Source organism: Achromobacter sp. ACM03 (genome assembly GCF_014851665.1).
Taxonomy (GTDB): Bacteria; Pseudomonadota; Gammaproteobacteria; order Burkholderiales; family Burkholderiaceae_B; genus Achromobacter; species Achromobacter aegrifaciens.
This window is the reverse complement of the sequence record NZ_JACVAD010000006.1, coordinates 282069-335284: the sequence shown is the minus strand read 5'-3', so window position 1 is coordinate 335284 and position 53216 is coordinate 282069. Positions and strand designations below refer to the sequence as shown.

Annotated in this window: 72 protein-coding genes and 1 pseudogene (2 of these 73 cut by a window edge); 35 read left to right on the top strand and 38 right to left on the bottom strand. The window is 64.5% G+C overall.

Annotation, left to right across the window (positions count from 1 at the left end):
- From IB257_RS25265 to IB257_RS25160, 22 genes are all read right to left on the bottom strand, one after another.
- On the bottom strand, positions 1-418 hold the 5' portion of the coding sequence (locus IB257_RS25265; protein WP_192492995.1) for a hypothetical protein. 56 nt of this gene lie to the left of the window's left edge; only the first 418 of its 474 coding nucleotides appear in the window; its start codon is at positions 416-418; the stop codon falls past the left edge of the window.
- A complete protein-coding gene (locus IB257_RS25260; protein WP_192492994.1) occupies positions 415-747 on the bottom strand; it encodes a hypothetical protein in 333 nt (110 codons plus the stop codon). Before IB257_RS25260 ends, IB257_RS25265 begins: the two co-directional genes overlap by 4 nt.
- Positions 748-768: 21 nt before the next feature.
- Complete coding sequence (locus IB257_RS25255; protein ID WP_192492993.1) at positions 769-1416, bottom strand: hypothetical protein; 648 nt, start codon at positions 1414-1416, stop codon at positions 769-771.
- 286 nt (positions 1417-1702) lie between these two features.
- Positions 1703-2824, bottom strand: a complete 1122-nt coding sequence (locus IB257_RS25250; protein WP_192492992.1) for a hypothetical protein — start codon at positions 2822-2824, stop codon at positions 1703-1705.
- A gap of 50 nt (positions 2825-2874) precedes the next feature.
- Positions 2875-4530: a hypothetical protein gene (locus IB257_RS25245; RefSeq protein ID WP_192492991.1), complete on the bottom strand. Its 1656-nt coding sequence runs from the start codon at positions 4528-4530 to the stop codon at positions 2875-2877.
- Between the two features lie 2 nt (positions 4531-4532).
- Positions 4533-4844, bottom strand: coding sequence for a phage holin family protein (locus tag IB257_RS25240; protein WP_192492990.1), 312 nt, complete (start codon positions 4842-4844; stop codon positions 4533-4535).
- Between the two features lies 1 nt (position 4845).
- A complete protein-coding gene (locus IB257_RS25235; RefSeq protein ID WP_192492989.1) occupies positions 4846-5193 on the bottom strand; it encodes a putative holin in 348 nt (115 codons plus the stop codon).
- A 60-nt stretch (positions 5194-5253) separates the two neighbouring features.
- Positions 5254-5574 carry a hypothetical protein gene (locus tag IB257_RS25230; protein ID WP_192492988.1) on the bottom strand — a complete coding sequence of 107 codons (321 nt, stop codon included), beginning with the start codon at positions 5572-5574 and terminating at the stop codon, positions 5254-5256.
- Complete coding sequence (locus IB257_RS25225; RefSeq protein WP_192492987.1) at positions 5571-5861, bottom strand: hypothetical protein; 291 nt, start codon at positions 5859-5861, stop codon at positions 5571-5573. The genes IB257_RS25230 and IB257_RS25225 overlap by 4 nt, the downstream gene beginning before the upstream one ends.
- On the bottom strand, positions 5858-6637 hold the full coding sequence (locus IB257_RS25220; RefSeq protein ID WP_192492986.1) for a hypothetical protein: 780 nt from the start codon (positions 6635-6637) through the stop codon (positions 5858-5860). Before IB257_RS25220 ends, IB257_RS25225 begins: the two co-directional genes overlap by 4 nt.
- Before the next feature lies 1 nt (position 6638).
- Positions 6639-7103 carry a hypothetical protein gene (locus tag IB257_RS25215; RefSeq protein ID WP_192492985.1) on the bottom strand — a complete coding sequence of 155 codons (465 nt, stop codon included), beginning with the start codon at positions 7101-7103 and terminating at the stop codon, positions 6639-6641.
- Positions 7104-7115: 12 nt separating this feature from the next.
- On the bottom strand, positions 7116-7772 hold the full coding sequence (locus tag IB257_RS25210) for a hypothetical protein (protein WP_225589160.1): 657 nt from the start codon (positions 7770-7772) through the stop codon (positions 7116-7118).
- Positions 7759-8148 (bottom strand): hypothetical protein, encoded by a 390-nt coding sequence (locus IB257_RS25205; protein ID WP_192492983.1) that lies wholly within the window; start codon positions 8146-8148, stop codon positions 7759-7761. The genes IB257_RS25210 and IB257_RS25205 overlap by 14 nt, the downstream gene beginning before the upstream one ends.
- A gap of 2 nt (positions 8149-8150) precedes the next feature.
- The gene (locus IB257_RS25200) at positions 8151-8792 is read right to left on the bottom strand and encodes a DUF6682 family protein (protein ID WP_192492982.1); all 642 of its coding nucleotides are present in this window, start codon (positions 8790-8792) and stop codon (positions 8151-8153) included.
- Positions 8789-9439, bottom strand: coding sequence for a hypothetical protein (locus tag IB257_RS25195; RefSeq protein ID WP_192492981.1), 651 nt, complete (start codon positions 9437-9439; stop codon positions 8789-8791). Before IB257_RS25195 ends, IB257_RS25200 begins: the two co-directional genes overlap by 4 nt.
- A complete protein-coding gene (locus tag IB257_RS25190; RefSeq protein ID WP_192492980.1) occupies positions 9440-9868 on the bottom strand; it encodes a hypothetical protein in 429 nt (142 codons plus the stop codon). It abuts the gene before it with no gap.
- Positions 9869-9954: 86 nt separating this feature from the next.
- The gene (locus tag IB257_RS25185) at positions 9955-10374 is read right to left on the bottom strand and encodes a hypothetical protein (protein WP_192492979.1); all 420 of its coding nucleotides are present in this window, start codon (positions 10372-10374) and stop codon (positions 9955-9957) included.
- Positions 10375-10426: 52 nt separating this feature from the next.
- On the bottom strand, positions 10427-11725 hold the full coding sequence (locus IB257_RS25180; RefSeq protein WP_192492978.1) for a DUF4043 family protein: 1299 nt from the start codon (positions 11723-11725) through the stop codon (positions 10427-10429).
- A 21-nt stretch (positions 11726-11746) separates the two neighbouring features.
- Positions 11747-12802, bottom strand: coding sequence for a hypothetical protein (locus tag IB257_RS25175; protein ID WP_192492977.1), 1056 nt, complete (start codon positions 12800-12802; stop codon positions 11747-11749).
- 118 nt (positions 12803-12920) lie between these two features.
- Positions 12921-15197 carry a hypothetical protein gene (locus IB257_RS25170; protein ID WP_192492976.1) on the bottom strand — a complete coding sequence of 759 codons (2277 nt, stop codon included), beginning with the start codon at positions 15195-15197 and terminating at the stop codon, positions 12921-12923.
- On the bottom strand, positions 15194-16600 hold the full coding sequence (locus IB257_RS25165) for a terminase large subunit domain-containing protein (protein WP_225589158.1): 1407 nt from the start codon (positions 16598-16600) through the stop codon (positions 15194-15196). The genes IB257_RS25170 and IB257_RS25165 overlap by 4 nt, the downstream gene beginning before the upstream one ends.
- Entirely contained in the window at positions 16600-17316 is a 717-nt protein-coding gene (locus IB257_RS25160; RefSeq protein WP_225589155.1) for a terminase small subunit, read from the bottom strand. The genes IB257_RS25165 and IB257_RS25160 overlap by 1 nt, the downstream gene beginning before the upstream one ends.
- A 76-nt stretch (positions 17317-17392) precedes the next feature.
- Between IB257_RS25160 and IB257_RS25155 the strand changes: the two genes are divergently transcribed.
- Positions 17393-18088: a hypothetical protein gene (locus tag IB257_RS25155; RefSeq protein ID WP_192492974.1), complete on the top strand. Its 696-nt coding sequence runs from the start codon at positions 17393-17395 to the stop codon at positions 18086-18088.
- A gap of 91 nt (positions 18089-18179) precedes the next feature.
- Here the strand turns inward: IB257_RS25155 and IB257_RS25150 are convergent, their stop codons facing one another.
- The 6 genes from IB257_RS25150 to IB257_RS25125 are packed head-to-tail and all read right to left on the bottom strand — an operon-like array spanning position 18180 to position 21860.
- A complete protein-coding gene (locus tag IB257_RS25150; RefSeq protein ID WP_192492973.1) occupies positions 18180-18878 on the bottom strand; it encodes a hypothetical protein in 699 nt (232 codons plus the stop codon).
- On the bottom strand, positions 18865-19479 hold the full coding sequence (locus IB257_RS25145; protein WP_192492972.1) for a hypothetical protein: 615 nt from the start codon (positions 19477-19479) through the stop codon (positions 18865-18867). Before IB257_RS25145 ends, IB257_RS25150 begins: the two co-directional genes overlap by 14 nt.
- Positions 19476-19967 (bottom strand): RusA family crossover junction endodeoxyribonuclease, encoded by a 492-nt coding sequence (locus IB257_RS25140; RefSeq protein WP_192492971.1) that lies wholly within the window; start codon positions 19965-19967, stop codon positions 19476-19478. The genes IB257_RS25145 and IB257_RS25140 overlap by 4 nt, the downstream gene beginning before the upstream one ends.
- Positions 19967-20191 carry a hypothetical protein gene (locus IB257_RS25135; protein WP_192492970.1) on the bottom strand — a complete coding sequence of 75 codons (225 nt, stop codon included), beginning with the start codon at positions 20189-20191 and terminating at the stop codon, positions 19967-19969. Before IB257_RS25135 ends, IB257_RS25140 begins: the two co-directional genes overlap by 1 nt.
- Entirely contained in the window at positions 20188-21267 is a 1080-nt protein-coding gene (locus IB257_RS31620; protein WP_225589153.1) for a hypothetical protein, read from the bottom strand. The genes IB257_RS25135 and IB257_RS31620 overlap by 4 nt, the downstream gene beginning before the upstream one ends.
- Before the next feature lie 11 nt (positions 21268-21278).
- The gene (locus IB257_RS25125) at positions 21279-21860 is read right to left on the bottom strand and encodes a hypothetical protein (RefSeq protein WP_192492969.1); all 582 of its coding nucleotides are present in this window, start codon (positions 21858-21860) and stop codon (positions 21279-21281) included.
- 99 nt (positions 21861-21959) lie between these two features.
- Between IB257_RS25125 and IB257_RS25120 the strand changes: the two genes are divergently transcribed.
- Positions 21960-22277 carry a hypothetical protein gene (locus tag IB257_RS25120; protein WP_192492968.1) on the top strand — a complete coding sequence of 106 codons (318 nt, stop codon included), beginning with the start codon at positions 21960-21962 and terminating at the stop codon, positions 22275-22277.
- A gap of 111 nt (positions 22278-22388) precedes the next feature.
- Here the strand turns inward: IB257_RS25120 and IB257_RS25115 are convergent, their stop codons facing one another.
- The gene (locus IB257_RS25115; protein WP_192492967.1) at positions 22389-22967 is read right to left on the bottom strand and encodes a hypothetical protein; all 579 of its coding nucleotides are present in this window, start codon (positions 22965-22967) and stop codon (positions 22389-22391) included.
- A 4-nt stretch (positions 22968-22971) separates the two neighbouring features.
- Positions 22972-23202: a hypothetical protein gene (locus IB257_RS25110; protein WP_192492966.1), complete on the bottom strand. Its 231-nt coding sequence runs from the start codon at positions 23200-23202 to the stop codon at positions 22972-22974.
- A gap of 158 nt (positions 23203-23360) precedes the next feature.
- Here IB257_RS25110 and IB257_RS31615 point away from each other — a divergent pair, with 158 nt between their 5' ends.
- From IB257_RS31615 to IB257_RS31610, 24 genes and pseudogenes are all read left to right on the top strand, one after another.
- Complete coding sequence (locus tag IB257_RS31615) at positions 23361-23567, top strand: hypothetical protein (protein ID WP_225589152.1); 207 nt, start codon at positions 23361-23363, stop codon at positions 23565-23567.
- A gap of 423 nt (positions 23568-23990) precedes the next feature.
- The gene (locus IB257_RS25100) at positions 23991-24281 is read left to right on the top strand and encodes a hypothetical protein (RefSeq protein WP_192492964.1); all 291 of its coding nucleotides are present in this window, start codon (positions 23991-23993) and stop codon (positions 24279-24281) included.
- 524 nt (positions 24282-24805) lie between these two features.
- A complete protein-coding gene (locus IB257_RS25095) occupies positions 24806-25273 on the top strand; it encodes a hypothetical protein (RefSeq protein ID WP_192492963.1) in 468 nt (155 codons plus the stop codon).
- A 154-nt stretch (positions 25274-25427) separates the two neighbouring features.
- Positions 25428-25622 (top strand): annotated as a pseudogene (locus IB257_RS31890) (J domain-containing protein); the annotation flags it as partial.
- 393 nt (positions 25623-26015) lie between these two features.
- Entirely contained in the window at positions 26016-26690 is a 675-nt protein-coding gene (locus IB257_RS31885; RefSeq protein ID WP_370540125.1) for an SH3 domain-containing protein, read from the top strand.
- Positions 26691-26848: 158 nt separating this feature from the next.
- Complete coding sequence (locus IB257_RS25085; RefSeq protein ID WP_192492961.1) at positions 26849-27214, top strand: hypothetical protein; 366 nt, start codon at positions 26849-26851, stop codon at positions 27212-27214.
- A 186-nt stretch (positions 27215-27400) separates the two neighbouring features.
- A complete protein-coding gene (locus IB257_RS25080) occupies positions 27401-27796 on the top strand; it encodes a hypothetical protein (RefSeq protein WP_192492960.1) in 396 nt (131 codons plus the stop codon).
- Positions 27793-28002, top strand: coding sequence for a hypothetical protein (locus IB257_RS25075; RefSeq protein WP_192492959.1), 210 nt, complete (start codon positions 27793-27795; stop codon positions 28000-28002). The genes IB257_RS25080 and IB257_RS25075 overlap by 4 nt, the downstream gene beginning before the upstream one ends.
- Positions 27999-28355 (top strand): hypothetical protein, encoded by a 357-nt coding sequence (locus IB257_RS25070; RefSeq protein ID WP_225589150.1) that lies wholly within the window; start codon positions 27999-28001, stop codon positions 28353-28355. Before IB257_RS25075 ends, IB257_RS25070 begins: the two co-directional genes overlap by 4 nt.
- Positions 28352-28636: a DUF3846 domain-containing protein gene (locus IB257_RS25065; RefSeq protein WP_192492958.1), complete on the top strand. Its 285-nt coding sequence runs from the start codon at positions 28352-28354 to the stop codon at positions 28634-28636. The genes IB257_RS25070 and IB257_RS25065 overlap by 4 nt, the downstream gene beginning before the upstream one ends.
- Positions 28633-28818, top strand: a complete 186-nt coding sequence (locus IB257_RS25060; RefSeq protein ID WP_192492957.1) for a hypothetical protein — start codon at positions 28633-28635, stop codon at positions 28816-28818. Before IB257_RS25065 ends, IB257_RS25060 begins: the two co-directional genes overlap by 4 nt.
- A gap of 11 nt (positions 28819-28829) precedes the next feature.
- The gene (locus IB257_RS25055; RefSeq protein ID WP_192492956.1) at positions 28830-29633 is read left to right on the top strand and encodes a PD-(D/E)XK nuclease family protein; all 804 of its coding nucleotides are present in this window, start codon (positions 28830-28832) and stop codon (positions 29631-29633) included.
- A 15-nt stretch (positions 29634-29648) separates the two neighbouring features.
- On the top strand, positions 29649-29867 hold the full coding sequence (locus IB257_RS25050) for a hypothetical protein (RefSeq protein ID WP_192492955.1): 219 nt from the start codon (positions 29649-29651) through the stop codon (positions 29865-29867).
- Between the two features lie 2 nt (positions 29868-29869).
- Complete coding sequence (locus IB257_RS25045) at positions 29870-31087, top strand: hypothetical protein (protein ID WP_192492954.1); 1218 nt, start codon at positions 29870-29872, stop codon at positions 31085-31087.
- A 16-nt stretch (positions 31088-31103) separates the two neighbouring features.
- Positions 31104-32264 carry a recombination-associated protein RdgC gene (rdgC, locus tag IB257_RS25040; RefSeq protein WP_192492953.1) on the top strand — a complete coding sequence of 387 codons (1161 nt, stop codon included), beginning with the start codon at positions 31104-31106 and terminating at the stop codon, positions 32262-32264.
- 9 nt (positions 32265-32273) lie between these two features.
- Complete coding sequence (locus IB257_RS25035; RefSeq protein ID WP_192492952.1) at positions 32274-34058, top strand: AAA family ATPase; 1785 nt, start codon at positions 32274-32276, stop codon at positions 34056-34058.
- Positions 34059-34074: 16 nt separating this feature from the next.
- A complete protein-coding gene (locus IB257_RS25030; RefSeq protein ID WP_192492951.1) occupies positions 34075-34722 on the top strand; it encodes a 3'-5' exonuclease in 648 nt (215 codons plus the stop codon).
- A 10-nt stretch (positions 34723-34732) separates the two neighbouring features.
- Positions 34733-35221: a hypothetical protein gene (locus IB257_RS25025; protein WP_192492950.1), complete on the top strand. Its 489-nt coding sequence runs from the start codon at positions 34733-34735 to the stop codon at positions 35219-35221.
- Positions 35218-36036 carry a hypothetical protein gene (locus tag IB257_RS25020; RefSeq protein ID WP_192492949.1) on the top strand — a complete coding sequence of 273 codons (819 nt, stop codon included), beginning with the start codon at positions 35218-35220 and terminating at the stop codon, positions 36034-36036. The genes IB257_RS25025 and IB257_RS25020 overlap by 4 nt, the downstream gene beginning before the upstream one ends.
- The gene (locus IB257_RS25015) at positions 36033-36413 is read left to right on the top strand and encodes a hypothetical protein (protein ID WP_192492948.1); all 381 of its coding nucleotides are present in this window, start codon (positions 36033-36035) and stop codon (positions 36411-36413) included. Before IB257_RS25020 ends, IB257_RS25015 begins: the two co-directional genes overlap by 4 nt.
- 46 nt (positions 36414-36459) lie before the next feature.
- Positions 36460-36663: a hypothetical protein gene (locus tag IB257_RS25010; RefSeq protein ID WP_192492947.1), complete on the top strand. Its 204-nt coding sequence runs from the start codon at positions 36460-36462 to the stop codon at positions 36661-36663.
- Between the two features lie 429 nt (positions 36664-37092).
- Entirely contained in the window at positions 37093-37389 is a 297-nt protein-coding gene (locus tag IB257_RS25005) for a hypothetical protein (protein WP_192492946.1), read from the top strand.
- Positions 37390-37471: 82 nt separating this feature from the next.
- Positions 37472-37720: a hypothetical protein gene (locus tag IB257_RS25000; protein WP_192492945.1), complete on the top strand. Its 249-nt coding sequence runs from the start codon at positions 37472-37474 to the stop codon at positions 37718-37720.
- On the top strand, positions 37710-38099 hold the full coding sequence (locus IB257_RS31610) for a hypothetical protein (protein WP_225589148.1): 390 nt from the start codon (positions 37710-37712) through the stop codon (positions 38097-38099). Before IB257_RS25000 ends, IB257_RS31610 begins: the two co-directional genes overlap by 11 nt.
- On the opposite strand, the gene IB257_RS31880 is transcribed toward IB257_RS31610, so the two are convergent.
- Complete coding sequence (locus tag IB257_RS31880) at positions 38023-38352, bottom strand: metal-sensing transcriptional repressor (protein WP_370540123.1); 330 nt, start codon at positions 38350-38352, stop codon at positions 38023-38025. The two genes, IB257_RS31610 and IB257_RS31880, sit on opposite strands and share 77 nt — an antisense overlap.
- Here IB257_RS31880 and IB257_RS31750 point away from each other — a divergent pair.
- From IB257_RS31750 to IB257_RS24975, 4 genes are read left to right on the top strand one after another with little or no spacing between them, the layout of a single operon-like run.
- On the top strand, positions 38242-38796 hold the full coding sequence (locus tag IB257_RS31750) for a DNA methyltransferase (protein ID WP_192492943.1): 555 nt from the start codon (positions 38242-38244) through the stop codon (positions 38794-38796). The two genes, IB257_RS31880 and IB257_RS31750, sit on opposite strands and share 111 nt — an antisense overlap.
- Positions 38789-38980, top strand: a complete 192-nt coding sequence (locus IB257_RS24985; protein WP_192492942.1) for a hypothetical protein — start codon at positions 38789-38791, stop codon at positions 38978-38980. Before IB257_RS31750 ends, IB257_RS24985 begins: the two co-directional genes overlap by 8 nt.
- Positions 38980-39303 carry a hypothetical protein gene (locus tag IB257_RS24980; protein ID WP_192492941.1) on the top strand — a complete coding sequence of 108 codons (324 nt, stop codon included), beginning with the start codon at positions 38980-38982 and terminating at the stop codon, positions 39301-39303. Before IB257_RS24985 ends, IB257_RS24980 begins: the two co-directional genes overlap by 1 nt.
- A complete protein-coding gene (locus IB257_RS24975; protein ID WP_192492940.1) occupies positions 39303-39557 on the top strand; it encodes a helix-turn-helix domain-containing protein in 255 nt (84 codons plus the stop codon). The genes IB257_RS24980 and IB257_RS24975 overlap by 1 nt, the downstream gene beginning before the upstream one ends.
- 107 nt (positions 39558-39664) lie before the next feature.
- Here the strand turns inward: IB257_RS24975 and IB257_RS24970 are convergent, their stop codons facing one another.
- The 4 genes from IB257_RS24970 to IB257_RS24955 are packed head-to-tail and all read right to left on the bottom strand — an operon-like array spanning position 39665 to position 43413.
- Positions 39665-40498 carry an NAD(P)-dependent oxidoreductase gene (locus IB257_RS24970; RefSeq protein ID WP_054451190.1) on the bottom strand — a complete coding sequence of 278 codons (834 nt, stop codon included), beginning with the start codon at positions 40496-40498 and terminating at the stop codon, positions 39665-39667.
- A 58-nt stretch (positions 40499-40556) separates the two neighbouring features.
- On the bottom strand, positions 40557-41549 hold the full coding sequence (locus IB257_RS24965) for a TRAP transporter substrate-binding protein (protein ID WP_119449150.1): 993 nt from the start codon (positions 41547-41549) through the stop codon (positions 40557-40559).
- A gap of 56 nt (positions 41550-41605) precedes the next feature.
- Positions 41606-42877: a TRAP transporter large permease gene (locus tag IB257_RS24960; RefSeq protein ID WP_082400714.1), complete on the bottom strand. Its 1272-nt coding sequence runs from the start codon at positions 42875-42877 to the stop codon at positions 41606-41608.
- A complete protein-coding gene (locus IB257_RS24955; RefSeq protein WP_225589142.1) occupies positions 42874-43413 on the bottom strand; it encodes a TRAP transporter small permease in 540 nt (179 codons plus the stop codon). Before IB257_RS24955 ends, IB257_RS24960 begins: the two co-directional genes overlap by 4 nt.
- Before the next feature lie 219 nt (positions 43414-43632).
- Here IB257_RS24955 and IB257_RS24950 point away from each other — a divergent pair, with 219 nt between their 5' ends.
- The gene (locus IB257_RS24950; RefSeq protein WP_054451187.1) at positions 43633-44526 is read left to right on the top strand and encodes a LysR family transcriptional regulator; all 894 of its coding nucleotides are present in this window, start codon (positions 43633-43635) and stop codon (positions 44524-44526) included.
- Positions 44527-44727: 201 nt separating this feature from the next.
- Positions 44728-45429, top strand: coding sequence for a DUF3053 domain-containing protein (locus IB257_RS24945; protein ID WP_119449148.1), 702 nt, complete (start codon positions 44728-44730; stop codon positions 45427-45429).
- 69 nt (positions 45430-45498) lie between these two features.
- On the opposite strand, the gene IB257_RS24940 is transcribed toward IB257_RS24945, so the two are convergent.
- From IB257_RS24940 to msbA, 3 genes are all read right to left on the bottom strand, one after another.
- Positions 45499-46971 carry a sensor domain-containing diguanylate cyclase gene (locus tag IB257_RS24940; protein ID WP_175181669.1) on the bottom strand — a complete coding sequence of 491 codons (1473 nt, stop codon included), beginning with the start codon at positions 46969-46971 and terminating at the stop codon, positions 45499-45501.
- 507 nt (positions 46972-47478) lie between these two features.
- Positions 47479-49281: a monovalent cation:proton antiporter-2 (CPA2) family protein gene (locus IB257_RS24935; protein ID WP_192492939.1), complete on the bottom strand. Its 1803-nt coding sequence runs from the start codon at positions 49279-49281 to the stop codon at positions 47479-47481.
- A gap of 173 nt (positions 49282-49454) precedes the next feature.
- On the bottom strand, positions 49455-51230 hold the full coding sequence (gene msbA, locus IB257_RS24930) for a lipid A export permease/ATP-binding protein MsbA (RefSeq protein WP_192492938.1): 1776 nt from the start codon (positions 51228-51230) through the stop codon (positions 49455-49457).
- Positions 51231-51337: 107 nt separating this feature from the next.
- Between msbA and IB257_RS24925 the strand changes: the two genes are divergently transcribed.
- The 3 genes in view from IB257_RS24925 to IB257_RS24915 are tightly spaced (at most 20 nt apart) and all read left to right on the top strand, a layout consistent with a single transcriptional unit that may run on beyond the window.
- Positions 51338-52306 (top strand): glycosyltransferase family 9 protein, encoded by a 969-nt coding sequence (locus IB257_RS24925; protein WP_192492937.1) that lies wholly within the window; start codon positions 51338-51340, stop codon positions 52304-52306.
- A 20-nt stretch (positions 52307-52326) separates the two neighbouring features.
- Entirely contained in the window at positions 52327-53091 is a 765-nt protein-coding gene (locus IB257_RS24920) for a YdcF family protein (protein WP_054451181.1), read from the top strand.
- Positions 53082-53216, top strand: partial view of a YkgJ family cysteine cluster protein gene (locus IB257_RS24915; protein WP_192492936.1) — the 5' end (the start) only. Its footprint extends 156 nt past the window's final position; 135 of the gene's 291 nt are visible here — the first part of the coding sequence; its start codon is at positions 53082-53084; the stop codon falls past the right edge of the window. Before IB257_RS24920 ends, IB257_RS24915 begins: the two co-directional genes overlap by 10 nt.

The following is a 53216-nucleotide window of genomic DNA, read 5'->3' as shown; positions in this document are numbered from 1 at the left end:
GCTCGGCAAGCTGGCGCAGCTCGACGCCCACCTGACGCGCCCAGGCCTGGCCGCCCACCAGCAGCGCGCTGTGCGTCACCAGGTCGACGTAGGAGGCGCGCAGCACGTAGGCGGTGCGCTTGGCGGGTACACCGCCGCCGCGCTCCAGCTCGGTCGCTATCTGCCAGTTCGTGATGGCGTTCGCCAGAACGGCGTTCAGATCCGCGAAATGGGCGCGGTAGAACGCGTTGCGCGGCAGCAGGATCAGCGCCTGAAACATGGCGCCGTGCACGTCGGCATCGCTGATCACCCGGTCCCGGTCGACCAGGTCGTCGTAGAAGTGCGCCACTTGGAACATGCCGCGTAAGAACTCGACGGCCGCCTCGTTGCCGCGCATCCAGCGCAGCGCAGTGTCCTGGGAAAAAAAAGGCGCGCTCATGGGCGCGCCTTCTTGGGGGTGGTCGGCTTTCTGGCTCGCCGCGGTCTGGCGGGCGCCGCCGGCGCCTGGCCGTCCTGTCGGGCGTACCCCGGCGCTACAAACGAGGTTTCACCCAGCGAGCCGACCGGTGCTGCGGCGGGGGCCACCTGGATGCCGTCCGGAAGTTGCCCAGCACCAGGATCAGCCGGCGGCTCCGACGTCTCCGCGCGCGCCGCGTCCACTGCCTGACCCGCAACCTGCATGACCACCATCACCAGCCCGATGGCCAGTTCCTGCGTCAGCCTGTTCCCCACGTTGGAGAAAATGGCGCTCTCGATTTCCTTTTGCATTTGGTCCGCTCCGAAGGCGTGTTAGAGAATGCCCGCAACGTCGATGATCGACACCTGCACGTTGGGCATGAACGAATAGAACGTGTTTTGCCGGACGGGAGCCCAGCCATAGAAGCGCACGCCGAACTCTGGAAAGCTGGCAAAAAAGCCATTTGGCGTAGGCGCCAGCTGTTCGGCCATGAGATACGATTCCCACCCGCCCCCGGCCGCCGGGAAAATGTTGTATCCCTGGCGAATGAAACTCTGGTTGTAGGCGTACTTCCCCGAGACCAGGCCGCCGTAGGTCCAGCCGTCCTGGTAGGCCAGGCGATAGGCGTTGTAATAGGCCGGAATTTCTACGCTGCCGATGACGTTCATAGGCCTTTGCGCAGCCGTGAAAATCTGCACCCCCGCCCCATCGAACGTGTCCAGAAAGCTCGGTTCAACCGGCCGGTCAAAGACGTAGTACTCGCACGGGTTTCGGAATGTCAGCTGCAGCTGCCCGCCCGACAGGCTCGCGAAGGTCAGGTATGAGGGGGCACCCAGGGGGCGGAAATAGACGACGGGCGCGATAGCCGGCAAGGTCACGGAGTTGCTGGCAATCCCGGCATGCCGCAAGAACATCTTGATGTTGTTGGTGTCGACGAGAACCTCGCCAAGCCCCGACATCGTCTGAAAGCCAACTTCCATCACCGCACCCCGTATAAGACCGTCACGGCGACCCTGTCGCCCGGTACGCCATCCAGGAAACTCCAGCTAATCGTGGTGCCGCTCAGCGTCACGGCCGGCGCGCTCAGCTGACCAGGGGAACCCTGGGGTATGGTGGAAATCCAGGGGATCCCCGTTGCCAGGCGCGCGTCGCTGTAGCTCCCGCTCGACTTCCCGGTGTTCAACTCCCCAAAATGGGCCGGAATCTTCGCCGTGTACGACACCAGGACCGCGCCGCCCGGGCCATAGGTTTCCACGCCCACTGGCATTACCAGATCCCCAGGCGCACGCGCAGCACGTTGTTGGCATCGAACACCAGCAGCAGGTTGTCGCGGATTTCCAGGCGTGCGCCAGACGCCGCCGTGCGCAATAGGCCGATCGTGGCCGAGATGGCGGACAGCGCGGTCACGTTCAGCTTGTCGGCCGTGACCGATCCGCCCGCGAGCCGCGCGACGTTCAGGTAGCCGGCCGTGATCTTCTCCGCGCTGAGATTGGCGATGTGCCCATCCTGAATCGCCGCGTACTGGATATTGGCCGACTTCACGTAGGCGTCGGTGATGATCGCCAGACGCGCCGACAAGGTCGCCACCGTGAGCCGGTCGGCGTTCAGGCTGTTCACCGCGATGCGGTCGCCGCTCATCTCGCCGAAGGTGATCTTTCCCGCGGACAGGCTTGCCACCTTTGCGTCCGTGATGACGGCGTTGCCCAGCTGCAGCGTCCCGATCGAGCCGTTCGCGACGTACAGGTTCCGGATGTAGATGCCCGGCGGCACGGGCACGCCATTGATGACGGTGGGTTCGTGAATCTCGTACAGCAGCGCCTTGGGGTCGCCGGCGGCCGATAGCACGTCGATCAGATAGCTGGGGTCGAGTGAGACGGCGCCCTGCCCGCCACCAACAGCGTTGAACGGCCCGACCTTGCCACCGCTGGAGATGTACCGGATCCAGTAGAAGTAGGTCACGCCGCCGGCGCCGCCCACCGGATCCGCGTAGACCCAGCCCGTGGTCTGGCCGACGTTCACCGCCTGCGCGACATTGTTGGTGGTGCCGCGGAAAATCTCGGCATAGCCGAAATAGGCGAAGTTCGGCTTGTCCCACTCCAGGATGACCGTGCCCAGGCCGGGCGTCACCTTCAAGCCGGTTGGCGCGGGCGGGATTCCATCGACCACAGGGGGCAGAGAGGGCTGGAACTGGCCGCCCGGGTTCTTCACCAGGATGGGCTTGCCGGTGGCCCCCATCATCGTGACGATGCCATTCTCGACCAGGTCGCCCCAGGTTACGGCACGATCGACCGGCTGGCCTCCCTTGCCAAAGCGTGTCTGCAGGATCTGGCGCACCTGCTCCATCGCGCGCGTCGCGGCTGGGTTGTCCTGGAAGCGTGCGCTATCCACCGCGGGCAGCTCCGCGTAGCGAAGGCCCGTTACAGAGGAAGTCGCCATCGTCAGACCGCCGTCACGTTGCCCAAGGTGGACGCCACCGTCACCTCGGTGACCGCTGCAGTCCCGCTGACGGAGTACTCGAATTGCCGGGCCCGGTAGTTCCCTGGCAGACGGAATGGGCGACCGTTCATCACCTGCGCCGAAACGCGCACCTCTCGCGGCCCCGTCGATGACTCGATAACCGCCATCAGTTCAAACTGGATCGGGTAGGCGTCGGCGATGACTTGGACCGCGCCGATGTTTTGCGGCCGTTCGAGGATGTAGCGCTTGCTGAGGTGGCGCATGGCCAGGCGCGCGCCGGCGCCCTCCCACTTGTGCACGGTGGTGCCACCCAGCACCAGGAAAAGCTCGTCGCGGCGTCCATCCGAAAAGCTGGCCGTGGCATACACGTCTGTCCGCGTCAGGCTCATCGCGCCGCTGGTGAGGTCGAAGATCAGCCCACCGCGCACGGTCCCGGTGTCGTACCAGCAGAAATACCGGTTGTCGTGGACCGCAGCATGCATCGACTCGGGCCGGTACGCCTGCCACTGCTCGCGTGTCAGGAGCGCCTCCGTGACCAACGAAAGGCCGCCGGTCGGGTCCACCATGGCCAGGCCGTCAGGCGACGCATAGACCACGCCGCCCTTGAACGGCTTGATGGTGCGCTTCGCCACACAGGGCTGGTGGCCTTCCAGGCGCACCGGCGTCATCGTGACCGGATCCGCCTGGGTGGCGAGATAGGTGTCGCCCTTGGTGCAGATGACCGTTGCTTGTCCCATGATCGCGCCGCCCACGATTTCATCGGCCACGGGCGAAAAGTAGGGCCAGCCGTAGGGCTTGAATACCTCCGACCGGCACACACGCTTATCGGAGAATCCGACCATGAACCCGGCGGGGTGCGTCATCAGGCCGAACAAGTCCGCCGGCGGCGGCACCAGGGAGCGCTCTGGCAGCGCTTCGCCCAGCATGGTGAAGTCGACCTTGTCGCTGAAGGTCACGGCACCGGCCGGGATTTCCTTCCAGAAGCGCAGCACCGCCGTCCCTGCCGCGTCCGTAGTGGACAGGTACAGCCGTTTGAGCTGGATGTTGTATTCGCCGGTAGGCGGGCCCTGCATGTTCAACACGTTGATCGTGTCGGCCGTGGCCGCGTCGAACGCGTCGGTCACCAAGTTCGGCGGTCCTTCTTCGCCCCATGCGGACACAAACGTATAGGCCAACCGGCAGGATTGCCGCTCAAGGTTTGCCGGCGGATTCGGCTGGGGCGTGACGGTTACGGCAGCCGGCGCGGTAGCGGCGGGGATTCCAAGGCGATACCAAGCGGACGGCATCTGCGCGCCAGTGGTCGCCATGGTCGAATCCGTCACCCGTGGCGGCTGGCCGGCCTCGGTAAAGTAGGTGCGCTCCTGCGTGTCATCCGGGATCGGCCCGCGCGCCACGTCGGTGTCCTGCCGCCAGTGGAACCAAAACCGGGAATCGTCATCCAGGCTGCGGCCGAATCTGTAGATGGACAGGATCGGCGCGGCCTTCGCCAACGCCGCCACCTGGGCCGGCGCCCGGCGCGGCACCAGCGAGCCGCGCACAACGTTGACATTCAGCATGTCCTGGCTGGCGCCAGGCGGCAGCAGGTGCGGTTCCACCCTCGGCAGCATGCCGGAGAACGCCTTGATCGCCTCCCTCATGTCTACCTCGCACGCGCCGCCGGTTTGCCGATCGCCGCGACATTGCCGCGGGCCCGGAACACCAGGATCGCCAGCAAGACCGCCAGGCCCAGCTGCCAGGCCGACACCGTACCGTGGCGCACGGCGACGTCCAGGGCCTGCCCACCCGTGAAGACGAACATCAGGTAGGCGACCACCGCCATGCCCGGCCGGTAGCGCGCGCCGCGCCGGCGATAGCAGGCCAAGCGCAAGGCCGTGGCGAAATTGGCGACCACAAAAAGAAGGGCCACCAAATGGTGGCCCGTGATGGCGCTGCTCAGGTCCGCTGGTTGCATGTCAGCCTCCCCGCTTCCAGAACGTCAAATCGCCGGCTTTGATCTTCTCGATCAAGGTCAGGGCCAGGGTCACGGCCACCGCGGCCGCGCCAAACCCAGTCACAACGGTTTCTCGGATGCCTGTCAGGCTCCCCAGCTCAGGCGCGGCGAAGTAGCCGATCAGCCAGGACACCAGGCCATACACCAGGCGCTTTGCGACGCCCAGCTCGTTGTTGTGCAGGATGAATACTGCGGCGCCAGCAAACGCCCCTATGAGCGCTCCGCCATCCACCCCTGGAAGCATCGCCCCAAAGAGCAGCCCCGACGCGGTGGACACTGCCGCGCCGATTCCGCTGGTAGGTTCAGCCATAATTTCTCCGGTATGGTGGGCTCGGGCCCTTAGTTCATTGTTCGTTGAGCGCAGCCACCGCTACGCCCTGAGGGATGCACCGAAGAGGAACAGGGACACCCGATCCTCCTGCGTCAGGCCCAACTCGTCGGCGACAGCCACCAGCATCGGGCTGTCGAACTCGAAATCTTGAAGCTCATCCCAGGCCCGCATGTAGTACGGGGGAGTCTCCGGAAGGCTCAGACGGGCCACCGCGGCGTCGAAGAGGGACACGCCGTCCGCGGGGTTTCCGTAGGGCGTCAGGCGCATTGCTTCTCGACCTTGGTAACGCGAAACAACCCGAGGAATCACCCGACCTGGACCGGTCTGAATCCCTGAAACCTGCTTCCAGTCGATGTTCATTGCGGCAGCTCCAGCAGCCCATCCGGGGGGTTGACGATATCTCCGGGAAAGCGCGCGGCCTCGCTGGCGTCTGCAGCGTGGGGCATAAGCAGAGACACCGTCAGGGCACCTCCTTCGCGCGTCACGTCGCCGACGATGAACTCGCAATTGATGGCCGCATGCGGCAACTTACTGCCGTCCGGCAGCGGCGAAAAGTCGAACACCTCACCGTTGATGGTGAGCGCGTCCCCTGACTTGGCCACAGTCAGTTCCCTATCCCAGCAAATTGGTGACAGCTTGATGATCATTTCCAGCGCCCCACAATTACGAAACGGATGATCCCAGAGCTTGCAGCTCCCGGTGAAGGATTTGGGGAGACCAAATACATACCCGACAGACCTGTAGTGGTCGGTATTCCAGCGTTGCCCAGGTATGCCGCCCGACTGCCAATATCATTGTCTGAAAAAGTGGCCGAAACAATGATTGGAGTAGTAATGAAAGCGGCAGGAATAATGATGCTTCCGCCTATCGCGTAATAAGAAAATGCCCCGTTAGAGGTGAACACCGCTCCCGTCATATCCAACTGGCGGTGGATGAAACAAAACATCGTCCCATCACCGTACTTGATCCAAGTGCCATTGGAATTGGAGCCAAGCTCGATGATCGCGCCGTTCGCGGCTAGTCCGCCCAGGGCGACAAAAACCTGAGTGGCGGTATCCGTGCGCTCGTTGATCGATGAGCGCACCCGCGCGTACGCAGTGCTATCCCATCGGTGCAGGCCCTGCCCATCCACCTGGATATCTCCAATGTTCGTGGTGGGAATCTCGCCGGGGCTGAACAGCTGCATCGCTTGGCGCAGAAGCCGACCTTCAGAAATCCAACCAGTGTTCGCAGCGTTGCGCCGCTTCAACCAACCGGTTCCTGTATCAGCCCAGCGCATGTAGGGGAAGACGCTGGCGCCAGGCACGCCCGCGGGATCCGTCGCCCCGGCGAAGTCGGTCGCAACACTGAGGAAGTTGTCATCGACCTCGTCCGAGGTGAGGAGCCGCGAGAAAAGCCGGCGAAGGCTCAGAATCTGAGGCATATCAGCTCCGCACGTGTCGCAGGGTCCAGTTGATCGTGAACACGTCTTCCGGATCCTTCGTTTTCGCCCCGAACACCGTCCGGTTCGTCATGAGTCCGCTGGCGGCCGCGTTGAAAAGCCCCGCCTCGCGCCACGGCCCAGTCGCGACACCAGCGGGGAACACCGCCGAATACGTCCGCTCCGCACCAGTCCCGGAAATCGTGACGGCACGGCGTGCGCCCGCAATCTCTGCACCCAGCGCCACATCGGTGCCGGCGGCGCCTGTGGCGGACGTACCAGCCGACATGTGCGAGATGGGATTCACCGCCTCGCCAGCGCACCGCGCGGCAATGTAGCCAAGCCCGCCGTCGACCCATATGTTGTCGACGATGAAGCGCTCCACCAGACCGGTCTTGCCGCGTTGGGCAATGATTTCGAGGCGACCGAGCGCACCAGCCCTGCTCGCCAGCTGAGCCTGTTCTTTCATAGGTCTAGATTCCTAAAAGGTGATGAGTTCGCCGACATACGTGTTTTCGACGTAGCCCGCGGCATAGTTCTGCTTGTGGAGCGACCCGTTATCGGCTGCGGCCGCGACATCCAGGAAATTGCTGGAGAGCAGCAGCGCGAACGCATCCAGCGCTGTGGCTGGGTCGCGCAGCGCCGTCTCTATCCCTGTGGTGACAAAGTCCGTGCTCGCACCCGTATCGACTTGCGGATAGCCGAAGACGACACCATCCAGAGCTGTAGCCAAAGATGACACGGGAATGGTGGCTGCTAGCGCCAATGGATCCAGCGCCATGGTCGAATCCATCCAGGCCGCCACCTGGCGCAATATGACGGCGTCCACCGCAGATGCTTGGTCCGAAGCTAGAATCGTGCGGACCAGCGAAAAGACCTCTTGCGCCGTCGCCATGTCTAGCAACACTGGGTTCTGGCCGCGCGCGTCCAGCGCTGCATGGACCTGCACTGCGATCCAACTGGGCAGCGCCTTGATGAAGGCCCCAAGCAGATACGGTTCGCCCACGTAAAGCGGCTCAACATAGTTGTCGGCGTAGGACTGGCGGTAGTCGACACCAGGCACCTCCACCCGGACTGACGGCTGCACAATTTCCTGTTCGACGTGCACGCCACCAGGTGAATTCTTAGAACTGGTCACGGACCTGGAATTTCAGGATGCCGAAGGCGGTCTGAATGCGGCCGTCAGGAAACCGCGTCTCGACTTCCGCCTCGAACTCGCCGGCTGTATCCAGGGCGGTCTGCGACCACTGCATCACCACGCGCCCGCCCCGACCAGGTACCGTGTAAGGCGGCATGAATTCAATTTCCTGCGTCTCGGGGTTCTGGTACCCCGCGATGGGAAATGCGCTCATCGTCGCCTTCACCTGCTCGCCGCCAACTTCGCGGAACAGGACGCGCACTGCGGTACCCGCGCCGGACACGTCAATCGGCAGGCCGGTCCGCTCGTCCGTAAGCGACAGGATGAGGTCGGGCGCGGTGTCGCCCTGCACCAGTCGAATCTTGGTCGCGGCCATAGCTATTTCTGTTCGTTGGGGCTCGTCATTGCCTTCGCAGTGACGTCGCCTGTCAAGGTGGCCTGGCACGCAGCCAGGTGCTGCGCGGCGCGCTGGTGGAACGCGGGCACTGTGTCGGCCTCCTTCAGGAAGGCCCGATACAGGACGTAGTCGACCAGGGCCGGCGCATACTCGCCCTCTTCCACCAATTCGACTGTGCCCTGGTCCTGCGTAACAGCCGCGGGACGTTTCGCATAGGACACCTCGACCACGACGCCGGCGCGCGCGGGCGGATAGACGTCGAACTGCCCGGGGCTGCGCTCGTCATAGAGGAAGTGGCGGACTTCCGCCGCCTTGGCCTGGCTGCGCCAGTTCGGCCGCACACGTGCCAGCGCGCCGGCGTCCGCCACGGTTATTGCGCGCTGGCGCGGCGCCGACACGTTGCGGGGAACGTCGAACAACAACCGGGCGCCGCCCGGCAACTGCTGACGGTAGCCCTCCGCGCATGCGAAATGCTCCGTCACCTCATAGATGTCCGGCCGCAGGCGGTACGCTTCGAGCCGGCCATCGCTCAGCCACATGGGCAGCTCAGCCGCTTCCCAATACACGGCGGCGTTGTCCTGCAGGATGGTGCGCGCCCGGTCCAGCACTTCGGATACCTTCATCGGAACTCGTCTCCACCCGTGCGCATTTGCCGCTTGACGAAGCCGCGCGCGCCATCGTCGGCCAGGACGTTGCAGGCCCGGTCAAAGTCGGCCAGGTATCCTCCGGCCCTGCCGGCGTCCGCATACCCCGCCTTGTGCTGATGCAGGCGCGCCAGTGCACCGTTCGCCAGGTGTTCGGCGTAGAAATTCAGCAGCACGTCGGCCAGCTCCCTGGCGGTGCGCGTGGGCGCATAGGCCACCTCCAGACGCAGCGCCCGCGGCGCCTTGACGGTCAGGGATGGCACCAGCTGGATGATCCCTGGGAGGCGACAGTAGAACCGGGAGATTTCGGCCGTGGTGCCGACTTGGCGCCAGGCCCATCCGTCCGGGAACACTTCCTCCAGCTCCGGGCGTGTTGCGGAGGTCAGCACGCCCTCAGGCAGCCAGGCGGCCATCACGCCCACGATCTGCGTGTCGGCCTCGGGCGCGTCCAGCTCATACTCGGTCGTGCCGGGCACCAGCGTCACCGGGTCGAGGAAGGCCCGAAGCAGACGCGTGCGGGTGCAGAACTCGATGGCAGCGTCGACGATCGCGTCATCTACAGCAGGCGCTGGCGCGCCCTCGACGAACGGCACGACGAACCGCTCGAAATCTGCCAGGGTCGCCATTTAGTTCGGCTCGCCAGCCGCGCGCGAGTTGGCCAGGCTGACAATCCGCTGGATCATCTCGTCCTTCTTGAGGCCGTTGTCCAGCTGGTGATTGAACTGGCCGAGGGAAAACGCCACCAGGTCTTCCTTCTTCATGCCCTGCAGATTCGGCATGTTGAACGGTGGGATCTGGGACTGCTCGGTCCCTTGCCCGGCGGCCGTGCCGGTTTGCGGGTCGGTCACCACCAGGCCGACGCGGCCCGGGTCTTCTTCTGCTTCGTCCCAGGCTTCGCGCCAAACGTCGGGGTAACGGATCAACTTGCTGGCGATCAGCGGCGGGACGAAGTGGATTTCGTTGGCCCGCCACTCCAGGCCGGTGCCGGCCACGGTGTCCACCTTCCGTTCCTTCTTCCCGATGTACATGATCGGGATGAGATTGCTTTGCTCCATGGGAACTCCCAAAAAAAACGGGGCCAGGCGGTTGCCCACCCAGCCCCTGAACGCCGCACTAGGCGGCGAGACAGCCCCGAAAGGATCTAGGCGACGCCCACCATCTGGCCGTTCACCACGGCCGTCAGCTGCGGCGCGCCCGTGAAGTTGGCGCCGCTGATCGTGGCGACCAGTTTGACCGGACGTTTGAACAGGATGGGATGAGCCGCGGAGGAGACGACGCCAGCCGTGGCAATGTCACCGGCGGCCAGCCAGGCGTCCAGGTCCGCGACGGGACCATCGCTGGCGTCGTAAGGCTCGAAACCGAGGTCCACCTTGACGCCGGCACCGGCCGCGTCCGTGATCAGGCTCAGGGCCGTGACCAGGATGCCGCCAGGGATAACGCCGAGATAGAGCTTGTCAGCTGCCGTGGCGGCGCTGCGATAGCTGTAGGTTTCCACCCAGGCATTGCCGAAGGCCTGCGTGTGCAGGGGCTTCGAGTTGTAGTCGGGAGAGTAGCGATCCATGAATTTCTCCAGTTCCACCGAAAGCAGGCGGCCCGCGGCCGCCCGCCGCCGATCAGGTGTTGAGGTTGACGACGGTGTCCAGCACCATCACGCCGTGGTCCGTCGGGATCTTGTTGCCGCGCGCGTCCGGCACCGAGAAGCGGAGCTTCGCCTTGCCGCACATGACTTCGCCCGCGACCTCGAGATTGCGCTCGAAGTTGTAGCGGTTCTCCATCCAGTTGGCGTACGTTTCGGAGCCCTGGTTCTTGCCGTAGACGTGGGCCAGCGCCTGCGCGCCCAGCAGCATGCCGCGGTCGACGGCGAATCCCGGTTGCAGCGTCGGGATGGTGACGTCGGCCTGGGCCGCGGTGGCCTGGCCGGCCTGCGTGCAGTACTGGACCGAGTCGCCCGGGTTCAGGCGGATGGCGCGGTCCATCTTGCGCACCAGAATGTTGTGCCAGATACCGGCCTCCCCCGTGAACAACGGGTGCTTCTTCGGGCCAGTGAACGACGAGGCGCGGTTCCAGGCATTCTGGAGGAAGGTGCGCCACTGCAGGCTGTTGGCCGCCGTGTTGGTCAGGATGCTCTGCCACATGCGGTTCGTGACCAGCAGCAGGTACAGCGGCTCGTCATCGGCGGCGGCATCGCCCGCGATCTTGATCGGCTGGAGCTTGAACTCCATGTCGTCGATGATCGCGCCCAGGTGGTCCAGGTGTTCCAGCTTGAACGTGTCGGTGGTGTCGATCGCGTTCAGCGCCTGGCCGCCCTGAATCAGAGAAGTGCCGTCGGCGACCCAGTGGCGGTTGAAGGTCGGCGCCTTGACGGGGTTGATCATGATTTCGGCGAAATCGGGATCGGATGCCATGGGCACCACCCAGTCGGTGCCGACCTGGGAGCCGCGGGTGCCAGCCAGGTGCACGATGGTGGACTGGTCGTTGAAACGGCGGAACCAGCCCTGCAGGTTCGCCATCGCCAGGCCGCGCAGGTTGTGCACGGTGCGCTGCTGGGTCATCTTGCCGCCGGCGTCGACCACCTTGGTGGCCAGGTCGATTCGGATGTCCATGCTGGACATATCCAGGCGCTCGCCTTTGCCCTCGGCCTGCTTGTCGCCCATGATCGGCTTGCCGCCGGTCTGGTTGATGAGGTCGACGCTCACCTGATCGCCCTGAGACTTCGTCAGGTCGGTCACGCGGACCAGGGGCATATCCGGGCTGGTCTGGCCTTTCAGCTTCGCCTCGGCCGCCGACTGCTTCGGCGCCGCGCCGGTCAGGTTGTTCATCAGCGAGGGCTGACGTTGAGTGTTGGCGAACAGCGCCGCGCCAAAGACCTTGCGCGCGAGCGGCGAGCCAACGGGAACGGTAGTTTGGGACATATAGCCTCCAGTTCGTGAGGATTACGAAGAGAGGCGCGCCAGCTGCGCTTCGATTTCATCAGGCGACATATTCATGAAGTGGTCCGTCAGGGCACTGCCCGACAGCGCCGTCATGGCGTCAGCCTGAGAACCGGCGGCCGGTTGGCCGCCAGGGATATCGGAAAGCGTGGAAGGACCCGATGCGGTCGCCTGCGCCTTGGCGACGGCTTGCGCAACGCGCGCGGCTTGATCGGCTGGCTGCTGTCCGGCCGCGGCCTGGGCCTGGCCGGGCAGCTCGATCGTGCCGCGTTCGGCTTCGTACATTCGGAGGGCCGCATCGAACCGCTCGGCGAGCGGCTTGTCCTTCCAGGCCGCGCGGCTGCGCAGCATGGAGTCGATGTCGGCAACCTCGTTGAACGCGGCCGGGTCAGTGGTACGGAGGTGGGCGAGTTTCTGGTTTGCCTGGATGGTGTCCTCGACAGACACGATGGCCTGGACCTGCTGTTCGCGCCGCGCGGTCTCGGCCTCGTCGGCCGCCGGCCGTCCGGCTTCCACCTGGCCGCGCAGGTCATTCACCATGGCGATCAGGTTGTCCATCCGGGCGGCGACATCGGGGGCTTCTTCGCGCAGCTGTTCCAGCAGCTGCTCGTCGACGATCGTGGAAAGATCGGCCGACTTGGTGGCCTTACCCAGATGGGCTGCGGCCTGGTCCAGTTCCAGCTTGGACGTCAGCTCCCGAACCATCTGCTCAGCCCGGACCGCGCGTTCGCGTTCCTGCTGCAGCACCTGGTACGGAATGGCGTGCTTACCGTCCTTCGTCAGCACAACGGATTCGAGCTGCTCGCCTTGGGCGCCAACTGCTGGCGCCTGCGTCCCTTCCTCACCGGTGCCGGGCGCTGCACCGCTGGTATCGCCCTTGGGGTTGGCGCCGGCCGCGGCGTCCGCGGCGGCTCCTTCGGTCGTGGTGTCGTCGGCACCGATGGTGGCTTCTTGCCCACCGATCAGCGCGGCCAGAGCCTCGTCCGACATGCTGAGGGGGTCGCGCAAAACCTCATTGAGGTTGGCGATGGGGGATTCCGTCGTGTTCTCCGTGCTCATCTCTTCCTGCTCCTAGTTTTCGGATAGGTCCGTGGGTGGAAACGAAAAAAGCCCCCAGCGATTGCTCGATGGGGGCTTGCGAATTGCCCGTGTCCCTGGGCGGGGAATCTGTATGACGCTACGCGGCCGCTACCTGCCGGCCACCAAGGCGGGACAGGACGTGGTCGACCTCGTCGGTCAGTTGAGTGAATCGCTCCTGCAGCTGCGCGCCGCCGGTGGCCGCTTCGGCGCGGATGCGCGCCCGGACGGTCTCGGCCTCCTCGTGCATGGCGGTTTGCTGCAGGCGGGTCTGCCATTCGGTGGTGCGGTCGGCCGCTTGCTGGCGCAGCTTCTGCAGTTCTTCCTCATAACGCGCCATCGCGCCGTCGACTTGGCCGACGGTGTCAGCGTCGCCGGCCGCGCCGGCCTCGGCACGGATGCGCTCGGCCTCAGCCAGCAGCTTCTGTGTGCGTGCCTGGCGCTCCTCGATCTTGGACTGAGCATCCTGCATGGCGGCCTCGGCCTGCGCCGCGGCGGCCTGGCTGGCTTGCTGTTTCGCCTGCTGCGCCTCGGGGGAATTCGGGTCGGCCTGGATTCCCAGCTGCGACCGCAGGAACTCCGCCATTTCCTTGCGCTTGCCGAAGTCGGACATTTCCAGCGCGAATGGGATCAGCAGGCCCTGCATGTTGGGCGGCATGGATTTGAGGATTTCCGCGAAGGCGGCGAACTGCTGGGCGCGATAGGTAGGCGTGCTGGGCACGTCGGTCAGGGCAACCTTTACCGGCGCCGTCTGAACGTCGTTCTCCTTGTAGGCTTGCCCCGTGACCGGATCCTTGCGGGGAATGTTCACGATCACCCGGCGCTTGACCGTGCCGTTGTCGACCAGAATTTCCGCCTGGTCGGTCATGTCCTCTTTGATGAGGTCCAGCAGCGCATTGCCCACGCCGCGGCGCGCGATGCGGTAGTGATCGTTGATCTTGGCCAGGGTCGTGACGCCCTGCTCCACCAGCGACTGGATGGCCAGGCCGGAGCTGGCGTTCGACGTCTGTCCCATCATGGCGGCGTACACGCCGGCGGCCTCCTGAATGGCCTGCTTGCGCTCCTGCATGATTTGGAACTGCTGCTGGGACAGTTCGAAGTTGGTTTCTACCTTGATCTGCCCCCGCAGTGCTTTGGGGTTGGTGACGAGGAATGCATCTGCTTTGCCCAGCTCCCGCGATGCGTCGCTCATCGTGTTGTATTTCTCGTCCAGCGCGTCCGAATCCACAAAGGCTCGGCGGCTGTTGAGCAGCCACATCATGCGCGCTGCGCGGGCGTTCACCTCGTCCTGCGGCGAAATCATGGCGCGGATCAGGCCATAGGGCACGCCCGTCAGGTCTTCCCGGTACCCGAAGAACGGTACATACGGGAACCTACGCCGGTTGGTGCCGCGGTCCAGCACTCGAATGGGGCCGATGTAGAAAGCCGTGCGGATCTTGTCGTAGACCGCCAGCTTGGGCTGCACGACGCCCGACGCGACCAGCGCGCGGTGCACCTGGTTTTTGTCGTTGAACTCCAGTGTCCGGCCGCCGGGCAGCGACAGCACCAGGCCGCGCACCCAGACCCGGTACCAGACTTCGAAGCACGTCACGATGCGACGGTCGATGTCGCGCCAATCCAGGTCGTCCCAGGTCGTGCGGGTGCCTTGTAGCGCATCGTTGAAGAAGTCGGCGGAGGCCCGCGACTCGCTGGTCAGGTAGTCGGCCCAGTCCCGCCAGTTGGCCGCAGCCAGGATCATTTCCCGATGCTGAGGGAAGAAGGCAGCGATGTGGTCGGCGTCGTACCGCTTCTTGCGCACCACGTACCGCGCATCGCTCCAGTCCAGCGCCTTGCTGCGCCAGTCCCAGAACATCTCCGACCGGTGCACGTTGGTGACGCGGTACGGGTAGTGGAATGGATTGCTATCCCGGGACACCTCAACCACGCCCAGGCCCGCCTTGATCTGCCCAGCATATGCCTCAGACGTGGCGGTGTCCGCCTGCGTCTCGCGCTCGGTTTCGTGCATTTTGGCCGAAAGCGCCTCGGCGACGTCCTGGTACTTGTCGTCGTCTCCACCGACGCGCCAATCGGTGCGCGTCTTGGCCTCCATGCCCAGCACTGCGTTCACTGTGGGCTGGATCAGGTTCGTCACCAGCGCGCCCAGGCCCTTTTCCTCGAGCCGCGCAAGCGTGTCGGCGTCCAGCTGGTTGCCATCGTAGTAGTCGCAGGCCCTGTCAGCCTCGCGCCGCCAGGACGGCTGATCGCGGATCTCCTCGAGCCAGCGCTCCAGCTGGGTAACCGACAACGCGCCCGGCTCGGCCGGTGCCTGGTCGCGGGCGTGCGCGGTCGCGCCGTCGTCGCCATCGAGGAGGCGGAAGCCGGTAACGGAAGTGTTCATGCGCGCCAGGATTCCCGGTGTCGTTTGAAATTGATGGGCACGTTGTTGATTGCGTAGCGGAGGGACATCACGCCGTAGCGCGATGCGGAAATGACGTCGTCATCGATCTTGACGATGGCGCCGTCCTTGCGGTGATAGGTGCGGTATTCGGAAAGCCACAGCTCCAGGTGCGAAAAGACCTTGAACCGGCCGGTGACCATGCGGTTGAGGATGATCTGGATGCCGGCTTCAACGCCATTCGAGCCGTCCTCGAACTGCGTGCGCTCCGGCAGCATGGACACGCCCTCGGCCAGGTAGGCGTCCCGCATCGGCGTACCGGTGTCCTTCTGCGCCTGCAGGGCGTCGTGCGGCCAGGCCACCGGAATCCAGCTGCCGCGGCCCTTGATGGCGCTGGCGTGCACGGATACCGGCTGCTTCTTGGCGGCGTAGACGTCGTACACATAGACGATGTCGGCGTCCTGGTTGTGGGCCAGCCAGGCCGCGGCCGTCGGGTGATCCCAGCCCAGATCCAGGCCGCAGATGCGCGGCCAGCTGTCTGGGATGTTGAACGGCGGCACCACGATGCTGGATTCCGGCACCGGGAACACCGCGCCAGAGCCCAGCACAGGCCTGCCATACGCGCGAGCCTCGCGCTCATGCTCCGGGTAGCTGGCCAGGATGGCGTCGGCCTGTTCGCGGGTGTAGTGCTCGGCATCGTAGATGCCCATGAACACCACCACCGTGCCCGTGTGCTTGTCGATCAGGAAGCGCTTGACCGTCTCCGACATGCCCATCAGGGGCGTGAAGGTCATGTACACCGGGCCCAACGTCGTGTTGGTCCGGGTGATGGCCTCCATGTAAATGTCGTGTGGCGGCTCTTCGTCCAGCCAGACGAAGTCCAGGGTCTCAGCCTGGAACTTGGCCCGGCCCTGCTCGTAGTTCCGGAAGCCCAGGACACTCTCGCCAGCCTGAACGTCTCCGCCGCCACCGTGTCGCACCACGATGATGGACACCGCGCCAGGAACACCGGACAGCGGCGCCACTTCCTTGATGGCGTCGGCCGGGATAGCGGCGGTGCCTCGGTCGCTATCCACGCCGGGCCGGCCCAGCAGAAGGCGCTGCATGCCGTCCCGGGTCAGCGCCGCGGACACCGAGGCCGCCCAGCCCGCGGTCGGCCTCTGGAATACCTTGCCTTCCCACCAGTCCGGGTAGCGCCCGGTCAGGTGCATGGCCGTCTCGTAGGCGCCCGAATAGGTCTTGCCCAACTGGTTGCCGGCAGAAAAAAGGCGCTCGCGGTAGTCGGCGCCCTGTGCGTGGAATTCCCGCTGTTTCTCGTACGGCCGGTAGTACTTCAACCGGTTGCGCTTGGCGCGCCAGGCACGCTCCTGCAGCGCCCTGGCCAGCATCAAACGCGGATTGGACATCAGTGCATCGTGTTCCCGCCGCCGGCCGCACGCAGCTGGGCGAGAATGGATTCGACGGGCACGCCCTCGGCCGCAGCGATTTCGCCAGCGGCCTGGACGATGGCCTGGTCCAGTTCGACGTCTGATTTCTTGTCCAGCTCGCCCAGCCGCAATTCCTTGCGCTCGATGAACATGCCCAAGTAGCGCCCGATCAGCTCCAGATTGGGCGTCTTGGGCGCCAGCTTGAGCGTGAAGTTGCCATTGCGGTCCCAGCTCCAGCCGATGATGCAGCGGCGGACCTGCTCCGGCAGCAGCTTCAGATCCCGCGGGCTGGTGATATCGCGCACCTCGCCCGTCTTCGGATCGGTGACCACCAGGTCGGCCGGGTCGTAGAAGCCCATCGCCACCCACTCGGCCAGGACGCGCTCCGCCTTCACCTCCAGCTTTTCCGACAGCTTGTCGCGCATGGCCTGGACCGCCGCAGCGACATTAGCCTGGGTCAGCAGGCGCGACGCGCCACTGACCGCTGCCGCGCCTTTCGCCTTGTAGGCCGCCTCATACGCCTTGGTCTGGTTCTGGAAGCCGCCCGCAGCGAACTCATCCACGAACCGACGCTGCTGCGGCGACAAGGGGCTATCCGCAGACACCACACGGCGGGCAGCGGTCGACAGCGTGCGTTTCGAGCGCGCAGGTGTCTTCCGCGCCGCCTTGAGCGCAGTAGCTTTGGATCGAGACATAGGAGGGTATGTAACAGGTTGAAATACAATCGCGGACACTACGCGCGGCCGCAGATCAATTTTTCAGGGAGAGGAGATGGAGCTGGACGACGTTGCCGAAAAAGCCAGACGGAACCTGATGCTGGTCTCGACCGGCATCCTTGCCGTTTGGGCGCTTGGTATTCCGCTCGATGGAAAGCTAGTTGGAGCTGTAAATCTCAACGAAGTGCAGCCATGGCGCGCATGGACATGCGCCACAATCGTACTGATCTACTTCTATCTGCGCTTTCGTCTCTCGCCTTCGGTCGTATCCGCACGAAGGGAGTACTTCGCCGTGAAGAAAACCCAATCACGCCTGCGCAACGAGAAATATGCTTGTGACCAGTTCGACACGCTTGTAGCCAAAAAACGGCCCCGCCTCGAATTTCAGGTTGCGACGCCGCCGAGGGATGGATTAGTTCCCGACCACGCGATTAGGGGCTTTGAAATTATCTGGCAACCACCAACTCTCGCTGGACAGAGAGGGACGCTTACCTACGGATGGCAGTTTCCGGAATCTGCAGGGGGGTCTCACCAGTTTTACGGGCATGCGGAGTTCTTCATTCCCCGATGGTGGCTCACGCAGCGGACCATCCGTGAGCACATGACGCGGCTCACTGATCTAACTTGGGCCGGCTTAGAAGTCACACTGCCGACGCTGCTGGCGATAGCAGCCCTGACGGTAAGTCTCGTCAAAACTGCCTTGGCCCTGTACTACGAATTCCCCTTCGTCCGCCAATTGCTACCGGCATAAAAAAACCCGCTCGGTTTCCCGGCGGGGTTCTCAGACGCACTGATGACCAGTGACAGAATAGGGCCGATTTTGCGGGTTCAATTCTCAGAAGTCAAGCAACGGCCTCCAACTCCCCCACAATCCCGGCGCCACGCAGCACCGATTCGATCAGCTCCATGGCACGGGCTTCCTCGCCCTTCTTCCCGTCTTCCACGACACTGGAGCCCTTGCGCACGATTCGCGCACCGCGCAACCAGATCGTGATTTTTCCGTTCTGATCGGTCACCGTGCGTTCGCTGATGCCGGCGTGGATGGCCAGGTCTTTCAGAAGCACGCGACTGCGGTTGCCTTTCTCGGCGAAGTAGCGGGCGACGATGCCGTCGCGCACCGCACGGTTCACGACGTGGCCGGACAGAACGCCGCTTCCCATGACGCCATCCGATACCGCACGCACTGCGGCGAACCAGTCCTGATCCCAGACGGAGCTGCGGCAGCACGGGCAAGGCGTGGTCTGCGGCAAGAATCGCGCCTCCAGGATGCGCTGGTGCAGCGGCGTGAGCGCCTGCAGCTCGCGCAGGATGAATCCGGCCTGTGCGGCGCCATCAACGCCGGCCAGGCCGCGACCAGTACGCGGCGTGCGGTCTGCCATCTTCACCATGGCGGGCCTGTCCAGCGTGCCGTTGGAGTAGTTGAAGGCGTAGGTGAGCGCCTGGTGGGCACCCTTGAAAAGCGGTTCGGACACTGTGCGCTCCTGACAATCGAGAAAATTCTGGGCACCGGCCAGGCCGGCGGGCTGGTCATTCCTGGTCATGGAATCCACCGATGCGCGCGCGGCTGCCGCCGTGCATCGAGTGCATGGGCGGCTGGGCGCCGATGCGTTCGGCGTTCAGGCCTAGTGTCGCGGCCATGCGCAGAGGCTTGCGGCTGGTGACGCCGGGCAGCACCTGCACCTGGCCAGCGTGCACCGGCGTGAGGGTGGGCGCGGCAGGAACGACTGGCGCCGGGACAGACTTCGGGACCGTCGCAGAGCCTGCGCCCGCGGTGCTGGCGGTGCTGGCGCTGGTGGCGCTGGTGGTGCTGAGCCCCGCAGATTGCCAGCGCGCATAGGCTTCCAGCTTTGTCGCGCCCACGCCCATGCGGCCGGCGCCGACGCATTCGTACCACTCCGAGCCGGCCGGGCGATCGGACCACAGGCGCAGCCGCGGGCGAATTGCCGGATGGACGGGGGCCTGGTCTGGGCCCATGTTTCGCCGGCGCGATTTCGGCGCTTCCCCGCGCTGGTGGCGCTGCTCCGCCTGCACGATCTGCCAGACGCGTTCCGGTGACACACCGAACTCCTTGGCCAGGTCCGTGGGGCGTTCGCCGGCCTGGCGCCGGCGCGTGATTTCGGCGTTGCGTTCGCTGGTGCTCATCCCGTTGCCTCCGTGCCAAACAGGACCGATTGCGGGTCGTAGGTCAGCAGGGCCGTCACAGTGACCTCGAGCCGGGCGCCCTGCTCATCCGGCTCTGCCCGCCGGGCGTGAATCTCGCGTACCCAAACGTCGTCTTCGAACACCACGTCCTTGAGGCTGTCCATCACCACTTTCTGCGTGTTGTCCAGGTCCAGGCATTGCACGGAGTCATCCCAGGCGGTGCCCAGCTTGCGCTGGCGAGTTTTCCAGTCCTGCGGCCGATGGGGGTACAGCACGAAGTCGACGCGCACGCGGCCGGCGATCGGCTTGCGGATGCCGTTGGCCTTCGCCAGCTGCGCGACCTCTTCCCGGTAGGCGATTGCCTCCTTGGTGACGTAGGTTGTCGTGAAAGGCTTGCCGCCGCCACGCGGGGCGACTGTGCGGCTCTGCCAGTAGCGGTTGGCGCTGATCGGGTACGGCAGCACCAGGCTGTGGGATTGGGTGGGCATCAGGCTCCCTCGCTGCGCAGGTCGCGCAGCCATTCGATGCGCGCCGTGGCCTTGGCCTCCGGCGCAGGTTGGAAGGTTGCGCAGCAGCGCTGCCAGAGCGGGCTGACGAAAGTGCCGGGACGGTCGGCCATGAGCGCGCAGCGCCCCAGGCCGACAGCCGCGAACTTGGCGTTGTCGCGCAGCGTGAAGCGATCGCAGTAGACGCACTGCACGGCCGCGATCACAGGTTCACCCCGTAATCCGCGCGCAGCCGGGCTTTGTCCTGGTCGGTGAGGCCCGCCGCGTCGATGACCCGGGCCTTGAACCGCCAGAACTCCTCGCCCTCGGCTTGAAAAATCCCCAGCTCCGCGCCGCGGTCGGTGATGCCCTGCGCGCTGGTGACCCATGCCTGCTGGTCGGCCGCCTTGGCTGCCGCCGCGCGCTTGGCGTCGACCTTGCTGCCCGCCGTGGGCGGATTCAGCACCTTGGCGACGAAGATGTCCAGAAATCCAGCCGTGATTGGCCCGGCGTCGCCGGTCGCAGCGCGATCGGCCACGGCCAGGGCGTAGGCCTCGGCCAGCTGTTCGCCGGACACGCCAGCAGCGATCCAGGCGGTAATGCGCGGGTCGTTGCTCTGCGTGCCGCGTGGCTGCTTGCCGCGGGCCATTTCCAGGCGCCGGATCCAGACCGCGATCGCCATGGCCTGTTCCTCGGCAGTCTTCCCGGCCAGCTGCGGCGGCGGGGCCTCACCCTCGCGTACGTGCGCGCCCGCGAGAGACGCCGCCGCAGAAGGAGTTTGTTTTATCTGTTCTTGCTCTTGTTCTTGTTCTTGCTCCTGCTCTTGGCTTCGGAGGGGCTTACAAGGGGCTTCAAAGGGGCTTACTTCCGGACGGTCGCTAAACCGCTTCGAAACCATGTGAAATGCCACCCCGTATTTCTCGTAGAACGGCTCCAGATAAGGGTTTTCGGGCAGTCCGTCGTACTCGCGCTGAATGCCCTTGCAGCGGTTGTCCTTGGCCTCCAGTTGCGCGGCAACCTGGTAGCGAGCCATCTCGATGACCCACACCACCATGCTGTCCTCGTCAAACCGGCAAAACCCCGCTTCGCAGGCGCTTCGAAGCCCCTTCAAAGCCCCTTCCAAGGGGAGCCCAGTATCGGCCGTGATGTAGGCCGGATTCAGGTGATACAGGCCCAGCATGTTGGCGTGCTGGCACGTCATCAGGTACATGGCCACGATGACCGCCTCGGCGCCCTTTTGCTTCAAGGCCCGGCCTGTGCGCCCGCTCCAGAACTGCGGGCCGACCTTCGCGTATTCGCGCATGTGCCCCCCCCTCACCAGCCGTGACGGGAGCGACTACGCCCGCGCCACCCCTCTATCAGCGACTTCGCCATAGCACGCGCTATTCGAGGCGTCAGGGCCGCTTCGAGATGTTCTTGGCTCATGGATGCCAGCGCGTGAGTGGAGATGACGTAGGCGGCTTCCTCGCGTCCCAGGCGCACCCCAAGGTGCATTTGCCCACGCAGCGCGCTGAATTCGGTGCTTTCCAGCAGCGCAACCATTTCGGCGAACAGGACATCGGTGTCCATCGTCATCGCAGAAACAGAGCCGCCAACAGGTATAGAGCTGCGTGTGGGGCGAGACAAGGGCACGCGGACGCTGCCCCCCGCTCGCAATTCACCTGCCATGCACGACAGGTCCAGCTCCCGCTTATCAAGTGGCAGCAAGGGGTGGTGGGGCAGCTCCACCCGCACCAGGTCGATAATCTCGGCCAGGGCACGGTTGCGCTCGCTCATGCTGGCCAGCAACCCCCGATCCATGGCGCGCGCCTGGTTGAGATTGACGGCGTCCAGCTCCAGCTCGGCGATGCGCTCGCGGGCACGGCGCCGCTGGTTTCGTCCGTAGCGACGGCTCATCAGAAATTCTCCATATCTAAAGCCCGCCCGCACCGCGCTTTCGATGCACTCGGGCGCGTGCTACAACTCTCGCAAGTTCGCCACCGGATGCCGTGCGCCATGAGTTTCACCACCGAAGAAGAAATTGAAGCCTGGATAGGCACCAACGGGATCGAGGCATTCAGGCGCAATACCCTGAATGGCACCTTCTCAGGGCAGCGTGCTGTAAATGCGCGGGCGTACTTGCACCTGATCGATGCGGAAAACGCCGACGCTCGGGACGCACGCCTGGTGAGGGCGGCAGAAGATGCGGCCCGGGCGGCCCTCGACCAGGCCGACAGTGCCAAGAAGGCCGTCAAGCTTTCGCGATGGGCGCTCGGTATTGCGATCGCAGCCGCGTTCTTCACCTTCTGCCAATGGTGGTTCCCCCGAACTTGACTCATGCCCCCTCCCCGCCGCGCACGGCCAGCGCGGTGGCGATCGGCCGCACCCAGATGGGCATCGACGACAACTGGAACGAGTCGCCGGCGCGCGACAGCAGGATGGCGATCATGCGACCTCCGCAAGCAGTACGTTGACCTCGGCCAGCCTGGAGGCTTGTCCCCGGACGATCTGGCTAATCCGCGTGCGGTCACAGTCGAATTCATCCGCCAATTGCTGCTGCGTAACCCCACCGGCCGTATAACGGCGAAGAATGGCGGCCATCTGCTCAATCGTGAGGCGCTGATGCACAGCGTGTTCTTGCCGGGCATGGCAATGACGTGAACAAGTCTTGGCGCGCTCCCGTTTAGTCGCGTGCGGCGTAAATGTCTTGCCGCAAACCACGCAATCTTTCGATATTGGATGCTTTTGGTTGTGATGCTGACTGTGGCATTTCGGGCACCACCAGCGGACCTGTAGCGGCTTGCTGTAATCGTCATGGTGGGCCTGCGCCTTCGATGCGCCGCACTTCTCGCAGGGTTGCGGCGTGACCTTGCCCGCGGCGACGGCATGGTTCAGCGTCTTGCGGGCACGCACCTTGTCGGCCGGCGTTGGGCCCGGAATTTCCGGCCGAGCGTCCTGCATGCCCGCCGCGCCGACGCCTGCCCCTGAAAACAGGTGAAAGTGGTTGATGTAGGAGACGGTCATAGCATCAACCCACCGGATTTGCGCGTGCGCGCACGTAGCCCAGCGCGCCGAACGCGTGCTGCTCCAGCACGGCGCGGGCATATTCGGCCTTGGTCTTGCCGCTCATCGTCGCGAGCGCTGCGATGGCGTCGTACAGGTCGCTGGTGCACGGAATGTCCAGGCGCTCAGTGCACTTGCCGGCAGCGGACGTTTCGGAGGGACGGGACTCAAGGGAGTGCAGGACGGGGTTGCTCATGGGATTCCTATCGGATGTTGCTCGGCTGGGCCCGGCTCGGCGGGTTGGGCACAATGCGGGCATGGAAATTTGTTCAGGGGGCTGCGGCCTAGCGAGAACTCCCAGCGGCCGTAGAATCGAAGGCGACCAAGCTCATCGAAACTACGCCGAGGGAGTTCATGACGACGAAGCAACAGGACAAGGCACAGGCACTCATAGATTTGTGGAACCAGCGCCCGCCGGAAAAACGAACACGACTGGATCTATTCCCGTTTCGCCAAGAGGTTCAGGAAAGGCGTCCGTCGCTGCTGATGGGGTGGCCGGGCCCGGACGACTACCAAGCCCTGGCGTCGATCCTGTTGCCATACATTCACGAGCCGCGCTGATAGCTGCGCGGCACATTGCTGTCGCAGTCAGCACCGTCAGGACTGCAAAGTGGGACCGGTCGCCAGGCGGCAACCACTGGTCGAGTTCGTCGGCGAGCGCTTGCTGCAGTCGCGTCGGCCCATCCGGCAACGCGTGCGCGCGCGTCAGCGCCAGGCCGGCGGCATGGCGGTCAGTGGAAAAGCGCGGCAACTGGAATGGCCAGACGTCCAGAGCCGCAGCGGGAACGCCGAATACAACTTCGGCAACCGTGCGATCGAGCGCGAGCGCGGCGTCGTTCGGGCCCAGTTGCACCGGCGCATCAGGGCGGGCAACCTCTCGCGTCGTTGGCAGATTAGCCATGGCGGCCTCCCCTCTCGGGGTTCCCACGCAACATAGAATCGGAGGCTCCTACACCGCCCTTTCCTACGTTGGGGGAACTCTCTGTGAGCAAAGAAATACTCGTCATGCTTCACCCGGATTCAGTGACGCACCGAATGCTCGCGGCAGCGGCGACGCTGCTTGGCAAAAACCCATTGCAGCTGTATCCGGAAACGCCGGACCGGCCTGCGGCGCTACAGGTGAAGTGCACACAGGTCGGGGCCACGGACTATGGTCTGGTCCGCCTTGTGCTGGGAGAGGACGGCCAATCGCCTGCGATATCGGTGCGACCGGAATTGCTGATCGCAGTGTTCGATTCGGAAGACCGGCTGCCAGTTGGCTTCCTGTCGGACTGAGTGCCCGCCTGCGCCGCTCTTCCGCGATCGCTACCTCGACTTTCCCGATGAGGCGTGCAAACGTGGCCTCGTCGTATTGGCTCATCGCGCGGATGAATCGAATGGCGGCGCTAGACATGGCTCGCCTCCTGCTGATCCCGTCACGCATGCCCCGCCCTCCCCGTTGGTTCATTCCCAGCAATGGCGATTGCGAGCGTGGCAACGCTCGCTGGCGGGAGACCGTCAGTCGGGTTGGGGTACAGGGACGGACAAAGCTGGTGAGGTGTCTTACGCCATCCCGTGAGTTCGGCCAGGAACAAAACTCGCCCCGGCGGAAGGCTATGCAACCATTTGGAGACCGCCCAGGCCGTGAGCTTCTTCGGCTGTGCGCGCTTTGCCACGGCGCTAAGGCCGCCGGCCAGATTGATTGCTTCAGCGATATGTGCTTTTTCGTCCATGGGCGCAATCGTACTACTTAAAGTAGAAGTTTCCAACTACTCAAAATAGAAATGACTGCGCATACCCTGGCTGTTAGATTTCTACCTATGGTAGAAAGCAACAAATTGCCGGTCAGATACCCTGAGTTCGCTGAGCGCGTGAAAGCCGCTATGGTGAATGGCAAATGGGAAGTTCAAGGCATCGTCGATGCGCTAAAGCGCGCGGGTGTGCGGATTACCTATGAAATGGTCCGGCGCTACACGCTGGGGCAGGCTATGCCTCGGCAGGACAAGATGGCGGAAATTGCTCAGATCCTGGGCGTCAGCGCTAGCTATCTCCAATACGGCACCGACGGCGGTCCGGCCCCAAAGGCCGAATCAACCGGTTTGGCCGGCCCAAGCACCCGCGGAGCTTGCTACCCGTTTTTGCGCATAAATCCAGAGGACTACGCCGCTCTTGACGATGACGTCAAGGATGACATTGAGAGCATTATCGAGCTGCGACTGAGTAAGTCTGCTCGTCGCTCAAGTGCTGGCCGCCGACCTGGAGCGCGAACAGGCACGGAGGGGGCGTAGCGCAAGCGGTCGTGCCTACCATCCTATCAATAGTCGATAATGTGGTGTACGCACGGTTTGGGCGAAAATTTTGCCCCCGATGTAACTAAAAGAGATTTGTGTAGCTATTATTTCGCGGCGCGAGCCGACTTGCCTTGCCGATAATTCAAACGAAATGGGACCCAAGATCCACACGCACTATGACAATCTGAAAGTTGCTCGCAATGCACCAGATTTCGTCATTCGGGCGGCCTATAGAGCGCTTTCCCAGCAGTACCACCCCGACAAGCACGGTGGCTCTCCATCTGCCGCCAACGCCATGCGGCTCATCAATGAGGCGTACGCGGAGCTGTCAGATCCAGCCCGGCGCGCCGCGCACGATGCTTGGATTGGCCAACAAGAAGCGCGCGATAGGGCAAAAGCTCAAGCCGATCATCAGGCGAAGGTTCGAGAGGCCCCCTCCTCTCCGCCCCCTCCGAACAAGCCCGCTACCGCGCCGAATCCCTCACCTCCTCCTCGTGCTACGACGCCGTCAGGTCAGTCGAATTTATGGGCGTATGGTGGCGGTCTACTAATTCTGGTCCTTGTCGTAGCGCTGATGAATTCGGAGGGTACCCGGACGAGCGCACCCACGTCATCGGCCGGATATGAGAGGACTTCGAACCTCAACCAAGGCAGCAGTCCCCACGGAGCCAATTTGCCTCAAGCAAGTCCGCCACCGAGGAATGCCGCTGCCGTCCCGGTCACGACCAGGCCGTTGAACGTGACCCCCACCCCCGCCCCGATTCCGGTAACCAGTCTTCTGCCACGAGGCCGCGTAAATGCACCAGAACTGAATGTCCGCGCTGGACCTGGCGCCAACCACGACGTGGTCGCGAGATTACGCTTTCTCGATACGGTCTCGATCGAGGGGCCCGTGAGTAACGGCTGGATGCCGGTTTCTCATCAAGCGGGCTTTGGCTATGTGAACGGCATTTATATTCAGCCTGGGCCGGATGTCGACACTCTGAGGACGCTGTGCCAAGAAGATAGCCCCGGTCCAAAATCCGGCACCATTCTCAAGCGGTCGAGCACGGTTGGGGATCATGAGCTACGTATCAACGCAACGATTGATCATGATGCACTCGTCAAGCTCAAGGATCCCCAAGGACGCACGGTGCTTAGCGGCTTCGTCCGACGTGGAGAAATGTATACCTTCCAGGGCATTCCATCGGGCGTGTACACAACTTGGTTTGCCACTGGTGGAGCATTCAGTTCACGTTGTGGGCGCTTCCTTCAGGACATGAGCGTTACCTATGATCCAAAGCCGCATCAGTACAGGGCTACCCAGAACGGCAATTTGATCTATTCCACTGTCATGGAGTATTCACTGCAACGACAGCTGAACGGTAACTTCTCGCCGACGGCCGGCGACTCCTCGGCTTTTATCGCCGACTGATCACCATGCAGCCCCGCAAGGGGCTTTTTTTCGTGCCGACTTCCTAGCTGCCTCCCCGATAGAGACCGAAGCATAGGTTCTACTTTTAGTTGTTGACTAAAATTCTACTTTACGTAGAATTGTCTCCAATTCTTCTACTTTAAGTATTGGAGATCAACATGCTTCGGCCGTTGTTCGCACTAGCCGTTCTGGCGCCCGCCCCCGCGCTCGACGATAACCGCCCCATCGTAGGCATCTCAGCCCCCGAGCCGACCGACGCCGACATCCTCAGCGTCTTGAGCGACTTGTTCGCCGGCCGCACCGCCGCCGCGTTCGGCGAAGAGCTGGACTGGTGGATCGAAACCCTCCAGTGCGATCTGAGCCCGAAGGCGGCGGCCGGCGTCGCGCTGTCGGTCATCAGCAAATGGCACTTCGACCAACGCGACGGCGCCGAAGGCGTTCAGCAATTCAAGGACGAGCTGGTCACGCGTGCGCGCCGCCTCCTCGGCGAGCAGTCGTTGCGCAACAAGGGAAAGGCCGCGTGATGGGCTTCCTCATCGTCGGCGCGCTCTCGCTGTACCTCGAAATCCGCGGCTGGCTCCAGTCGCGCCGCCAGAGGTCACGCAAATGATCAACGCCGCCCTCTTCTTCCTGCCCCTTGCCTTCGTCATGGCCCGCGCCATCGACGCATTCGCGGCGCATCGCCGCCGCACCGATCCCTGGAGCGAACAATGAGCGTTTCCCCCCTCCCTTTCTCGGCTCTGCCGGTGATCCTGCGGGCGCCCGAACTGCGCCCCGGCCAACTGCGCGCCAGCGTGCTGCAGGCCCAGATTACCGACCTGGCCGACGCGGCCCACTTGGGCTGGAATGCGGCCGTCCTCGCGATCGAGCAAGACCTGGCCGGCAACCGCCTGTATTCCGAGCGTGCCGTCGTCGACGTGCACGAAGCGGCCCAGCGGTCCAGCGCGTCCCAGGTGGCGCAGCTGATCGACGACCTCAGCACGGCGATCGCCGAGCTGCAGGGCGCGATCCAGGCCAAGGATCTGGCGGCTGCAAGCACCGCGCACGCAAGCCTTGCCGCAGCCCTCGCCACCTATCGGCTGGGCACGCCGCGGAGCGCCGCATGACCGCCGCCACGCTCTGGGTGCTGCTTGCCTTCTTGCCGCCCGGCGAAGACGGCCAGCCCGTCATGGTGATCGAGCGCTTCACCACCCAGGCCGAGTGCCTCGACGTCCTGGACGTCTTCCCGCTGACAACCCGCGCCACCTTCGACTGCCTGCCGAGCGAGCAGATCCGCACGGGCGCGGCCACCTTGGAGAACCGCCCGCTATGAACACCCACGACCTCCAGCGCGACGCGCTGGATCACATCATGCGCACGGCGCGCGCCAGCACGTCGCAGACGCGCCGCCTGCGCTGGATCGCCAGCCGCGCCGAGGCTGCGCTGGACGGCCGGCCCTACGTCGCGACCGAGCATGACCAGCCCAAGATGGTGACCGAAGCCGTCATGCAATCGAAGAATTCGGCGCTGCAAAGGAACAACCTGCAGTTGCGCGTGGCGAACAGCCGGCTTCGCGGCGCGCTCGCGCAGATCGCCGGCGGTTCCACCGGCATCCTGGACCGCGACACCGAACTGGCGCAGATGGCCCAGGCAGCGCTCGACGCCGAACGGGAGGCCCACGCATGAAGCCCGTTCGCAAACTGATTCGCGCCGACGGCGCCGAAACCGTGCTGCATGGCCCGCACGCCATCCAGGACGTCTGCCAGATGATCGGTGCCGACGCGCTGGATACCGTCAGCCTCGCCGACCGCGTGCACGTGATGCTGGTCGATGACGACGGCATCAGCAAGGGCCTGCCCGTCAATCCGGCCGCGACGCGCCTGTACCAGGACGCCCGCGGCATTCCCCACCAGATCCGCGGCGACGTCGTGATCGTGCCCGACTCCGACTATGCGAGGCACGCATGAGCGCGCGCCGCATCGTCACCCTCTGGCGCCGCGCTCGCCGTGCAGGCCGCGATCTGGACCTGGCCGGTTACGCAGCGTTCGCCGTCGGCGCACTGATGCTGGCCGCCACGGCCGTGGTTGGCCCGACCCTGGACGCCGCGCAGGAGCAGCAAACCAGCACCGTCCACCACGCCGCTCGCTGATGGGGACCGCCATGCAACCCAACGTTTTCACCGTGCGGGCCTCCAGCTGGGGCCGCCTATTCGACTGCGCGCACGCCTGGGAGGGAACGCACATCCTGGGCATGAAGAAGCCCGCCGGCATGCGCGCGCTGCTGGGCACGGCCGTCCACGCCGGCACCGCCGTCTACGATCAGGCCCGGTTGGACGGCAACCCGTGCACGCCCGACGAAGCCGCCGACGTGCTGGTGGACGAGCTGCGCAACCCAGCCTATGAGGTCGACCATGCCCAGGATGGTCTGACGCTGGCGAAGGCGGAAGCGATCGCGCTGACCATCCTGGTGAAGTACTGCGCCGACGTCGCCCCACAGTTCACGTACATCGATGTCGAAACAGTGCTCGATCCGCTGGACATCGATTGCGGCGGCGGCATGACCGTGCGCCTGACCGGCACCATGGACCGCGCCCGCGTGGCCGAAACCGAGGGCGGCATCGTCGTGCCCGACGTCAAGACCGGCGCGCGCGTCGTCCAGGACGGCAAGGCCGTCACGCAAGGCCGCGCCGCGCAGACCGGCACCTACCAGCTCATGTACGAACACACCAAGAAGGTGCGTACGGTCGGCTCCCAAATCATCGCCCTGTCTACCAGCGGCAGCGCGGCCACGGCAGTCAGCCCTGTTTTCGACGCCCGGCGCGTGATGGTCGGCGAGCCCGACCAGCCCGGCCTGCTCGAGCACGCGGCCGCCATGTTCCGCACCGGCCTTTTCCCCCCGAACCCCTCCAGTGTGCTTTGCAGTCAGAAGTACTGCGCGCGCTGGTCCTCCTGCCTTTTCCGATAACCAGAGGAGCCCCGCATGTCCCTCCATCCCGTCAGCCGCGACGTGTTCGTCCGGCGCACCGACCAGGTCGGCAAATCGGTCGTGACCCAGCACCTGGCCTGGGATCCCGCCCTGTTCTTGGTCAGCCAGGTGAAGCAGTACGACAAGGACGCCAAGCCCGAAGAACGCCAGCGGGTCGGCATGGCTACCGCCTCCGAATACCGCGCCTACCGCGCTCAGCAAAAAGGAAATTGATCATGACGCAGAACACCACCGTTCAGAGCCTGCGCGCCGCACCCGAATCGCAGATGCCCATCGTGGCGCCTGGCTTCGGCAGCCTCCAAGGCTTCGAACTCATGCAGCGCGCCGCGCGCCTGCTGTCGAGCAGCACCCTGGTGCCCGTCGCCTACCGCCAGACGATCGAAAAGCTGGACCGCTACGGCAACGTCAAGGAATCGCGCGAGAACCCCAACGCACTGGCCAACTCCGTGGTCGCGCTGAACATGGCGCAGCGCATGGGTGCCGACCCGCTGATGGTCATGCAGAACCTCTACATCGTCGAGGGCCGGCCCTCCTGGTCGTCGCAGTGGATCATCGCAGCGATCAACGGCTGCGGCCGTTTTTCGCCCCTGCGCTTTCGCATCGAAAGCCGCGGCGAGCGCGAGGTCGAATACAAGTCGACCTATTGGGACAACAACCAGCGGCACACCAAGGTCGAGAAGGTCAAGATCAACGACAAGGTGTGCGTGGCCTGGGCGATCGAGAAGGAAACCGGAGAGGTGATCGAGTCACCCGCCGTGTCGATCGAAATGGCGGTGCTGGAAGGCTGGTACACGAAGAACGGCAGCAAATGGCAGACCATGGACGAGGTCATGCTCCGGTACCGCACGGCGTCGTTCTTCGGCAAGCTCTACGCTCCGGAGTTGCTGATGGGCCTGCAGACGGTCGAAGAGGCTCAGGACATCATCGAGGCGACCGCAGGCCCGGACGGCACCATCAGCGTCAACGTGGATGAGTTGCGCTCCGCCGCACATCCCGCACACCGCCAATCCGCGGCACCTCCAGCCGACACGACGGACCTGGAAGCGCGCGAGCCTGCCGCAAGCCCCGACACCTCCCCCGCGAAGGCGCAAGCCGAGGCCGGTAACCCGGCGCAGGGCGCGGCAGCGGCCGCCCCTGCCACTCAGGCGGAGCCGGCCGGCGCCCAGCAGACTGGCGCCGGAGCAGAGGATCCCGGACTGGATCCGGCAGCCGTCGAACACCAGATCGCTAATGCCAAGACCCTGGACGTGCTGGACCTGGCCAGCGACTCCATCGACGGCGTCGACGACCTGGGCGAGCGCGCACGGCTACTCGAGCTGTACCAAGCCCGCCGCCTGTCCATGACGGCGCAGCAGCAGCAGCAGCAGCAGCAGCAGCAGCAGCAGCAGCGCCCCACGGGCCGCCCTGCTCGCCGCATGGCCGCGCCCGAATAAGGCATAGGGGACCGAAATGGTTTTTTTCCGCAACCTCTCGGTCTACCGCCTGCCCGCCGGGTGGGTGGTGACCCTCGAGCAGCTGACAAGCATGCTCGAGCGCTTCCCGTTCGTGCCCACCACGGACCTGGAGGCTGAGTCCACCGGCTGGGCACCGGTCCATGAGGGGTATGGCGTGGTGCATGCCGTTCAGGGTCATCTGCTGCTGCGCTTGCGCAAGGAATCTCGCGTGATGCCCGCCAAGGCAATCGAGCTGCAGGTGCACGAGGTCGCTACGAAGGTCGAGCAATCCCAAGGGTTCAAACCCGGCAAGAAGCAGCGCAAGGAAATCCGTGACCAGGTCATCACGCAAATGCTGCCCGCGGCCTTCCGGCAGCAGGATGACGTGCTGGTATGGATCGACACGCATGCGGGCCGCCTGGCCATCGATAGCGCCGCCAGCGGCCCGCGCGATACCGCCATCAGCCTGCTGTGCAAGAGCATCGACCACTTCGTCCTGGAGCGTTTGACCGTCAACACCGCAGCGGCCGGCGCCATGACGGGCTGGGTGGCCGATGACGAGGCGCCGGACGGCTTCACCATCGACACCACGGCAGAGCTGCGCGCCACGGGCGCAGGCGCGGGCGCCGTTCAGTACGTGAACCGTCCGCTGGAGCCCGACGAAATCCGCCGCCACCTCCAAAGCGGAATGCAATGCACGCGCTTGGGCCTCACCTGGGACGACAAGGTTTCCTTCGTGCTGGACGACGAGCTGGTCCTAAAGCGCGTCATGCCCTGCGAGGCACTGCACAAGGACGTGGAGCGCGTAGCCAAGAACGACGCCGAGACATTCGAAGCGGATTTCTACCTGATGGCCAGCACGCTGCGCCCGCTGATCGCCGACCTGGTCGACGTCCTGGGTGGTGAATGCGTGGACGATCGCCAGGCCGACATGTTCCGCCCTGCCACCGGCCCTGCGCTCGTCGCCGGCGAAGACGGCGATCACCCCGTCGACCCTCTCCTGCCGGAAGCGCGCCGCATCGTCATCCAACACCGCCGCGCCTCCATTTCTCTCATCCAACGCCACTTGCGCATTGGCTACAACCGCGCCGCGTCGCTCCTTGAATCCCTGGAGCAATTCGGCTTGGTCACCGCCATGCGCCCCGATGGCACCCGCGAAGTGGTTTACCCCCTTTAAGGAGCAGTCATGCGAATCAACCGTATCACTATCGAGAATTTCCAGGGCGTGCGCGCCGTGGATCTGGACCTGCGCACGCCGGTGGCGCTCATCGCTGGCGCGAACGGCGCCGGCAAGTCCAGCGTCGCCGAGGCGGTACGCCTGGCAATGCTGGGATCGCCGGAGCGCGTCGGCCTAAAAAAGGAGTACGGCGCTCTGGTCACCGATGGCGCCAAGGGCGGCGCGATCGTGCTGGACTTGGCCGAGGGCACTGTCGGCATCAGCCTGCCCAAGGGCACGCAGTCGGGCGAAGGTCTGGTGCCGCAATCCAGCGCCCTGCCCTTTGTCCTGGATCCCCAGCGATTCGCCGCGGCCAAGCCTGATGATCGCCGCACCTTGCTGTTCGCCCTGACGGGCACGAAGGTCAAGCCGGACGACATCGAACGCCGCCTGCTGGAACGCGGTTGCAACGCCGTGCTAGTGACGCAGATCAAACCGATCCTGCGCAGCGGGTTCGCCGCCGGCGCAGACCACGCCAAGCAGGAGGCCACGCAGGCCAAAGGATCCTGGAAGACTACGACGGGCGAACAGTGGGGCAGCCAGAAAGCGGAAGGCTGGGCCGCGGATATTCCGCCGTTCGACCAGGCCGCCCTGGCAGGCGATCGCACTGCGCTGGCCGGCGTCGACGCCAAACTGGAGCAGAACACCAAGGCTCTGGGTGCACTGGAACAGAAGGCTGTGGCCTATGCCGCCGCACGCGACCAGGTCGCGGCGCGCCAAGCCAAGGCGGCCCAGCTGCCGGCGTTGCGCCAGAAACTGGAGTTCGACCAAGGAGAGCACTCCAAGCTGGCCGAGCGCGTCGCCGCGCTGCAAGCGAGGGCGGGAACCGGGCCGCGCGAAGGAGTAGTACACGATCTGGCCCGCTGCCTGGATGACGCCTACAACGACGAGAAGGTGAACGCGGTGCTGCCCGGCCCGCTGGATATGCGAATCCTCAAGGCGCTGGACGCCTATGAAGCGCAGTACGGCAAGCTGGATGCCACCCGCGACGCCGAGGCCTCCGCCGCACTGCCCAAGGCCATCGAAGCGCGCGACCTTATGGCGCGCAGCGTCGAGAACGACCGCCGCGATATCGCTGCTGCCGAAGCGGCTGCAGCCCAGCTGCAAGGCGAGGCCGCACCGGAGGAAATCCAACCCGCCGACGTCGAAGCTGCCCGCGCCAAGGTGACCGCACTGCGCGCCGAACGCAAGGCGATCGACGATCGCGTCCAGACCCTGATGAACGCCAAGCAGGCGGCGACCAGCGCCACCGAGCGCACGGCGAACGCCACGCGCTACCACACGGAAATCAACGACTGGCTGGCGATTGGCGACGCCCTGTCGCCCGACGGTATCCCGGGCGAAATCCTGGCCGAGGCCCTGCAGCCCGTCAACGACAAGCTGGCCGGCTTGGCCGATCTGGCGAACTGGCGCGCCCCGGCTATCGACGCTGACATGGGAATCACCTGGGGCGGCCGCGCGTACCGCCTGCTGTCGGAGTCCGAGCGCTGGCGCGTGGACGCGCTGATCGGCGCCGCCCTGGCCGAAATCTCCCGCCTGCGCCTGCTCGTCCTGGACCGCTTCGATTGCCTGGACATGGCCGGCCGCGCCGACGCGCTGGGCCTGGTCGACGCGCTGGCCGCCGACGGCCACATGGACACCATCCTGGTGCTGGGCACGCTCAAGTCCGCGCCGCCTGCCCCCTCGGATTCGTTCACCACCTTCTGGATCGAAAACGGCACCACCGAGCGGCCGCAGCTGCGCGCCGCCGCCTAAAAAAGAGAGCCCCGACATGAAAAACCTGAAACTGTTCTTCGACACCGAAACCACCGGCTTGCCGCTCTTCAAAGAGCCGTCCGAACACCCCGGCCAGCCGCACATCGTCCAGCTGGCGGCGGCACTGGTGGACATGGACACCCGCGAGGAAATCGCCAGCATGGACGTCATCGTCCGCCCGGACGGCTGGGTCATCCCGGATGAGGTTGCCGCCGTCCATGGCATCACCACGGAACACGCTGCAGCCGTCGGCGTGCCCGAGTCGCTGGCCCTGTCGATGTTCCTGGAGCTGTGGGCCGGGCGTCCTCGTATCGCCCACAACGAACAATTCGACGCCCGGATCATCCGTATTGCCCAGCACCGGGCCGGCGAACTCGAGCAGGACCTGGTGCGCTGGAAGGACGGAGCCACGGAGTGCACCGCCCGCCTGGCCACGCCTATCGTCAAGTGCCCGCCCACCGCCAAGATGCTGGCGGCCGGTCGCACGCACTACAAGACGGCCAATCTGGCCGAGGCCGTGCAGTTCTTCACCGGTAAGCCCCTGGAGAACGCGCACAGCGCCATGGCCGACGTGCGCGGCTGCATGGCCGTCTATTTCGGCATCCAAGACATGCGCAACGGCGTGCCCGGCGCGTTGGTTGACGCCGACATGCTGGCGGATTGAGGGGATAGCCATGCATGCCTACCTCAACCGAAAGGATCGCCGCCTGGCCGCGCGCACCGCAGGGCGCCGGCCGGCGCGTCAGCGTCGCTTGCCGCCGCGCCTGACTCCTCTGCTCATCGGCGCTCATATGCTCCTGAGCCCGATAGAACAGGTCATCGTGCAGATTGAATGCGGCGGCCAGCTGCAGGTCAACGCCGACGGCCAGCCGCAGATCCATACCGCCGATGGGCAATGGCACGAAGCCGCGCCGGCCATCCAGGGTCTGATCTGGCATTTCGAGATGTGGTGCATCCGTCACGGCCGCGACCTGCCCCTGCAGCCGCTGCGTGACCTGCACACCGCTCTGCTCTACCTCGTGCCCGTGCACGAGTCCACCCTGGAAGGCCTGCACGTCACGCTGCCGGCCCTGCGCCGCGTCATGGCGCTGGCCGATCGCGAGGACCAGACCGACCTGATGCAGCAGGCTCTGATCAAGGGCGCCATGGAGGGCCGCGCATGAACACCACCACCGTCTGGAAGTTGGTCCCCGCCGCCCCCAACCAGGACTGGACCAACGCCTTTGCCGCACGCGGGCCACGGATCGGCACGTTCGACACCACCATCCGCGACGTGCTGACGACCGCTCCAGCGCCGGCGTTCAACCTGCAGGATGCACTGCAAGGGGTGCGCGCCGCGCTGGCGTTCCTGCCGCCCGGAGATGCCGCGATCGCGGGGTTGGATCGAATCATCGCCATTTTCGGCGCTGCCCCCGGCGGCGCGGAGGACGACACCCCGGCGCGTACTGGCAACACGGCCAAGGAACAGGATATGTTTGCCGCTGGCCTGGAGGCAGGAGAGGCCAACGCGAAGGACAATGCGGCCATCCGCGCTGCCGCATCCGCCCCTTCATCGCCTGGGGATGCGCAGGACGAGCGCGGAATCTGTCAGGTCGATGTGCTCGACATCGCCCGCGAAACCGGCTTGCGCAGCTACCTCCATGGCGTCAACGCAATGGAAGCGCGCATGGTCCTGCAACGCTTCGTTGACGCGCTGCCCGCTGCTGGCGATGCGCTGGCGCTGCCGGAACTCAATGCCGACCTGATCGACATTCTCGGCCGTCCGAACTTCACTTGCATCCGGATTGCGCAGCTGCTGCGCCTGTCAGGCGTCGAAATCAAAAAGAAGGCGGAAGCCGAACAAGCCACCGTCATCCACTATCTCCTGGGCTTCTATCTGAAGCACGGCAGCCAGTGGGCCGAGAAGGCGGGTGAAGACATTGAAAGGCTGCGCCTGGCCGCCATTGCCGCCCAGCAGGGCAAAGGGGGTGAGGCATGAAAAACGGCATCGATGTCCTCAACGAGTTCACGAAGGAAGAAATCATCGCCTACGTGCGTGAAAAGGGGTTCTTCCTGCGCATCAGTCGCCGAGACCTGCTTTACATACGCTGGAAGACTGCTAGCGAGAAGCTGATGGCCGACTTTGACGCGGAGCTTGCCCGCTGGGATGCGGAAAAGCCCGATTTCAAAAAGCGGGATGCCTTGGCTATCCAATGCAATGCCAGCAAAGACATCCACGAAAGGCTTCGTCTACTGCGCGAGATCGAACCCTACGACAAAGCCATGCACGACCACCTGATGCGCTCCAAAAAGCTGGACGCCCGGCAGAAGGTGGTGGACCGCATGTATCGCGACATCAAAAGGGAGGCAGCATGACCAATCGGAAAAACGCCGCCCAGGTCCCGCAGCAGGGAGAGGCGTGATGGACTGCAATGACGGTTGCCACTACGGCCCGGCGCCGCACGTCTGCTTCTACAAGATCCCCGGCGCCAACATGGGGCAGAGCAAGACGCTGCCCGAACCTGAATGGCCGGATAGCTACGAGCCGGACCCGGACGTGCCGGGGCTGGGCATTCACCACGCATGCGGCTGGAGCCGTGCCGCCCGGCCCACCACCAAGGAATGACATGACCGAGAACAACGCCGCCCAGCCTGGGCTGACGGACGACGAAATTAATGACCTCTGCGGCTGGCGGGCGTCCAACACTACGATGCGCGCGGAAAACGACCGCGCCCTGGCCAGAGCGGTCGAATCCGCCCTGCTGTCCAAGCTGCGCGCGGAGGGCGTGCAGGCGGGCGATGAGCGTGAGACGTTTCTAGCCTGGGCCAATAAAGAATACGGAATAACCGAAGGGTACGAACTGAACGAAAGCCAGCGTGACGTACTTGAAAATAAAAAGGGCTGGATGGCCCGCGCCGCCCTGGCAAGCGCCCCTGTAGCCGAGCCGGAATGGATCGATGATCCGCACGACATCGAACAGGGCATGATGCGCAATCCGAAGTACGTCGCCCCTGTAGCCGGGGAGGCGCAGCCGGTCGCTGGATCGAGAAAGACGTGCTGGAGAGCGTGCGCGACGAAGGTAGCGACGCCTGGGTGTACTGGCGCCCGGCCGGCCATGTCGCGGAGCCTGACGAAATGCCGCTCTATGCCGCGCCCCAGGCCAGCGAGGCGGTGCGCGTCCAGCAACTGGAAGCGGCCCGCATCGCATATGCCCGCGAGTTCCCGCCCGATGAAAATGGCGATCCCGACGTGGGCAGCATCCACGCGAACATCCGCAAGCTCAAATCCCAGGTCGCCGCCCTGTCCGCGCAACCGGGAGCGCAGAAGAAACGGGAGGCACCTTATGCGTAGCGTGCCTCCCAGAATGCGATTAGCAGTTGCCCTTCTTGGCCTGCCCCGGCGGACAGAACCCGCCGCGGCCACCACCGCCGCCATGCGGATCAACGATCACGGCGCCATCCGGCGTGTAAACGGCACAGCCAGCCAACAGACTGGCCACGATGGCCAAGCTACAGAGGATTTTCATATGAAAGACTCAGGGTTGAAGATGCGCGCAGTTTATTGCCCTTCGCTGAAACAAGGCCAAAGCGGCGGTTACAGGCTGTATGTCTCCCTCCCCTGGTCCGGCGCCGCCCTGTCCGCGCAATTGGGAACGCAGAAGGAGCAAAGCGATGAAGCCTGATCTGCAACGCCTGGACGCGGCCATCAGCGCAATGAAGCACCTACGTGCCGCCCAGGTTGACTACCAGCGCAAGCGCGACCGCGCCGGCAGCGTAAGCACGGACGGCATGTGGCGACGCCGCGACAGTCTCAGCGCGTCGATGCATGTCGCCGCGATGGACGTTGAACGCCAGTGGGACACCCTACACGCCGCCCTGGTCGATCTGGGCATCTGCCCACCGAAGGACGCTGCGGCATACGACGCCCGCGCGCAGCACCTCAGCGGCTTCCACGACCACGCCTATCAGCCGGCAGTCCCGGCAACTATTCAAGATTCCTTAATGGTTGGCGCCCAGGCCCACCCCAAGCAGCACAACGACGGAGGCGCGGATGCGCATTGAGCAGATCGGTACCGCGACGCTGTACTGCGGCGACTGCCGCGATCTGCTGGACGACTTCCCGGCATCGCACGCCCTGATTACGGACCCGCCCTATGGCATCAATCTGGCCAAGCTGACGGGCACGTCCCGCAACCGCTGGAACATGGCGCGCCGCACCGTCGCCTACGACTTCAACATCGTCGGCGATGATAGACCGTTCGATCCGGTACCGTTGCTGCGGTTCCAGACCGCCGTCATCTTCGGCGGCAACCACTTCGGCAGCCGGCTCCCTGATGCATCCTGCTGGCTGGTCTGGGACAAGCGCGACGGCGGCACCAGCGACCACCAAGCCGACTGTGAACTGGCCTGGACCAACCTGCGCGGGCCTGCACGGCTGTTCTCGCACAAGTGGCGAGGCATGGTGCGCGCTGGCGAAGAGAACGTATCCCGCGGGCAGTTCCGCGTGCACCCGACCCAGAAACCCGTAGCTCTCATGGATTGGGTGCTGAAGCAATGCCGCTTGGCGCCCGGTACCCCTGTCCTGGATCCGTACATGGGAAGCGGCACGACGGGCATTGCGGCCGCGCGGCTGGGCCTACCTTTCATCGGGTTCGAAATCGATCCGACCCACTTTGAGCGAGCATGCGATCGCCTCCGCACCGAACTGCAGGCGCTTCCGCTGTTCGCCGACCACAACGACGGAGGCGCGGATGAGTGAACCAAGCAAAGCCGCTTGCATTGGCGCTGTGCTGGGCATAGTCGCCGCAGCAGCCATCTGGGCTTTCGTCTTGCTCGCTGGGCTCACCTTTGGCCAGCGCTGCATGATCGAGGCGCTGCCCAATGAATCCGTCCAGGCCTGCGTGCAGCGCCTGATCGACGCCACCGACAACAAGGAGCAGTAATGGACGACCGCAAATTGCTGGAACTGGCTGCCAAGGCGGTGGGTCTGGTGACCTATGTCGACTACGACGACAACATGTGGGCGCACAAGGCGGACCAGCACCCCGATGAAGCGTGCCGCTGGAACCCGATGATCGACGACGGGGACGCCATGCGCCTGGCCGTGACGCTTCGCCTCTGGATCCACATTGACAAGTACGGCAGATCTGCGCGCCGGCCCGGCGATGCGTGGCTAGGATGCGAGGCCCGCAAGTACGGCGGCATCGAAGCCGCCACCCGCCGCGCGATCGTTCGCGTTGCGGCAGCAATGGCAAAGGAGCAGTAATGGCACACGCAGCCCAACACCAAGCACCGGCCGCGGCGCCGAAGCTGCTGTATCGAGTGCACGAAGCGACCCAGGCCTTGGGCGTGTCGGTCGCCACGATCTACCGGATGTGCGATCGTGGCGAGCTGGTCAAGGGGAAGATCGGCGGCACCAGGATGGTCGGCATCACCGCCGCATCGGTGAATGCTATGCTGGCCCGCATGGTCCCGTCAGAAGATGCCGACGAAGCCAGCACCCCTCAGATGGGTAGCTAAGTGGGTAGCTAGGGGCAGAACCAAGAAGAAGAACGCCCCGCTAACCCGCATGAATAAAGGCCCTAGCCTTTTATTCCCGGACAATACGACATCATCCTGGTCTGATTTCAGGAAATCCTGTCCGTGGTCCCGACGAATTCCAGGGGGCAATAAAAGCCCCCGTGGAACTGAGCCGCGATGGGGTCCTCGGGGATGTTCTGAGCCAGGATTTCCGGGGCGAACACTTCGGAATCGTCCTGCGGCGCGTAGCCCAGGAATTTCGCGTTGGAATTGTCCCAGCGGTTGCGCAGGTTGTTCGACACCCCGTAGACCACCGTGAAATGGTAGGACGCATGCTCGACGCAGCGCGCTGCCAGTTGCGCCATGTCGCGGTGGCTGATCCAGGTCAACAGCTGGCGGGCCTCGCTCGGGCGGTCGGGCGTACGGAACGTCCCGATCCGCAGGCAGGCGACAGACATGCCGTACTTGTCGGCATACATCCGGCCCAGGCCCTCGCCGAACACCTTCGAGACGCCATACAGCGAGTCGGGCCGAGGCTGTACGGTGTCATCGAGGAATTTTTCCCGGCGGTGATAGCCGATAGCGTGGTTCGAGCTGGCGAACACCACCCGGCGCACGTTCTGGCGCCGAGCCGCCTCGAATACGTTGTAGCAGCCCTCGATATTCATCGGCAGGATTTTTTCCCAGACATCGGCGCCGGGTATGCCGGCCAGATGGATGACGCAATCAATACCCTCCATGCAGCGTTCCAGGGACTCGATGTCCCGGACGTCCATCGTGCAGATTTCCTCGCCGGCTTGCGCCGGTTCCTGCGGCGCAATGTCAGCCAGGCGCAGCAAGGCATAGCGGCCGCGCAAGTGAGTACGCAGGCAAAGGCCGATGTTGCCGGCCGCTCCGGTAATCAGCACGCGCAGGTTTTCGGGTTGGTTGAAGGGTGTCATCAATCTGTCCAGTTTTTCTTGAATATGAAAGCGCCGGGGCCGATGTCGTTTGCGCCGGTTACTGTTTCTGCTTGGCGGCGATCACGGCGTCGTAGAGCGCCTGGCCGTTGGGGGCTTCGCCGACGAGCTTTTTCACGACCGGCCGCGTGGCCTGCACCAGCGAATCGAGATTGCTGGGATAGACAATGGACACGCCCCTTGCCTGCATCGTTTTCATACCCTCGTCGTAGACCTTCTTGTAATAGTCGCGCGCGTAGGCCATGGCCTCGTCCGCCGACTCCTTGATCATTTTCTGTTCCGCGGGCGAGAAGCGGTCCCAGCGGTCCTTGGACATGAGCAGCAGCGCCGGATGGATGTTCACGTGCGTCATGTTGAAGTACTTGGAGACTTCGATGAATTTATCCGAGACGAACTGGTCCGGCGTCGTCTCGCCGCCATCGAGCACTTTCTGTTGCAGGGCCAGATACAGCTCCGAGTACGCCATGGGAGTGGCTTGCGCCCCCAGGGCCTTGTAGCTTTCCACGTAACCCGGCGACTGGATGACGCGGATCTTCATGCCTTTCAGGTCTTCGGCCGAATTGACGGGCCGGTTGCCGAAGACGTTGCGTTCGATCGCTGAAAACCAGCCCAAGCCAACCAGGCCGTATTTGGGCAGGACTTCCATGAATTTGTCGCCGGCCGGCCCGTTGAGGATCTGATTGGCCTGCTCGACGCTGTCGAACAGGAACGGCGAATCAAAGACCAGGAATTCCTTGACGATGCCATTCAGTGTCGGCTGGCCCGTGATGACCAGGTCGGTAGCACCCGCTACCGCGCCCTGGATCATGGTCAGTTCGCCGCCCAGCTGCGAATGCGGGAACACGGAAATCGTGATCTTCCCGTTCGATTTCGCCTTCAGCACTTCGGCGAATTTCTGCGCTCCCACGTGAAAAGGGCTGTCCGTCGTGAGCGTATGCCCGACGTCCATGTTCAACGCGTGCGACGGCGCAGAAAACATGAGGGCGCTCAGGACGCCGGCGCCAAACATCTTCTTGAATAGCTTCACTTCCATCTCCTCGGTTTTCCAGCCGCCCGGAAGACACTGTCCTCGGGCAGCCGATCTAGTTTTTATAAGAAAAAGGTACTAATGGCGGGCACGTAAGAAATAATCAGGACGTCGAGCACCAGGACGGCGAGGAAGATGACCAGATACTTCGCCAACTGGTGCATTTTCAATTGGGCGACTTCACACACCACGAACAGGTTCACACCGACCGGAGGCGTCACCATGCCGACCGCCAGGTTGGTGATGACGATCATGCCGAAGTGGATGGGATCGATGCCGAAAGCCACGCTGATGGGCGCCAGGATGGGCACGATAATCAGGATCGCCGCCAGCGCCTCGATGAACATGCCGACCAGGAACAGCATGACGTTCACCAGCAACAGGAACACGATCGGATTAGTCGTCACCGAGCCGAGCATCGCAGCGACCTGCTGCGGCACCTGATTGATCGTCAGCAGGTAGGCGAACACGGCCGCGAACGCCACGATCAGCAGGATGATGGAGGACATCACCGCGGAGCGCGCGAAAATGCCGAGCAGATCCTTGACCGTAATTTCCTTGTAGACGAACAGCCCGAGCGCAAGCCCGTACAGCACGGCGATGCAGGAGGCCTCGGTCGCGGTAAACAAGCCGCCGTAGATCCCGCCCAGGATGATTACCGGCATCATCAGCGCCAGCGTCGCGTCCTTCAGGGCGACCAGCACACCCTTCAGCCATGCGGTGAAGCTCACCGCAGTGACTTCGTCAAAGCCCTGGAAACGGGCAACCAGGCAGACCGTGAGGATCAGCGACACGGTGATCAGCAGACCCGGCAGGATGCCCGCGAGAAACAGCGAGCCGACCGACACGTTCGCCGTCAGGGCATACACGATCATGGGAATCGAGGGCGGGATGATCGCCCCCAGCTCGCCGGAGGATGCGGCAATGGAAGCCGCGAACGACCTGGGGTAGCCCTTCTTTTCCATTTCCGGGATCAGCACGGAGCCGATCGCGGCGGTCGTTGCGGACGAGGAGCCGGAAACCGTCGCAAACAGCAGCGAGGTCAGCACCGCGACCGCGCCCAGCCCGCCGCGGATCCAGCCGACGAAGGCATTGGCCAGTTGCACCAGCCTGGCAGCGACGCCGCCCGAGGACATCAGATGCCCGGCCAGGATGAAGAATGGCACGGCCATCAGGCTGAACGAATCGAGCGACTGGAACGCCATCTGCGCCACGATCAGCAGCGAACGGTCGCCCGCCTGCAGGGCGAACGCGGCGGACATGCCCAGCGCGGTGACGATGGGCGCGCCGATTATCAGGATCGCCGTAAACGATAAAAACAGGACCGGGATCACAGCGCCCCTCCTTCACTATTTTGCATGGCGGCGGCGGCTCTTTCCGTCTCGCCGCCCTGCTGCGATGCTTCAACGCTCATCAATTCCTTGATGACGTGCGCGAAGGTATTCAGGCTCATCAGCACGCAACCGATGAACATGAACACATAGATGTACGCCATGGGCATTTCCATCGCGGGCGAGGTCTGCCTCATGCCGAGTTCGATCAATCTGATCGACTTCCAGGCCAGCAGCACGGCCAGCATCAAGGTCAGGATATGGGCAACAACACGCAGCCAGCGCGCGACCGACTCCGGCACCATGCCGATGAAGGCGTCGACGCCGATCAGGCGCAGGCGGTAAGTCGCGACCGCGCCGCCAATGAAGACGCTGCCGACCATCATGAAACGGCCCAGTTCTTCCGCCCAGGGCGTGGAAAATGGAATGCCGGTGTAGGTGTAAAGCAGCCGTACAAATACAGAAATTGAAATAGCCAGGACCATTCCTATAAGAAACAGTCCGGCGCACTTTTCAGCCGCAGCATTTATCGAATCCATTATTCGCTGCAGCGATTGAAGCCTCTGGTGTGAGGCACAATACCCGGCCATGCGGAGCCCTCCCTCTTTGTCTCATTTATTTATTTGCCGCCTTTTTGAGCCAGGCGTTCGATAGGAAATATACTCAGCGGCATGCGATTCGTAAAATTCAAATAACGGAACATTCTTTTCAAAAAAAACGATCGCCGAGCCCTCGCGCCTTGAACCGGAGTTTCGATAATGTTGAGTGATCTCAAGCAGTTACGCGCTTTCCTCACGATCGCGCGTTTAGGCAACTTCACCAGGACGGCTCACGAACTGAATATTTCCCAGTCGGCGCTGACCATACAGATCCAGCAGCTCGAGTCCCATCTGCGTACGCGGCTGTTCGACCGCAACCACCGCAGCGTCAGCCTGACGCCACGGGGCCAGGAGCTCTATCCGCGCATCGAGAAACTGGTGGCTGAAATCGAAGACCTGGTGACCCAGGCCCGCGACACCAGCGATCGTGAACGCGGCACGGTGACCGTTGCCGTGCTGCCCTCCCTGGCCGCCGGCCTGTTGCCGCAAGCGATCCACAGGCTGAACCGCGACTACCCGCGGATCACCGTCTGCGTGCGGGACACCGTGGCCTCGCGCGTCAACGACATGACCCGCAGCGGCGAGGTCGATTTTGGGATCGGCAGTCCGATCAAGCGCGATCAGGAGCTGGTCTGGGAGCAACTGGTGACCGACCGCTTTTGCGCCTACATGGCGCATGACTATCCCTGGGCTGCGCCGGACACCGTGACGCTCAAGGATCTGGCCGAGCATCCGTTGATATTGCCGGTGCGGGAGAGCAGCATCCGCACGCACATCGAGGCGGCGGCCGACAAGTTGAAGATCTCGCTGCCGGCGGCCTATGAGGTCGTCTACAACTCGACCGTGCTGGCGATGGCGGCACAGGGACTGGGCGTCGCCATTCTTTCTGAATTGGCTGCCCGCGAAGGCGATACCAACCGCCTGCGTTGCGTTTCGATCAGCAGCCCGCCGTTATATCGGCACATCGGGATCCTGCGGCGCGCGGGCCGCTCGCTGTCGAGGTCCGCGGAACTGCTGACTGCGGCATTGCGGGAAATCGCCGTCCAGGAATAGCGGAAACACGGAAACGCGCGCGCACGCGTAACAGGTGGCGGACGCAACTTCACTTCATTATGTGTGAATTTTGTGTCTTAAAGATTCGATTGCAAACAATTCTGAAAGCGATGGCGGCAACGAGGACGACCCGATAAGCTGCGGGCGCCTTCAGGGTATACCCTGAAAATTTCTTTCTTTCGCTTTTAGGAGTTCGATGCGATGAAGTCCCTTTTCCGTCCGTTCCTGGTATTGGCCGCAGCGCTGCCGTTGATGCTGGCCGCTTGCGGCAACAAGGAACCCGAACAGCGTGCCGCGTTCACGCAGTTCCTGCAGACCCGCATCGTCGACAAGCCCGGCGTGCGCGTCCCGCAGTTGACGGATGAAGAGAAGAAGTCCTTCGGCGACTACGCCGCGCAATATGCGGTGATCACCGACTTCAATGCGGGCATGGATGCTTCGGTGAAGCCTTTGTCGGGCATCATGCAGAAGGGCTCCATGCGTTCGCTGAACGATATCGTGACGCGTCGCGACGACCTCAAGGCCGTGCAAGCCTCGCTCAATGAAATGGGCGTGGCGCTGAAGGAACAGCAGGCCAAGGCTGACGCCGCGCGCGCTCAGCTCAAGCAGCCGGAAGACCTGAAGGCGGTGTACGACAAGGCCTACGAGAAGACCGTGAGCCTGCCGGCCGACACCTTTCGCGACGTGCTGCCGCAGCTGAACGCGACCTTCGACAGCAGCCTGAAGATCGCCGATTACGTCGCCGCGCACGCCGCGCAGATCGATATTTCCGGTCCCATCGTCAAGGTCCAGGATCCCGCCGTGCAGACCGAGCTGAACAAGCTGCTGCAGGACCTGAACGCGCAAGCCAAGAACGTGCAGCAGGCGCAAACGCGCATGCAGGCCGTCATGGTCGGCCGCTAAGCCACGCAGCGCTTAAAAAAAGCCCCGCCGCGCGATGAGCGCGGCGGGGTTTTTTAATGCGGCGCCAGCTCAGGTCCCGGCCACTGCCACGCGATTGCGGCCGGACTCCTTGGCCTGGTAGACGGCCGCATCGGCCGCCTCTACCAGGCTGGCGACCGCGTCGTCGGCCTGCGGCACCGCCGTCGCGACCCCGACGCTGATGGTGACGATACCGGCGGCGGCGTCTGCATGCGGCACCTTCAGGGCGGCAATCGCCCGCCTGATGCCTTCCGCGATCTCCGCGGCGCGTTGGCGGCTGGTATTGGGCAGCAACACGACGAATTCCTCGCCGCCATAGCGCGCCGCCAGATCGCGGGGTCGCCGGGCCTTTTTCTTGAGCACTCGCGCCAGCGCCGCCAGCAGTTGATCTCCCTGCTGATGGCCGTAGCGGTCGTTGTAGCGCTTGAAATGGTCGGCATCCAGGAACAGCAGCGACAGCGGCACGCGCTCGCGGCGCGCATTCTGCCATTCGCGTTCCAGCGCTTCGTCGAACGCGCGCCGGTTGGCCAGGCCAGTGAGCCCATCCGTGCGCGCCTGTATAGCCAGCTGCGTCTCGACCGCCTTGCGCAGGGTCATCTCGCGCCTGAACAGCACGATCAGCGCCACGACCGACAGCAGCAGCGCCGTGGTCACGGGGATGATGAAGAACGCGCGGCGGTCCCAGGGCTCCATCAGCTCATCCACGTCCATGGCCACGTCGATGATGAGCGGCGTGTCCTCGATGCTGGCGAAGGTGTAGTAGCGGTTCACGCCGTCCGGCGACAGCTCCCCAACGAACGAGCCTTCGCGGCGGATCAGGAACTGCTGGAAATCCAGCGCCATGCCGATGTCGCTGCCCAGGTCGCTCCGGGAATATGGGGCGCGCAGCAGCACCAGACCGTCGTTGCGGAAGACGCTGATCTCGTCGCGCTCGCCGATCGACAGCTCGGCAAAGCGGTCGCGGAAATACGCCAGGCGCAGCGAACCGCCCACCACGCCGGCGAAGCTGCCGTCCGGATTGGAAAGGCGCCGGCTGACGGCGATGCTCTCGTCGCCACCGCGCAGGCGGCTGCGATAGGGCTTGCTGACATACATGCCGACGTCATCGGCATCGCGGTGCACCTGGAAGAAATCCCGGTCGGCGAAACTCACATCCGGCGTGTCCAGGTCCCCGGAGTGGTAACGGATATCGCCGTTCTTATCCAGCACCACGACGGCGCCCAGGTATTCGGCGGTGGATGGCCGGTCGAACAGGAAACGGCGCTGGGTTTCAGGAGCCAGCTGAGCCAGGCCCGGTTCGCGCAGGCGTTCGGCCATGCCCTGTAGCGACAGGTCGTAGACATGCAGGGTGCGGCTGATGTCCGCGGAAAGCACGCCGGTAATGTTGCGCGCCGAAGCGTGGGCGGCCTCCCAGGTGGCGCGGCGGTCGATCCAGAGCAGCGCGACCGCGGCCGCGCAGATGCCGATTGCGACGAGCACCCCCAACGCATACAGGGCGCGTTGCACAAACCCGCGAGACTTCAATACGGCGCTCCTACGCCGGGGACGTCCGGGGGACGCGGATCACTCCGGCAGAGATTTACGCCGCAGATGATGCCGCCGCCGGACATGCCGCGCAAGATCCGCCCCTAAAAAAACCCGAGCAACGCCCGCATGGCGCCTTCTGCGCGACGGCTTCCTCAAGTCGCCGCGACCGCCGCAATGCGGAAGGGAAAGGCCTTGGCGCCTCTGGCCCTGTCGGCTTCGCGGTGCGCGCCGATGGACCATGCCGGGCCCGCTCCGCCCGTATGCGACACCAACTGGCGCATCGAGCCCGCCGAAAATCCGCAGCGCAGGGTCCGGGCCTGCCGCCGGGCCAGTTCTACTCCAACAGCGTGCGGCGTCGTGGAAATCCGATCCGATTGCAGCATGGCAGCCCCCTGGCAAATGCTCGTCGTGGATGAAGAGTCAGTGCGGATAAATCTACCTCAGCCGCCAGCGCCTGCGCATGACATGATGCGAAAAGTAATGCAACGATGTGGAAATAGTCGGTTACGCGATCGGGCTGGCCGCCCTCTCGGTTTCCCGGTCGGGCTGGTCGTTGCGGCCGTCCGGGGCGCTGGTCATATTGCCGTAAAGCAACGAGCGGCCGGCGAACAGGCCGCCCGCCACCTCCAGGTCGAAACGCTCGGTGTCGCGCCGGCGCACATCCTGCACCACCTCGGCGGCTTCATCAGGAGGCACTCCGATCACGCGCAGCGCGGCCTCGCCGAAGGCCAGCGCCGACTCCAGGGTTTCGCGCACCTGATAGTCGACCCCTTCCTTGGCCAGCGCCAACGAATGGATGCGGTCATAGGCGCGCACCACCACCCGCACCAGCGGGAATTCGGCCTTGATCAGCTTGACCATGTGGTTGACCGCCTTCGGATCGTCGATGCAGATCAGGATGGCGCAGGCATTTTCCGCGCCGGCGGTACGCAGCATGTCGATGCGCGTGCCGTCGCCGTAATAGACCTTGACGCCCCATTTGGCCGCTGCCCGGATCGCGTCGGTGTCGGTATCCAGGATGGAGACCGTCAGCTCGCGGGCCAGCATCGCCTGGGTCACGATCTGGCCGAAACGGCCAAAGCCCACGATGAGCGCACAGCCCTCCAGATCCTTGGCCACATCCACGTCTTCCATTGAGGGCTGCGGCTTGGGCAGGAGCCAGCGCAACGCCAGCACGCACAAGGGCGTGAGCGCCATGGAAATGATGACGACCGCAGCCAGCACGGCGCCGGTGTGGGCATCGAAGATGCCGGCGGCGGCGGCCGCCCCGTACAGCACGAAGGCGAATTCACCGCCCTGCGCCAACAGGGCCGCGCGCGTCATGGCCTCGGCGTGGGTCGCGCGCAGCACTCGCGCCACCACGTACACGCCCACCGATTTCACCAGCATGAACACCACCACCGCGGCCAGGATCAGCGGCCATTCGCGCGCCACCGCCGACAGGTCCAGCGACATGCCCACGCCCAGGAAGAACAGGCCCAGCAATATGCCGCGGAACGGCTCGACTTCGGCTTCCAACTGATGGCGGAAGGTAGACTCGGACAGCAGCACGCCCGCGAGGAAAGCGCCCATCGCCATGGACAGGCCGCCCAGTTCCATCAGCAGCGCCGCGCCCAGCACCACCAGCAATGCGGCGGCCGTCATGACCTCGCGCGCATGCGCGGCGGCCAATAACCGGAACAGCGGATTGAGCAGCCAACGGCCGGCGGCCAGCAATGCGAGGATGCAGGCCACCGCGATGGCCGACTGAATCCACGGATCGCCACGGCTGGAAGTGTCGGCCGGCGCCAGCAGGGTGGCCAGGGCCAGCAGCGGCACGATGGCCAGGTCTTCCAGCAGCAGGATCGAGACGATGCGCTGGCCCTGCGCACTGGCGGTGTCGCCGCGCTCGCCCAGTATCTGCATGACGATGGCCGTGGACGACAGCACGAAGCCCATCGCGGCCATGAAAGCCGCCGGGCCCGACAGCCCCGCCAGCAGGCCCACCGCCGTCAGCAGCCCGCCGCAGGCCAGCACCTGCGCGACGCCCAGGCCGAAGATCTCGCCGCGCAGCTTCCACAACCGGGAGGGCTGCATTTCCAGGCCGATGATGAACAGGAACATCACCACGCCCAATTCGGCTACGTGCAGGATGGATTTGGGATCGGAGAACAAGCCGAGGCCGAAGGGCCCGATCACCAGGCCGGCGGCCAGGTATCCCAGGACGGACCCCAACCCCAGGCGCTTGAACAGCGGAACCGCGACGACCGCAGCCCCCAGCAGGACGACGACATTGACTAGCTGATTGCCTTCGGCAGGCAGGGACATGGGACGCTCCAGATGCACGGCGGACCAAAGCGCCTCGGGGCGCCGCTCCGCCCGCAGCGGGCGGGAGCCGGGCCTGCCGGCAGGCCCGGCTCCATTTTCCGGCAATCCGGGCGCTTGGCAATCCGGAAATGCGACAGGAACGAACAACCGCCCGGGACAGGCGGTTGACCGGATCAATCGTCGCGGAATTGCATCTTGTAGAGCGAGGCGTACAGGCCGTTGGCGGCCAGCAGCTCGGCGTGCGGGCCTTGCTCGACGATCTTGCCGGCATCCAGCACGATGATGCGGTCGGCGTTCTGCACGGTGGACAGGCGGTGGGCGATGACCAGCGTGGTCCGGCCCTTCATCAGGCGCTCCAGCGAGGCCTGGACCTGACGCTCGGATTCGTTGTCGAGTGCGGAAGTGGCTTCGTCCAGGATCAGGATGGGCGCGTTCTTGATCAGCGCGCGGGCGATCGCAAGGCGCTGGCGCTGGCCGCCGGACAGGCGGGCGGCGTTTTCGCCCACCGGCGTATTGAGCCCTTGCGGCAAGCCTTCGACGAACTCCAGCAGATTGGCGGCCGCCAGCGCATCGCGCACCTTCTGTTCGCTCGACTTGCCCAGCGCGCCGTAGCCGACGTTGGCTGCGATGGTGTCGTCGAACAGCACCACGTCCTGACTCACCAGCGACAGGTGCGAGCGCAGGCTGCGCAGCGTCAGCTCGTCGATCGGCGTGTCGTCCACCAGGATGGAGCCGCTATCGGCCAGCACGAATCGCGGCAGCATGTTGACCAGAGTGGTCTTGCCGCTGCCCGAGCGTCCTACCAGGGCCACGGTCTGGCCGGGTTCCACGGTGAAGGAAATGCCATTGACGGTATCGCGGTCGGCATCGGGGAACCGGTGCGAGACGCTGCGGAATTCCACCTTGCCGCGCACGGGCTCGGCCAGTTCCTTGGTGCCGGTATCGTTTTCGGGTACCTGGTCGATCAGCGTGAACACGCTTTCGGCCGACACCAGCATCTTCTGCATGCGGGCGGCGACGTTGGTCAGGCGCTTGATGGGGTCGAAAATCTGGGCAAGCGCCGCCATGAAGGACGCGAAGCTGCCCACGGTCAAGGCGCCGTGGTTGGCCTGGCTGAGCGCCACGGCGATGACCGCGCCCACCGAGATGGAAATGCAGACCTGGGTCAGCGGCGTCAGGGCGGCGTCCGCCGTGGCCGTGCGCATGGCGAAGCGGCGCAGGCGGCGGCTGACGAAATCGAAACGGCCGCGTTCGACTTCATAGCCGTCGAACAGCTTGATGACGCGCTGGCCGTCGATGCCTTCGCCGACCACGCGGGTCAGTTCGGCGTTCATGTTGACGGTTTCGCGATTGATGCGGCGCAGGCGCTTGATGAAGAAGCGCGAGATCAGCACCGACACCGGCAGCATGATCAGGATGATCAGCGTCAGCACCCAGGACATGTACAGCAGCACGCAGATCAGCGCGACGACGACCAGGGTTTCGCGCACCAGCACGGTGATGACGTCGGTGGCGTAGCCGGTGACGTTGCCGGCATCGATGGTGAAGCGATTGAGCAGGCGGCCGGTGTCGCCCTGCTTGAAGTCGGCGTCGGGCAGGCCCAGAAGGCGCTCGAACATATCCATGCGCATGCCCAGCAGGACGTTGTTGGCGACCCAGGCCAGCAGGTAATCGCTGAAGAAGTTGCAGATGCCGCGCAGCAGGATCAGGCCGACCACCGCCAGCGGCAGCGCCCAGACGTAGTATGGCTTGGCGCCCGAAAAGCCGCCGTCCAGCAAGGGCTTCATGATGACTGCCAGGACGGGCTGCGTGGCGGCCGCGCCGGCCATCAGCAGGACGGCAAGCAACAATCCCTTCCAGTAGGAGCCCACGCGGCTGTAGATCCGACTCCAGAGTTCGGCTTTGACAGGTTGGGAACTCGCGGGCGCGTTGCGTGCGGCAGAATTCAAAGGAATCACTCGCTTTTATACAATTGTGGCCAGAATTGTACCGGCTGCGCGACAAGTCGCCGCCCGGGCCATGTCCCCTTCAGCCTTAACGCGCCCAGCGCCCTTCCATGTCCGATATCAGCTGCTTGTACGTCCGGTTACCCAATTGGGTGGGCGATGTTTGCATGAGCCTGCCCAGCCTGCGCGCCTTGCACGCCAGCGGCCTGCCCCTGGTGATCTGCGCCCGCCCCTGGGCCCGCGACCTGCTGGACGGCGTGGCCAAGCAGGATTTCATCCCCATGCGCGGCAAGGTCGGCCCGGACCGGGCCGCGGTCAGCGCCCACCGGCGCAGCCTGGGCGCCCAGGGGCGCCGCGCCCGCGGATTGCTGCTGCCGGACTCGCTGTCCAGCGCGCTGGTATTCCGTCTGGCCGGACTGCCGTCGGCCGGCTATCGCGACGACGGCCGCAGCTTCCTGTTGCGCTGGCCCTTTGCCAAACCCAGCGACACGCTGCACGCGGTCCAGTCCTGGCATCACCTGACCCGCGAAGCCCTGACCCGCTGGGGCCTGCCCAGCGGCCCGGCCGAACCCGGTCCCACCCTGGACCTGCCGCTGACGTCCGCCCACCAGAGCGCCGCCGATCTGGCGCTGGAAGCCGCCGGGCTGGCAGGCCAACGTTTCGTGCTGATCGCGCCGACGGCCACGGGCCTGCACAAGGGCAAGATCAAGGTGTGGCCGGGATTCGATACACTAACCCGGGCCTTGCAGGCCCGCGGTCATACCGTGGTAATGTGCCCTCCTCCGGCCGAAACCGAGGAGGCGCGGCGCAATGCCCCTACGGCGCTGCTGCTGCCTCCCCTGTCCCTGGGCGCATTCGCAGCGTTGACGGCGCGGGCGGCGCTGGTGATTTGTAACGATTCTGGTGTCTCGCACGTCGCCGCAGCCGCCAACGCCAGCGAACTGACGCTGTTCGGCGTCACGCGTCCGGGACGCACCGGCCCGTGGTCGCCACGCGCCGTCTGCGTAGGCACGGAGCATGCATGGCCGTCCGGCGATGAGGTGGAACAGCAAGCCCGCCTCCTGCTGGACGAGACGTAGTAATCAGGATTTTTTTCAAGATGCCCTTGTCCAGCTATCTCACAAATCTGATCATTCCTTACAACTTGAGCCTGACCCTGGTAGCCATCGGACTGGTGTTGGGTCTGTTCCGGTTCCGCAAGACCGGCGGTTCGCTCATCGTCGCCGGTCTTTTGTGGTCGCTGGCCTGGTCTCTACCCGCGACGTCGATCTGGGCCGGCGGCGCGTTGGAACACCGTTATCCGCATCTGCCGCCAGCCGAATCCCCGACCGCCGACGCCATCGTGGTGCTGGGCGGCAACACCGCCAACGGGCGCGCCAACTGGTTCCTGCCGTATGACAAGGAAACCGCCGTGGTTCGGATCGACACGGCGGCGCAGCTTTATCTGGCCGGACGCGCTCCCAAGGTGCTGCTGTCGGGCGGCGCGCTGGAAGGCGACGTCAGCGAAGCCCGCGGCATGGCGCACGCCATCCGGCAGCAGGGCGTGCCGGACACGGCGCTCATCCTGGAAAACTCCAGCCGCACCACGTATGAGAACGCGGCCTTGACCGAGGATCAACTCAAGGCGCGCGGCATCGGCAAGGTGCTGCTGGTGACTTCCGCGTTGCATATGCCGCGCGCGATGGCGGCCTTTTCCAAGCAGGGCGTGGAGGCGATCGCCGCCCCGGCGCCACCGCAGATCGTGGAGCCCGCCGACGGCTCCGTGCCCCTGTGGATCCCGAATCAGCGTGCCTATGACGCCAGCCGTTCCATCCTCAAGGAATACGCCGGCCTGTTCATCTATTGGCTGCGCGGATGGGTCTGAATCCGCAGGCGCCCGCCGCGCTGGAATGCCGGCCCGGCTGCGGCGCCTGTTGCATCGCGCCGTCAATCACCCGGCCTATACCCGGCATGCCGCAGGGCAAACCCGCCGGCGTACCCTGTATCCAG

Bases quoted from the DNA above. Each gene is read 5' to 3' on its own strand.
- IB257_RS31620 (WP_225589153.1), bottom strand. From the start codon at position 21,267: ATGCGCGAATACGCGAAGGTCGGCCCGCAGTTCTGGAGCGGGCGCACA.
- IB257_RS25150 (WP_192492973.1), bottom strand. From the start codon at position 18,878: ATGACCAGGAATGACCAGCCCGCCGGCCTGGCCGGTGCCCAGAATTTT.
- IB257_RS25185 (WP_192492979.1), bottom strand. From the start codon at position 10,374: ATGGATCGCTACTCTCCCGACTACAACTCGAAGCCCCTGCACACGCAG.
- IB257_RS24955 (WP_225589142.1), bottom strand. From the start codon at position 43,413: ATGGATTCGATAAATGCTGCGGCTGAAAAGTGCGCCGGACTGTTTCTT.
- IB257_RS25140 (WP_192492971.1), bottom strand. From the start codon at position 19,967: ATGCCCACCCAATCCCACAGCCTGGTGCTGCCGTACCCGATCAGCGCC.
- IB257_RS25145 (WP_192492972.1), bottom strand. From the start codon at position 19,479: ATGAGCACCAGCGAACGCAACGCCGAAATCACGCGCCGGCGCCAGGCC.
- IB257_RS24920 (WP_054451181.1), top strand. From the start codon at position 52,327: ATGCCCTTGTCCAGCTATCTCACAAATCTGATCATTCCTTACAACTTG.
- IB257_RS25180 (WP_192492978.1), bottom strand. From the start codon at position 11,725: ATGTCCCAAACTACCGTTCCCGTTGGCTCGCCGCTCGCGCGCAAGGTC.
- IB257_RS25225 (WP_192492987.1), bottom strand. From the start codon at position 5,861: ATGATCATCAAGCTGTCACCAATTTGCTGGGATAGGGAACTGACTGTG.
- IB257_RS24985 (WP_192492942.1), top strand. From the start codon at position 38,789: ATGAGTGAACCAAGCAAAGCCGCTTGCATTGGCGCTGTGCTGGGCATA.
- IB257_RS25190 (WP_192492980.1), bottom strand. From the start codon at position 9,868: ATGGAGCAAAGCAATCTCATCCCGATCATGTACATCGGGAAGAAGGAA.
- IB257_RS25020 (WP_192492949.1), top strand. From the start codon at position 35,218: ATGAACACCACCACCGTCTGGAAGTTGGTCCCCGCCGCCCCCAACCAG.
- IB257_RS25075 (WP_192492959.1), top strand. From the start codon at position 27,793: ATGACCGCCGCCACGCTCTGGGTGCTGCTTGCCTTCTTGCCGCCCGGC.
- rdgC (WP_192492953.1), top strand. From the start codon at position 31,104: ATGGTTTTTTTCCGCAACCTCTCGGTCTACCGCCTGCCCGCCGGGTGG.
- IB257_RS24965 (WP_119449150.1), bottom strand. From the start codon at position 41,549: ATGGAAGTGAAGCTATTCAAGAAGATGTTTGGCGCCGGCGTCCTGAGC.
- IB257_RS25230 (WP_192492988.1), bottom strand. From the start codon at position 5,574: ATGAACATCGACTGGAAGCAGGTTTCAGGGATTCAGACCGGTCCAGGT.
- IB257_RS25065 (WP_192492958.1), top strand. From the start codon at position 28,352: ATGAAGCCCGTTCGCAAACTGATTCGCGCCGACGGCGCCGAAACCGTG.
- IB257_RS24925 (WP_192492937.1), top strand. From the start codon at position 51,338: ATGTCCGATATCAGCTGCTTGTACGTCCGGTTACCCAATTGGGTGGGC.
- IB257_RS25060 (WP_192492957.1), top strand. From the start codon at position 28,633: ATGAGCGCGCGCCGCATCGTCACCCTCTGGCGCCGCGCTCGCCGTGCA.
- IB257_RS25195 (WP_192492981.1), bottom strand. From the start codon at position 9,439: ATGGCGACCCTGGCAGATTTCGAGCGGTTCGTCGTGCCGTTCGTCGAG.
- IB257_RS25255 (WP_192492993.1), bottom strand. From the start codon at position 1,416: ATGGAAGTTGGCTTTCAGACGATGTCGGGGCTTGGCGAGGTTCTCGTC.
- IB257_RS25035 (WP_192492952.1), top strand. From the start codon at position 32,274: ATGCGAATCAACCGTATCACTATCGAGAATTTCCAGGGCGTGCGCGCC.
- IB257_RS25030 (WP_192492951.1), top strand. From the start codon at position 34,075: ATGAAAAACCTGAAACTGTTCTTCGACACCGAAACCACCGGCTTGCCG.
- IB257_RS25260 (WP_192492994.1), bottom strand. From the start codon at position 747: ATGCAAAAGGAAATCGAGAGCGCCATTTTCTCCAACGTGGGGAACAGG.
- IB257_RS25000 (WP_192492945.1), top strand. From the start codon at position 37,472: ATGCGGATCAACGATCACGGCGCCATCCGGCGTGTAAACGGCACAGCC.
- IB257_RS25235 (WP_192492989.1), bottom strand. From the start codon at position 5,193: ATGGCTGAACCTACCAGCGGAATCGGCGCGGCAGTGTCCACCGCGTCG.
- IB257_RS25170 (WP_192492976.1), bottom strand. From the start codon at position 15,197: ATGAACACTTCCGTTACCGGCTTCCGCCTCCTCGATGGCGACGACGGC.
- IB257_RS25110 (WP_192492966.1), bottom strand. From the start codon at position 23,202: ATGAGCAACCCCGTCCTGCACTCCCTTGAGTCCCGTCCCTCCGAAACG.
- IB257_RS25215 (WP_192492985.1), bottom strand. From the start codon at position 7,103: ATGAAAGAACAGGCTCAGCTGGCGAGCAGGGCTGGTGCGCTCGGTCGC.
- IB257_RS25160 (WP_225589155.1), bottom strand. From the start codon at position 17,316: ATGTCTCGATCCAAAGCTACTGCGCTCAAGGCGGCGCGGAAGACACCT.
- IB257_RS31615 (WP_225589152.1), top strand. From the start codon at position 23,361: ATGACGACGAAGCAACAGGACAAGGCACAGGCACTCATAGATTTGTGG.
- IB257_RS25155 (WP_192492974.1), top strand. From the start codon at position 17,393: ATGGAGCTGGACGACGTTGCCGAAAAAGCCAGACGGAACCTGATGCTG.
- IB257_RS25015 (WP_192492948.1), top strand. From the start codon at position 36,033: ATGAAAAACGGCATCGATGTCCTCAACGAGTTCACGAAGGAAGAAATC.
- IB257_RS25120 (WP_192492968.1), top strand. From the start codon at position 21,960: ATGAGTTTCACCACCGAAGAAGAAATTGAAGCCTGGATAGGCACCAAC.
- IB257_RS25095 (WP_192492963.1), top strand. From the start codon at position 24,806: ATGGTAGAAAGCAACAAATTGCCGGTCAGATACCCTGAGTTCGCTGAG.
- IB257_RS25050 (WP_192492955.1), top strand. From the start codon at position 29,649: ATGTCCCTCCATCCCGTCAGCCGCGACGTGTTCGTCCGGCGCACCGAC.
- IB257_RS31610 (WP_225589148.1), top strand. From the start codon at position 37,710: ATGAAGCCTGATCTGCAACGCCTGGACGCGGCCATCAGCGCAATGAAG.
- IB257_RS25045 (WP_192492954.1), top strand. From the start codon at position 29,870: ATGACGCAGAACACCACCGTTCAGAGCCTGCGCGCCGCACCCGAATCG.
- IB257_RS25085 (WP_192492961.1), top strand. From the start codon at position 26,849: ATGCTTCGGCCGTTGTTCGCACTAGCCGTTCTGGCGCCCGCCCCCGCG.
- IB257_RS25165 (WP_225589158.1), bottom strand. From the start codon at position 16,600: ATGTCCAATCCGCGTTTGATGCTGGCCAGGGCGCTGCAGGAGCGTGCC.
- IB257_RS25240 (WP_192492990.1), bottom strand. From the start codon at position 4,844: ATGCAACCAGCGGACCTGAGCAGCGCCATCACGGGCCACCATTTGGTG.
- IB257_RS25125 (WP_192492969.1), bottom strand. From the start codon at position 21,860: ATGAGCCGTCGCTACGGACGAAACCAGCGGCGCCGTGCCCGCGAGCGC.
- IB257_RS24980 (WP_192492941.1), top strand. From the start codon at position 38,980: ATGGACGACCGCAAATTGCTGGAACTGGCTGCCAAGGCGGTGGGTCTG.
- IB257_RS25205 (WP_192492983.1), bottom strand. From the start codon at position 8,148: ATGGCCGCGACCAAGATTCGACTGGTGCAGGGCGACACCGCGCCCGAC.
- IB257_RS25245 (WP_192492991.1), bottom strand. From the start codon at position 4,530: ATGAGGGAGGCGATCAAGGCGTTCTCCGGCATGCTGCCGAGGGTGGAA.
- IB257_RS25025 (WP_192492950.1), top strand. From the start codon at position 34,733: ATGCATGCCTACCTCAACCGAAAGGATCGCCGCCTGGCCGCGCGCACC.
- IB257_RS25175 (WP_192492977.1), bottom strand. From the start codon at position 12,802: ATGAGCACGGAGAACACGACGGAATCCCCCATCGCCAACCTCAATGAG.
- IB257_RS24945 (WP_119449148.1), top strand. From the start codon at position 44,728: ATGAAGTCCCTTTTCCGTCCGTTCCTGGTATTGGCCGCAGCGCTGCCG.
- IB257_RS25080 (WP_192492960.1), top strand. From the start codon at position 27,401: ATGAGCGTTTCCCCCCTCCCTTTCTCGGCTCTGCCGGTGATCCTGCGG.
- IB257_RS24950 (WP_054451187.1), top strand. From the start codon at position 43,633: ATGTTGAGTGATCTCAAGCAGTTACGCGCTTTCCTCACGATCGCGCGT.
- IB257_RS25055 (WP_192492956.1), top strand. From the start codon at position 28,830: ATGCAACCCAACGTTTTCACCGTGCGGGCCTCCAGCTGGGGCCGCCTA.
- IB257_RS24935 (WP_192492939.1), bottom strand. From the start codon at position 49,281: ATGTCCCTGCCTGCCGAAGGCAATCAGCTAGTCAATGTCGTCGTCCTG.
- IB257_RS25115 (WP_192492967.1), bottom strand. From the start codon at position 22,967: ATGACCGTCTCCTACATCAACCACTTTCACCTGTTTTCAGGGGCAGGC.
- IB257_RS25010 (WP_192492947.1), top strand. From the start codon at position 36,460: ATGGACTGCAATGACGGTTGCCACTACGGCCCGGCGCCGCACGTCTGC.
- IB257_RS25070 (WP_225589150.1), top strand. From the start codon at position 27,999: ATGAACACCCACGACCTCCAGCGCGACGCGCTGGATCACATCATGCGC.
- IB257_RS24970 (WP_054451190.1), bottom strand. From the start codon at position 40,498: ATGACACCCTTCAACCAACCCGAAAACCTGCGCGTGCTGATTACCGGA.
- IB257_RS31750 (WP_192492943.1), top strand. From the start codon at position 38,242: ATGGCGCGCCGCACCGTCGCCTACGACTTCAACATCGTCGGCGATGAT.
- IB257_RS24975 (WP_192492940.1), top strand. From the start codon at position 39,303: ATGGCACACGCAGCCCAACACCAAGCACCGGCCGCGGCGCCGAAGCTG.
- IB257_RS25200 (WP_192492982.1), bottom strand. From the start codon at position 8,792: ATGAAGGTATCCGAAGTGCTGGACCGGGCGCGCACCATCCTGCAGGAC.
- IB257_RS25220 (WP_192492986.1), bottom strand. From the start codon at position 6,637: ATGCCTCAGATTCTGAGCCTTCGCCGGCTTTTCTCGCGGCTCCTCACC.